The sequence below is a fragment of the Cytobacillus citreus genome (assembly GCF_018343665.1).
GTDB lineage: Bacteria > Bacillota > Bacilli > Bacillales > Cytobacillaceae > Cytobacillus > Cytobacillus citreus.
Genome location: NZ_JAGYPM010000002.1, coordinates 1,053,223 through 1,110,893 on the forward strand (window position 1 = coordinate 1,053,223; position 57,671 = coordinate 1,110,893).

The window sequence follows — 57,671 nt, forward strand, 5'->3', positions numbered from 1 at the left end:
CGATTGAAATTGCGAACGACACAGAATACGGCTTAACAGGTGCAGTTATCACAAATAACCGTGAAAACATCCAAAAAGCACGTGAAGATTTCCATGTTGGTAACCTATACTTCAACCGCGGCTGTACAGGAGCGATTGTAGGCTACCAGCCATTTGGCGGATTTAATATGTCAGGAACAGACTCTAAAGCAGGCGGCCCTGATTACATCATGCTTCATATGCAAGCGAAAACAACATCTGAAATGTATTAATAAAGTGGAACATCAATCAGTGGGTCTTACAGCCCGTTAATCTGCGATAAAATTCTTTTTGGTTTAAATTACAATCGCTTAGCGATACAATAAGATGGACACGCAAATGGGAGGAATGAATGATATGACTGAAGCAGTAAAAACGAATTCATTAATTGAACAGACTGAAAAATATGGTGCGAATAATTATCATCCGCTTCCAATCGTCATTTCAAATGCGGAGGGTGTATGGGTTGAGGATCCTGAAGGCAACAAATATATGGATATGCTGAGCGCTTATTCAGCAGTCAACCAAGGACATCGTCATCCAAAAATCATTCAAGCATTAAAAGATCAAGCAGACCGCGTTACCTTAACATCGCGTGCTTTTCATAATGACCAGCTTGGTCCATGGTATGAAAAAGTGTGTAAGCTGACGAATAAAGAAATGGCTCTACCGATGAACACAGGTGCTGAAGCAGTTGAAACAGCTATTAAGGCTGCACGCCGCTGGGCATACGATGTCAAAGGGGTTGCTGATAACCAAGCTGAAATCATTGCATGTGTAGGCAACTTCCATGGCCGTACAATGCTAGCAGTTTCTCTTTCTTCTGAGGAAGAATATAAGCGCGGATTTGGTCCAATGCTCCCAGGTATTAAACTCATTCCTTACGGAGACCTGGATGCGTTGAAAAATGCTATTACTGAAAATACTGCTGCCTTCTTAATCGAGCCGATTCAAGGGGAAGCTGGAATTATCATTCCACAAGAAGGTTTCATGAAACAAGCATATGAAACTTGTAAAGAAAATAATGTATTATTTATTGCCGATGAAATTCAAGCAGGACTTGCTCGAACTGGTAAAATGTTTGCATGTGAATGGGAAGATGTAGACCCAGATATGTATATTCTAGGTAAAGCATTAGGCGGAGGAGTTTTCCCAATTTCTTGCGTGGTTGCTAATAAAGATGTTCTAGGTGTCTTTAACCCAGGATCACATGGATCAACTTTTGGTGGAAATCCTATGGCATGTGCTGTTTCTATTGCAGCTCTTGATGTTCTTGTTGATGAAAAGCTAGCAGAGTGTTCTCTTAAGCTTGGTGAATACTTCGTCAATAAATTAAAAGAAATCAAAAATCCAATGATCAAAGAAGTTCGCGGCCGCGGTTTATTTATTGGTGTAGAACTAACAGAACCTGCTCGTAAATATTGTGAAGCATTAAAAGAAGAAGGCTTATTATGCAAAGAAACTCATGATACAGTTATCCGTTTTGCTCCTCCACTAATTATTTCTGAGGAAGAGCTAGATTGGGCAATTGAACGTATAATTAAAGTTTTAGCTTAATGAAAAAGAAAATCCTTGCACAGCTGGTGCAAGGATTTTTTGCGTTTATTGAGAGAGGTCTCAAAGAGAGTTCATGAGACCACTATTTCGAGAAGTAAATTCGCCAATCTTCATTCAGGTATAAAAAACATGTCAATAAGTTTACACTTACATTAAGCGATGTTTCTTGATTATGATTGTTCTTTTCGTTAAAGTGATATAAGAAAAGAAGTAGATTCAAATGGAAATTGAATATATTTAATACATAACTTAAAACAATATATAAGGGAGGATCAGAAATGACACATGTTCGTTTTGATTACTCAAAAGCATTACCGTTTTTTGGTGAACACGAACTTACATATTTACAGGATGCTGTTAAGGTTGCACATCATTCTTTACATGAGCAGACAGGGGCGGGAAATGAATTTTTAGGCTGGATCGATCTTCCGGTTAATTATGATAAAGATGAATTTTTCCGGATTCAAAAATCAGCAGAAAAAATAAAGAGTGATTCTGATATTCTGCTAGTTATTGGAATCGGCGGCTCTTATCTAGGTGCCCGAGCTGCGATAGAAATGCTTAATCACAGCTTTTATAATGCTCTTTCGAAGGAGAAGCGAGGAACGCCACAAGTAATATTTGTCGGAAATAATATTAGCTCCACTTATATGAGGGACGTCATTGATGTTCTTGATGGGAAGGACTTCTCCATTAATGTTATTTCTAAATCTGGTACGACAACAGAGCCAGCAATTGCTTTTCGTATTTTCAGCAAGATTTTGGAGGATAAATACGGAAAGGATGAAGCGCGTAGAAGAATTTATGCAACAACAGATAAAGTGCGTGGTGCATTAAAAACAGTTGCAGATGAAGAGGGCTATGAATCATTTGTGATACCTGACGATATAGGAGGCCGTTATTCAGTCCTAACAGCCGTGGGCTTACTGCCTATAGCGGTGAGCGGTGTAAATATTGAAGAGATTATGAATGGGGCAGAACAGGCACGTGATGATTTCAGTAGTTCGGAGCTTATGGAAAATTCTGCTTATCAATATGCTGCCATCCGCAATATCCTATATAATAAGGGAAAAACGATTGAAATGCTCATTAACTATGAGCCTTCACTGCAATACTTTGCTGAATGGTGGAAGCAATTATTTGGAGAAAGTGAAGGCAAAGATCAGAAAGGAATTTTTCCTTCATCTGCAAACTTCTCAACAGATCTTCATTCGTTAGGCCAGTATGTACAAGAAGGACGCCGCGACCTATTTGAAACGATTTTGAAGGTAGAACAGCCACGTCATGAACTTGCGATTGAGAAATCCGATAATGATCAAGATGGATTAAATTATCTAGCAGGAAAAACGGTTGATTTTGTAAATAACAAAGCATTCGAAGGAACCATGTTAGCACATACAGATGGAGGAGTTCCTAATTTAATTGTATCCATTCCTAAATTAAATGCGTATACATTCGGCTATCTCGTTTATTTCTTTGAAAAAGCATGTGCAATGAGCGGCTACTTACTAGGTGTAAATCCTTTCGACCAGCCTGGAGTAGAGGAATACAAGGTAAATATGTTCGCGCTTTTAGGAAAGCCGGGATTTGAAGAGAAAAAAGCAGAACTTGAAAAGCGGTTAACATAAGGAAAAGGAGTGCTCAATTGGATGAGCACTCCTTTTTCTGTATTTAGAAGTATAGGAATAAGCAGGAAATCATACTAGAGTGTGATTCCAACTGACAGTACGATTTAAATATTGGTTCATGAAACCCTTCCATTTGGAGAAGCTAAAAAAAAGCGTGGAAAGGGGAGTTTCGTAATGATCGAAATACCTTCAGAGGTTGAAGGAAAAAGTTACGATTTATATAAGCTAGAACAAGTGCTTAAGCCGATTGGTTATTCAATCGGAGGAAATTGGGATTATGACAAGGGCTCATTCGATTATAAAATTGATAGTAAAGATGGCTATCAATTTTTACGTCTTCCATTTACTGCTATCTATGGACAGCTGGATGAAAAGGGCTGTACGGTTGCTTTAGGACGGCCGTTCCTGCTCTCTCATCAATATGAAGAGGGCTTGGATGACCAGTCGAGCACTGCTGTATTTTCAGGATCATTTAATCAGTTCTCTGAGCCTGTTGATAAAGATGCACGTTTTCCTGAAGAGTACGTAAGAGTCGGAAAATCCTTAGTGAAAGAACTAGAGTCTGTATTAATAAATCGCTAATTTTTTATCATAATAAGCTGATCCTGAGGGATTATTTTAAAAGGGTGTGGGGGATTTAGTAAAGTTTTCTCACCCCTTTTAATTCCTAGTAAAAGAACGCTATCTTTGATTAATAATTGGCTAAGTTCCAAATAAGTCATATTAGTAATTTCAGAAGTTGCAGGTTTAAAGGTTAATTTTCTTTTATCAAGCTGGTTTAATAAGTCCAATAAGGAAGTGACAAGCTCATGTGAAGAAATACTATTAATCATAACAAAGCTTGTTAAAATATTTGTTTGCACAATTTCATCAGCGCCCGCCCTTTTTGCATTAGCGACCTGATCGGATGTTAAAATTTCAACAATACATTGGACATCACGATTTAGTCCCTTCACTGCCAGTAATGTTAAAATAGAACCCATATCCGCTTGACGCTCTCCTTTGTTTGGGTCCGCCGTAATGATGACCTTGCTTGCATCAAAAACATTTGCCTTTATAAGAACATGATCTAAATTAGAACAGCCTTTAATAAAATGAACATTCATGTGTGGCAAAGGATTCAATTTAAGTGTTTCATCGATTAAAGTAAATGACTGATCTTTATTGTGATTCCCAAGTGTTTGGAGGATTTCTCTCGACCTTTCATTCCACCCAATGACAATAATATGCTTTTTTCCTTTGAATACGTTTTTTCCTTTAAGCAAATCATTTTGTTTTGTGACTGCAATAGCAGCTAATGTGACAAAATAAGTGGCTAAAAAACCAGCACCAACCATGATTAAAGCGATTCCAGCTAATCTTCCCCCTACTGTTTTGGGTGCATAATCACCATATCCAACCGTAGCAGTAGTAACAATTGCCCACCATACACCCTCGAAGAAAGTAGGAAATTGGTCAGGTTCTATTATATGTACAATCCATCCAAATGTAAAAATCAAAATAAGAGAAATAATAAGTATTCTAAAAATAAGCGGTAATCGAGCGAAGCTTGTAAACAAATTGTATGGCAAGAATGACACCCCTAATATTGATTATTAGTTCATTATTAACCAATTTTAGCGGTTTCATAATAATGCTCGAAATAAATCCTCAACGATTACTAAATGAAAAATCTCCTATCTTATTCGAGTAAAATAAAAAAAGCTAGAATCTCTAGCTCAATTAGGAAAAATGAAGGATATGTAAATAAATTAGCCTATCTAATTTTTGGCTATAAGTTAATGTTTCTATACTATTTATCCCTGTTTCATGTGCTATACGTATCATTTCTTTTCTCATCTTGTTAATTCTCTTTAGTACTAATTGTTCAATTGACGCCTTATTCATTTTACTCTTCCCCTATTAAAGTTTTCATTAATACTATTATAGGAGTTATTTCTAAATACGAAATAGATTCGACAAAGGATCTGAGAAAAAGACAAAAGTCCGCATTTTTTATCAAAACTATTTAATCTCTTAATGGGAATGTCTATCTGATTCTTGGTAATATTCCCTATTCAATAAAGGCTTAGGCGTGGTATATTCCACTCCTTATTTTTTCATACTTTTTAAGTAATTTACCTCGGTAAACTTTTTTGTAAGCTTGTTATTTTTATAAACCCGTGAAAAAACGTTGCTCTAGACCCACACGCCATCTGGTTGATAAGATAATCAAGAGGTTACAGATGGAGGGTCCAACATGGATGAACAAAGGTATGAACAATTAAAAATGGGAGAGCGCGGTGCTATAATAAGCATCGTGGCTTATATTTGTCTATCAGCTCTTAAGTTAATGATTGGCTATATGTCTAACTCAGAAGCTTTAAAGGCAGATGGTATGAACAATATGACTGATATTATTGCTTCCATTGCAGTTCTAATTGGGTTGAGGCTCTCTCAAAAACCCGCAGATAAAGACCATCCTTATGGACATTGGAAGGCTGAAAATGTTGCAACACTTGTGGCCTCCTTCATAATGATGGCAGTTGGAATTCAAGTATTATTCGAGGCGATAACCTCTTTCTTTCGTTTGGAAAAAGAAGCTCCGGACCTAGTTGCTGCATGGACTGGGATCTTTTGTGCAGGTATTATGTATTTTGTGTATCGATATAATAAAAAGCTTGCAAACAAAATCAATAGTCAATCGGTTATGGCGGCAGCAAAGGATAACCTATCAGATGCTTGGGTAAGTATTGGAGCGGCTGTTGGAATTATTGGCTCACAATTTAATCTCCCGTGGCTCGATCCTCTGGCAGCGGTCATTGTAGGACTACTCATTTGTAAAACAGCTTGGGATATTTTTAGAGAGGCTTCCCATCATTTGACAGATGGCTTTGATGAAAATTTGCTTGAGGATTTTAAAGAAACTATTCTTCATATCAATGGGGTAAAGGGGATTGAGGAATTAAAGGCTAGAAACTATGGAAACAACACGGTGGTAGACGTGGTTATCCTCGTAAATTCTAATTTAAATCTAGAAGATGCACATGATATATCGACAACAGTCGAGAAGGTTTTATATAAAGAACATGAAGTGTACGCTGTGCATGTGCATGTTGAACCAAACTCTGTAATTAAAACGGAAAAGAATTCTCTAAGAAATGGAGATAGTCTAACGGAATAAATTGATTAAAAATAAGACTCCGTTAGACTATTTACGAATAATGAATTAAAAAGAGCGAGGTTTTACCCCTGTGAGATGTCTTTCAAACATATCAATAATTTCTAGAAATCTTTCAGCCTCACGGAAAACATGGTCAGCCAGTAGAGGGTGGATGATGCTCTTAATTTTACATTCTTCGATTAATTCTCGTGCTGTTTTCTTAAAGTCCTTTAGAGAAACAACTGACACACGATTTTGATCTAGGAATTGATCTAAAAGGGGTACAGTCTTAGACTGTGGACTCATAGATTCTAAATCTCTTGCTTGAAAAACTAATTCATCAAAATCATTACTGAAATTTCTGGCCAAATCAACTAGCTTTCTTTCAGACGGATCAAGGAGATGTCCGATAAATTTAGCGTGATCAGCCATTATTCTTAAGAAGAAAACATTTTCTTTTATTATCGCGTCTGGCAGTGATTTCAATTTTCCTTCATTTAATTCGATTAATCGTTTTCGAAAATAATTGGCCTCCCTGCTGGTATGATCAACTAAAAGCGGAAAGTTATTTGCACCAGGCAATTTGCAAGAAAGTATTAATCCTAATACTTTACGCTTAAAAGCAAATATATTTGTTGCAGCTTGTTGAACTTCACTATTAAATCTTCTTATTACTTCTGGTGCTGTTTGATTATTGAAAGCATGGGACCGTTGCTCAATTTGTTCAAATAAATGATAAAAGTTATTCGCTTCCGCTATTAATTGTGTATCCTCGCATCTAAAGCCTAATCTAAGAAATAGCGAATGCTCCTTCATAATCCTAGACCAAAAACGAATTTCGTCTAAAGAGCGTGAAACAAACATGGTTGGATTGATTTGGGTATCACGATCTGAAATTTCTTCATGCTCAGTCATTGCATAATCTCCTTTCAAAAAAATGTCGTCTTTAAAAACATATTTTGAAGGTTTGGGAAAATACATTGTCCAAGAGTTTATTAGCAAATTTTACAGTGTTTACTAAAATACAGTGAACTATTGTTCTTTAGATTTAGTTTTTATTGGCAGGATTAATTGTCCACCTTTCTCATAAACACCTAACATCCTTTTAGTAATACTTAATTTAGGTACAACTCGATAAACGATTATTGCTGTAAATATACTTATAGCGGCTCCCACAATGACATCTGCTGGATAATGTACCCCCACCCAAATGCGCGAAAGACCTACAAGGGATGCTAATAAAATCCATAAAAATCCCCATCTTCTTCTAAAGAGATAGAAAGTCATACAAAATGAAAAGAACAAAATGGTATGATCACTTGGAAATGAATTATCTACTGCATGATCGATGAGTTTATTAACATTAGACAGTTCAGCGAACGGTTGATTATTTGAATGAAGTTTTCCAGCAATTTTGCCTGCTATTTCAGCTACTACAAAAGTAATCGATGCACAAATGATCATAATTCTGTTTGTGTTACTTCTTGTAAACCAAAATATTAAGACACTTAATACTAAGAAAAATACCATATATTCAGCAACAAAAGTCATAGTGGGATTTATGTACGTGAATTGTTTACCTAGATTATTAATTATTCTAAACAAATCAATATTCATTTCCGACAAATTCATTATAACTCCTCCATATGTGTTATTAGAGAGAATTATAGTGAATTCGTTTATTATTAAAAATTTGTTTATCTTACAATTTCCCTTACACTTTTGTAAGAATTAAAAATGTATCGTTGATAAGGGTATAATCTTTGTAAATCTTTCTATATTAGAGGAAAATTGCTGCATAAAGATTTCCTTGTAAGGGAAATAGGGGGGGCGCTACCAGGGAAGAGTTAAAGAGATTGAGGTCAACAGTTTTATCGCAGATTAACGGGCAGTAAGACCCCCACTTCAAGGTTGCGAGAGAATTAAAGAAACCTAAGTGGGGGATCAACTGCCCGTAAAGGCCCGACGACGGACACGATGTCCTAGTCAGGCGAAAGCCACAGGACAAGGAGTACTTCATCCGCATTTCATCGCACGACCGAAAGCAGAGCTTTTGGGAGGACGTGGCGTTTTGAGCGTGATTGGTTCAACTAACCATCAGTGGGGGATGAAAGCCGACTAAGTACGCCACGTCCTGTGGCAACGTCGGCACTAGCACGTCCTGTGCGTCGAAAAACCCCCACTGATGGAAGTTTCACTTTATATTTAATAAGTTGAATACCGGGGCGAGTAATTTCCACGCCCCGATTATACTTATACCTCTAAGTGTTTAAATAGAAAAGCATAAATATCAGTATGTTCACCTATTATTTTTTCTACGGGTTTTCCTAACCCATGGCCTGCTCCTTTCTCAATTCTTAATAATATTGGGTTTCTAGATTTTGGATTAGCATCCTGTAATGCTGCCGTAAACTTTCGGGCATGCGCAGGGACGACACGGTCATCTGAATCGGCAGTTGTAATTAATATGGGTGGGTATTGATGTTCTTTCTCAATATTATGCAATGGCGAGTATGCATATAAAACTTCGAATTCCTCACGCGTTGCTTCTGGGTCCCCAAATTCTGTAACCCAAAACCTTCCAACTGTAAATTTTTGAAAACGGAGCATATCTAAAACTGGAACATTACAAATAATTGCACCAAAAAGCTCTGGTCTTTGTATCATACAAGCGGCAACAAGCAGTCCGCCGTTACTTCCTCCCATTATTGCTAATTTTGCTGTATTCGTATAACCCTCTGAAATTAAATATTCCGCTGCAGTAATAAAGTCATCAAACACATTCTGCTTTTTTTCCTTCATACCAGCTTCATGCCAGGAAAGTCCATATTCGCCTCCTCCTCGAATATTGGCAACTGCATATATGCCTCCGTTTTCTAGCCATAATAAATTTGAGGCTGAAAATGAAGGGGTTAAGGAGATATGATATCCACCATATCCATACAGAAGAACTGGATTTTGCCCATCCCGTTTCATTCCCTTTTTATATGTTAAAAACATCGGTATTTTTGTACCGTCTTTTGAATGATAAAAGACTTGCTCAGTTTTGTATTCAGAAGGATTAAGCTGAAAGGAAGACTTGAATACAGCAATAACTTGTCCAGTTTCAAAACTATATTTGTAAATAGAAGTAGGTGATAAAAAGGATGTAAAACTAAAATAAAGCTCATCGCCTTCTTCTTTCCCATGAAACTCAACAATCGTTCCTAGTTCAGGCATAGGAACTTCTTTTATAAAATTGCCAGACGTAGTGAAGAACTTTAAACAATAGGATGCGTGACGAATATAAGAAACAACCAAGTGATCAGCTATGATTTTTATAGAAGAAATGGATTCGTCCATCTCAGGAATAACGACTTTCCAATTCTCATTTTCTGGGGAATCCACTGAAATACTAATGATCTGGCCATTTGGAGCTTCTTTATCCGTAAAAAAATACAATTGATTTTCTTTTTTGCCAATAAATGAATAAAGAGCATCCCCATCTTTTAAAAGCCACTTAAATTTACTGTTTGGAGTTGATAAATCTTTATAAAGATATCTGCTTCGATGTTCTGTCCCCCTGCCTGCATGAAGAATTAAATAAGAATTATCACTTGTAATGGAAGGATAAAACATCATTTGCTGATCTTCGGGATATTCAAAGATTATCTCATCTGCACTCTGATCAGTATTCAACGAATGCCAATACACTTTATTAAAGTGATTTTCGTCATTCAATTCATTCTGTGCCTCTGGGTAACGATTATAATAAAACCCTTTTCCGTCTTTTTCCCATGCAATACTTGAAAATTTGCACCACATAATCTTTTCAGAATAATGCTCCAAAGACTCTAAATTTAATATTTGGAATTCCTGCCAGTCACTTCCCTTTTCAGAAAGAGCATAGGTAAGTAACATACCATTGGAATGAAATGAGAGATTCGTAATAGCGATCGTTCCATCATTACTCAATGAATTGACATCAATGATTACTTCTTCTGTTTCTTCAATGGCTTCTAAATGTTTTGAGCGATAAAGATTAGGCTGATTATTTGAGCCGCTATTTTTTAAATAATAAAAATAGTCCCCGTGTTTTTTCGGCACAAAATATTTAGGATAATCCCAAAGGTTTTCCAGTCTATTTTTAATAATGTCTCTTTGTGGAATTGCTTCAATATATTGTTTTGTTGCCAGCATTTGCTGCGAATCCCATTCTTTCGTTTGAAGAGAATCTGAGTTTTCTAACCAACGAAAGGGGTCATTAACAATTGTGCCGTGAAAATTATCCATTATCTTCGTTTTAAGATCTTCCATTATAGAGCCTCCTTATTTTTATGCTTCGACTTAATAATGATGCAATTAATGTGCCAACTTATTCCAGTAGGATGTATGATAATGCAATCTGTATAAAATTATTGACACAAATAATACTTTAATGAACCAAATCTGACATAAATACAACTTTCTAGTTAAAAAAACAATTTAAACAAAGGAAGAGACTGAAAATTCTAAAAAAATTTACAATTATAAATCAAATGTAAAAAAAAATTAACATATTTTTTATTTCGTTCTCACTTTAATTCTATTCATTAACACTGCATTTAATTGAATTGTATACTGATAAAACATAATTTTAAGAATAATCAATTAGTTGGCACGATATTTGCATTTTAGTAAAAGGATAATTATAAGGGGGTGGTACCTTGGAGAATTTGTTGACAATAAAAAATTTAAAAACAGGTTTTCCCTCAAAGAAAAATACTACAATCGCTGTTGACGGATTGGATTTGCATATAAAAGCAGGAGAAAGTATTGCTCTTGTAGGGGAATCAGGTTGCGGAAAAAGTATGACATCTTTTTCAATCATGAGATTACTCCCACCTCCAGGGGAAATTTCAGACGGGGAAATATTGTTTGAAGGAAGGGAATTACTTAAGTTATCTGAAAATGAAATGTGCAAGGTTCGTGGAAAGGAAATATCTATGATCTTTCAAGAACCTATGACATCTCTAAACCCAGTATTAACTATTGGGGAACAAATTATTGAAGTTATTCAGTACCATCAAGGCCTCAACCGTCAACTGGCGAGGGAGAAATCAATGGAAATGCTAAAGCTTGTGGGCTTCTCCAGAGTTGAGGAAATTTTAAAGGAGTATCCTCATCGCCTTTCAGGAGGTATGAGACAAAGAGTAGTTATAGCGATTGCGATGTCTTGTAATCCAAAACTGATAATAGCCGATGAGCCTACTACTGCTTTAGACGTGACAATACAAGCTCAAATCTTAGAATTAATGCGAAATATTAGACGGAAATTTAATACTTCAATATTACTTATTACTCATGATCTTGGTGTTGTTTCCGAGCTAGCGGATCGAGTTGTTGTTATGTATGCAGGGCAAGTTGTAGAAGAAGCAAATGTTAGAGACATTTTTAGGAAACCTCTTCATCCATATACGGAGGGTCTCATTCATTCAGTTCCGTCCATTCGGGGAGAAATAAATCGATTATATTCAATACCAGGCAATGTTTCCTCATCTAATAAAATACATTCGGGATGCAAATTCGCGCCTCGTTGTCCAAAGGCTTTTTCTAGATGCTTCGTGGAAAAGCCGCGTCTAGCTGAAGTAGAAGAATTGCATACTGCTAGATGTTTCTTATATGAATAGGAGGAAAAAATATGACAGTGAACACAGGTCACCAAGCGGTATTAGAAAAACATACGGAACAAGAAGTAATTTTGAAAATAGAAAACTTAAAAAAGTATTTTCCTATTAAAGCTGGAGTCATACAAAGAACAATCGGTTATGTTAAAGCAGTTGATGACATTAGCTTAGAAGTTAATAAAGGAGAAACCCTAGGAATCGTTGGTGAATCAGGCTGTGGAAAATCAACAATGGGACGAACTCTTATTCGACTTTACGAACCAACTGAAGGATCCATTTATTTTAAGGGAAAAGATATCTCTACTCTTCCTGAAAGAGAATTAAAAAGGTACTTTCGGAGACAAATTCAAATGATATTTCAAGATCCTTATGCATCATTAAATCCAAGAAGAACAATTCGAAAAACACTTCTAGACCCACTAGTTACCCATAAACTTTATGACAAAACAGAAGAATATGATCAAAGAATTAAAGAATTGCTAGAAATAGTTGGTTTGGATGCATCAGCGATTAACCGTTATCCACATGAGTTTTCGGGTGGACAAAGGCAAAGAATTGGAATTGCTAGAGCAATCGCATTAAATCCAGATGTCATTATTGCTGATGAAGCTGTATCAGCCCTTGATGTGTCCATACAAGCACAAATTATTAATCTATTAAAAGATCTTCAAAACGAATTCCAACTTACATATATTTTTATCTCTCATGATTTAAGTGTTGTACGACATATATCTGACCGAGTTGCTGTTATGTACCTAGGAAAAATCATGGAACTAGCGGTTAGAGATGATCTATTTGATGATCCGCTTCATCCGTATTCTCAGGCTTTGCTATCGGCTGTGCCGGAAATGGAAATAGAAGAAAATGGCCAAAAACGCGAAAGAATCCTTTTAAAAGGTGACCTGCCAAGTCCTTCTTCGCCCCCAAGTGGATGTGTTTTTCACACAAGATGTTCTGCTGCGATGCCTCACTGCATGGAGGTGATGCCGGAGCTTAAAGAAGTAAAGAAGAACCATTTTGTTGCATGCCACCTTTTTAAAGGAAAAAATGAATGAATGGAGGAGTTAGTTTGAAAAAGCGAAATTTATTTTCTATTTTATTTGCGTTGACTCTAATTCTTGGAATGCTAGCTGCTTGTTCAAATGGGAAAAGTCAGAATACTAACACTTCGGAGAATAGTAACAAAGAAGAAAAAAATGAGGAACACGCTAATAAAGAGCCTCGTCAAGGCGGCAGCCTAATTTTGGGAACAACAGCTGCACCGTCATTATTTAATCCATACTATTCTACTGATACGTCAAGTCGTGCAATAGAAAATTTTATTTTTAGCGGATTAGTGACTATTAACCGAGAGTTCAAGCCTGAGGGAGACGTGGCAGAAAGCTGGGAAGTATCAGACGATGGACTGAAGTGGACCTTTAAAATTAGACAAGGAATGAAGTTCCATGATGGTCATGATTTAACAGCTGATGATGTTATTTTCTCTTATAGCCTGCCATTACATAAAGATTATAAGGGACCATCAGGATTACCTTTCCAAGTTATTAAGGAAATTAACAAAGTGGATGATTATACTGTGGAGTTTGTTCTTACAGAGCCATATGCTCCGTTCATTACGATCACTGCAACAATGGGGGTTCTTCCTAAGCACATATTAGGGGATGTTCCAGTAGAAGAATTGGGAAAAAACGAATTCAATACGAAAAAGCCAATTGGTTCGGGTCCATTTAAATTTGCAGTATGGAAGGAAGGTCAATACGTAAAGGTAGAGGCATTTGATGATTATTATGCTGGCAGACCGTATTTAGACTCTATTATTTATAAAATTGTCCCAGATGCTAATGCAATAATTGCTCAATTACAAGCTGGAGATATCACCTACACTAGTATCTCACCTACGAATGTGTCCATTGCTAAGAAAATGGCTGATGAAGGAAAATTAGTATTAAAATCCGGCGTATCAAATGCATGGGAGTATATTGGATATAATTTGCGTAATCCGTTATTCCAAGATATCAAAGTTCGTCAGGCTTTAACCCATGCGATTGATCGTGAATCAATTGTACAGTCAGTGTTGGATGGAGCAGGTGAAGTGGCACATGGACCTGGAAGCCCTGCAAACTGGGCTTTCACAGAAGATGTTCCTAAGTTTGATTACGATCCGAAGAAAGCAAGTCAAATGCTTGAAGAAGCAGGCTGGAAAAAGGGCTCTGACGGAATTCTTGAAAAGGATGGAAAAAAATTCTCTTTTACATTAACTACAACAAGTGCAAATGATATTCGTCAGCAAATTGCTACTGTAGCACAACAGCAGCTTGCTGAGGTTGGCATAGAAGTAAAAATTGAGTTATTAGAGTGGAGTGCATATATAGAGGAAACAACTCCACCAAAATGGAACTTCGATGCGATTGTAGCAGGCTGGTCTATTGGAAGTGATCCAGATCCGACATATTTCTGGCATTCAAAAGAGATTGAACAAGGACTGAACTATGGTGCATTTTCAAATCCTAAAGTTGATGAATTGCTTGAAAAAAATACACAGGTATCGGATATCGATGAAAGAAAGGCCGTTATTTCTGAAGCTGAAAAAATTGTTACAGAAGAACAGCCATATACATTTCTTTACTATCCAATGAGTTATTTGGGGCATTCACCAAAATTACATGGTCCAGAGTTTTCAGTAGCTAACAGCTACTACGATATTCATAAATGGTGGATGGAAGAATAATAGAATGACAGGTATCCGAATTAGAGGTTGCTCAATCGCTTTAGAGTCAGCCTCCTTTGGATGCTAGTTAGAAAGTTAGGGGGTTAATCATGATTAACTATATAATACGCCGTACACTCTTGGCTATTCCTCTCCTTTTTGGAATAACAGTTGTGTCATTCATTATTATGCAGCTTGCACCTGGTGACCCGACTGCACTTATGATTGATCCAATGATAAAGAAGGAGGATCTTGAAGCCTATAAAGAAATGTATGGATTGAATGACCCGATTTATGTTCAATATTTTACTTGGTTAGGAAATATGCTTCAAGGAAATTTTGGAGAGTCTCTTATTCGCCAAGGTACATCAGTGAGTGAGCTGATTTTTGCAAGGCTTCCTAACACACTTCTATTAATGGTTGTTTCTACCATCATCGCTTTTCTTATTTCGATTCCATTAGGCATTTTATCAGCAACAAAGCAAAACAAGTTATCTGATTATGTCATAACGATTATTTCTTTTTTAGGTGTTGCCACTCCAAACTTCTGGTTCGGATTAGTTCTTATTATGGTATTCTCAGTTCATCTTGGCTGGTTCCCAACAGGTGGGGTAGAGACACTAGGATCGTCATTTAGCATATTGGACCGTATTCACCATTTAATATTACCTGCATTTGTATTAGCGACTGCGGATATGGCAGGTTTAACAAGGTATACCAGATCAAATATGATCGAAGTACTACGGCAAGATTATATACGAACTGCAAGAGCGAAAGGTTTTAAACAGAATAAAGTTATATACAAACACGGTCTTAAAAATGCATTAATTCCTGTTATTACGATATTTGGACTTATGCTCCCTTCCTTTATAGGTGGATCAGTCGTTGTTGAAAAAATATTTACTTGGCCAGGGATAGGATTGTTATTCTTTGATGCTGCGTTTCAACGAGATTATCCAGTCCTAATGGCCATAACCGTCATTGGCTCAGCTTTAGTTGTTCTTGGAAATTTAATAGCAGATATTTTGTATGCAGTATTTGACCCTAGAATAGAGTATTAAGATGCTGCAGCTAGCTTGAAGGAGGGGATGAAATGCCGCTGCTAAAAGAAAATGAAACAGTAGAAATTAATAATCACCCAATAATTGATTTAAATAATGAAAAACCAGAGAAAATGTCAGCAATTATTTTTCAAAAGTTTATAAAAAATAAATTAGCTGTAGTTGGAGCAATTTATCTTCTTTTAATTATTTTTGCAGCCATTTTTGCTGATGTTCTAGCACCTCATGATCCAAATTATCAGCAATTACTAAAAAAATTAGCTCCTCCAGGAAAAGAATATTTGCTGGGGGCAGACAATTTAGGAAGGGATACACTTAGCCGTTTATTGTATGGGGCTAGAGTTTCATTAATAGTAGGGTTTGTTTCAGTTGCTGGCTCGATTTTTATAGGAACAGCTGTTGGAGCTATTGCTGGCTATTATGGTGGAAAAATAGATGCCTTTTTGATGAGGTTTGTTGATGTTATGATTTCTTTCCCATCAATCTTTTTATTAATCATATTAGTCACTATGTTTGAACCAAGCATTAGTACACTAATTTTTGTATTTGCTATTTTTGGATGGACTGGAACATCAAGATTGGTTAGAGGAGAGTTTTTGACACTCCGTTCCCGGGAATACGTTTTAGCTGCTAAAACCATTGGGATACCGAGCTATAAAATTATTTTTGCGCATATACTTCCGAATGCAATGGGGCCGATTATTGTGTCAGCAACATTAGGTGTTGGAGGAGTAATATTAGCAGAGTCAGCCCTAAGTTATTTAGGGTTAGGGATTCAGCCGCCAACACCAAGCTGGGGAAATATGCTTCAAAGTGCCCAAACCTTACCAATCATGCTTGATTCATGGTGGTATCCACTATTTCCAGGTATTGCAATATTACTTACTGTTCTTGCCTTTAACTTTGTTGGTGATGGACTTAGGGATGCATTCGATCCTAAAATAAAGTAAAACATTCCAAAGAAACAATTAAATAGTGATTCAGCATTTTATTATTGATTATTTCTTAACATTGATATATATTTTCCCCCTATTTATTTTTTTGTGAAGGCATGCAACTTCCGAGGTTTCCGAGGTGTGTGCCTTTTTTTGAGCCATTAGAAAGGCTAGTTGAAGAACAACTTATTTTGAAAGAAAAAAATAGATAAATTAAAACGCTTAGATTAATCATAATCCAAGCGCCTCGTCTTTATATTATTTTCCTTCTATATACGTCCACTGGTAGCTATAAGTAGAATTAGGGTTTGCGACCAATCCTTTTACATATGGCTTTACAAGGTAAGCGTCACTTGCTTGATACATCGGGGAAATAACTATATCTTTTTCGATAAGGATCTTTTCGGCCTCTTGTAAATCTGCAAAACGTTGATTAATATCAGAGAAGTCCACTTGTGCTTTTTTTACAAGCCTATCATAATCAGCACTTTGGTAGCTTTGCCAGTTGTATGGTCCGTCAGAGAGATGAATAGACATAAAGTCAGTTGGATCAGCAATATCACTGCGCCAGCCGGAATGAGTCATGTCATACTCTTGTTTTCCTTCAAGGGCAAGCTTTTGCTTATTCGGCTGCTGGTTGATCTTAACTGTAAGTCCTGGAAGGTTTTTCTCAAGCTGATTTTTAATATATTCAGCTACGGACTTGCGCTGACCGTCATCGTAGCTTAAAAATTCCAGTTCAATTTTGTCGGTACCTAGCTCAGCAAGCCCTTTTTGCCAATATTCATTTGCTTTTTCAACCCCCTCTGCGTTAAAATCTCCATATTTGCTTCTGAAATCCTTTCCGTCAGGTGAAGTTGTCAGTTTCTCAGGAATTAAGTAGTAAGCTGGGAGTGAACCGTTTTTAAGAATCATCTCAGCAGCTTCTTTCTTGTTCCATCCCATATCAATGGCTTTTCGGATATTAGCATTACTTAAATATTTATTTGCAAGGTTAAAACGGATGAAATACATTTCTCTTTTCAAAGTGGAATGCAGATCTGAATGATCATGATACAAATCTACAAATTCTGAAGATAGGGTTGCGACATCAACAGATCCTGATTCATAGAGATTTACACCTGTTGATACATCTTTAACAACTTTAAAGTTTATGTTTTCCAATTTTACATTTTGAGAATCCCAATAGGTTGGATTTTTCTTTAGAACCCATCCTTCTTCATGTTTCCATGAATCAAGAAGAAAAGGTCCATTATAGATTAAGTTTTCTGGCTCTAATGCATAATTGTCACCTTGTGCTGTTACAAATTCCTCATTTTGTGGATAGAAAACGATATTATTCAGAGTATCAAGGAAATACGGAATTGCATTTTTTAGTTTTACTTCTAAAGTAAAGTCATCAACGGCTTTAACACCTAAAGCATCTACTTTTCCGTAAAGTTCATGATCTTTATCTTGGATTTCAACTGCATTCACAATGTTATCAAGTTCATATGAGTGTGGAGAAAGGGTATCAGGATGGAGTGCTCGATGCCATGCGAAAACAAAATCATGTGCGGTTACCGGTGTTCCATTACTCCATTTTGCATCATCACGCAAATGGAAGGTGTAGGTTTTACCATCTTCACTTACTTCATGTTCCTTCGCTATTCCAGGAATAATATTCTGATCTGGATCTTTGCGGTAAAGTCCCTCCAAAATATTCGTCATGATGGTTGCAGACAGGCCATCAATTACGCCGTTTGTCTTTAATGTAGGTATTTCATTTGAGGCATACAAATTCAAAGTTTGAGATTCATTAGGAGTTGAGACTTGGTCTGTATCCTTCCCGTCCGTCTCTGGTGAAGTTGCAGGCTTAGAGGTGTCACTGTTTTTCCCATAACAGCCTGATAAAGCTAAAGCGATTAATAAAGAAAGCAGAAAAGTAAATGCTCTTTTTCGATTAATCAATTAAACCCCTCCTTTATTAGAATATTCAAAATATAATTAGCAAGAATTATGCCATGCAAGATTATTGATAAAAGAAGCAGTTAAGAAACCCATATTATTATTGTTCTTTTAATAATGAGGCTGTGTTAAAACTTAGTGTTGAAAATGCTATTTTGTTGTTGATTGTAGCGGAAGGCGCGAGATCCTCGAAAATGCATACGCATTTCCTTCGTGCGGTGTTTATTCGGTGGAGATTATTCAAAGTCCTGCGAGAAATGCGTGTCCAGGGGAGACCCCGCAGGAGCGTTAGCGACGAGGAGGCTGCCCGACCGCCCGCGATCGCTAAGTGCCTGCAGCGGAAATCAACAGGGAAGTTTAACATAGCCAATAATAAATAGAGTGTGTTTAAAAGTTTTTACAACTAATTGTCTAAATATTTAGAAAGTGTAAAATATATTGAAAATACAATACTAAAAATTGCCACTGTAACACAAAAAAGATATTTACATTCATGGCATAAAAATTGCATTATTATTTATGAATAATTAACGTGAGGAGGAGAATGATGGAAAAGATTAATAGACTCCGTGAAAGATTCCATGAATTAGGTGTAGATGGGATGATGATTGTTCATCCATGGAACAGACTATATATGTCTGGCTTTACGGGAAGTAATGGGGTTATTCTTATTTCTGAAAACGAAGCTAAATTAGTTACTGATTATCGTTATGTAGAGCAGGCCCAAAATCAAGCGAAGGATTACGAGATTGTTTTACACGCTGGTCATACTGGCCATAAGGGAAAAATTTTTGAAGAAGTAGTTGTACAGGCAAATAAAATGAAGATTAGTAAACTTGGTTTTGAGCAAGAACATTTATCATTTGGGTTATTTAGTAGAAATGAAGCTCTCTTTTCTGCAGAATTAATACCTACTCGCGATGTTATAGAAAAACTCCGAATGATTAAATCAAAGGAAGAAATTGAAAAACTAAGGGTAGCGGCAAAAGTTACTGATCAAGCGTACTTACACATCTTAAACTTTGTCAAAGCCGGTATTTCTGAATTGGATGTAGCTAAAGAACTGGAATCATTTATTCATAAACATGGGTGCACGACTACATCTTTTTCACCGATCGTAGCATCGGGATATCGGTCTTCATTGCCGCATGGCCGCGCTAGCGAGAAGATAATTGAAAAAGGCGATATGATTACGATTGATTTTGGTGCTAATTATCAAGGCTACTGGGCTGATATTTCAAGGGTCATTGCTGTGGGAGAACCTTCATCTGAGCTAAGACATATACATGATGTTGTACTTACCTCATTCGAAAATTGCGTATCTGCATTAAGACCAGGACTGACTGATCAAGAGGTCGATGCTTTCATGAGGGAAAATATAATAAAGCATGGCTATAATGAACGTTCAGGTACAGGTACGGGACATGGTATCGGTCTGGAGGTACATGAAGTTCCACTTTTCTCTATTCTAAAAGATAAGATTCTAGAAGAGAATATGGTGATTACGGTTGAGCCTGGTATTTACCTTAAAGGAGTAGGCGGGGCGAGGGTAGAGGATGTTATTCTGATAACTGAAAATGGTCGTGAGGTATTGACACCATCAACAAAAGAATTATTAATCTTATAACAAACGAAAAAACTGCATACTAAAGTTCTGTACTATCCGCAACTAACTGAGAAAAAACTGAAATAAAAGGGAGTAAACATATGCAAGAACAATATCAAAGTAGATTAAATACATTAGTAAATTATTTGGAAAATCTGCATGTGGATTTAGCCATTATTAAAGATCCTAAAAATGTGTTCTATTATACAGGCTTTAATTCTAATCCACATGAGAGATTTATGGCGTTAGTAATTGATCTAAAAAAACAAAGCCAATACTTATTCGTGCCTTCCTTAGATTTGGAAATAGCTGAGGGAGATTCGCATGTTAAAAGAATTATACCTGTTTCAGATGAACTCAATCCATATAAAGTATTAAAGGATACAATTGGTGAAGGTGTTAAAACGATTGGGTTAGAAACAAAGGTGATCTCATTATTCCAACAGGAACAACTGGATTGTTTCTTCCAAGATTTCAGCTACGAGAATATTGGAGATTTTATTTCTGGACAGAGAATGAGAAAGTCTCAAGAGGAATGCAAAAAGGTTCAGCGTGCTATTCATGTGATTGAAAAAGTAATGGAAGAAGGAATCAAAAAGGTTAAAGAGGGTATGACAGAGCAGGACTTAACAGCAGAACTTGAGTTTTTAATGAGAAAGTTTGGCGCAGAGGGCCCTTCGTTTTCATCTATTGTCCTTTCTGGTGCGAAAGCTGCACTGCCTCATGGCCGTCCAGATAGTAAAACGATCAATAATGGTGATTTTTTACTAATTGATATGGGCGTAATTGTGGATGGCTATTGTTCAGATATTACAAGAACTTTTGTCATTGGGGAAGAAACGTCAAAGCAGAGAGAAATTTATGATATCGTTCGTAAGGCAACTGAAGAAGGAGTAAATGCTTGTCAAACGGGGATTCCTGTTGGACAAATTGATATTGCAGCTCGTAATGTTATTAAGGAAGCTGGGTATGGGCAATATTTCAATAACCGTGTTGGGCATGGCCTCGGAATTGATGTACATGAAGAACCTTCAGTTCATGAAAACAATGATCTAATAGTAGAAAGCGGCCTCCTATTTACAATTGAGCCAGGTATTTATATTCCAGGCTATGGAGGAGTTCGCATTGAAGAAAATGTATATATTGATGAAGATGGAAATGGAAAGCTTCTTACCTCCTTTCCGACTGAATTAATTAGAATTGGAAATTAGTAAGTTTAAAAGCAAAAAACCAGCACAGTGCTGGTTTTTTGCTTTTAACTATTAAGCACCTAAGTACGCTTTAATAATTTTATCATCCTCACGCAGCACTTCTGCCGTATCATGCATAACAATATTTCCAATTTCAATTAAATATCCTCTGTTTGCTAGACGAAGGGCGGCTTTAGCATTTTGCTCAATTAAAAGAATAGTAGTCCCTTGTTTATTGATTTCCTGTATGATTCTCATTATTTCTTGGACGATAATAGGCGCAAGTCCCATCGAAGGCTCATCAAGCATTAGCAGTTTTGGATTTCCCATCAGACCACGGCTAATCGCAACCATTTGTTGTTCCCCCCCACTTAAAGTACCTGCTAGTTGTTTGGCGCGTTCCTTTAAACGCGGAAACAAGTCAAATGAGCGTTCGATTCCATCTTTTATCCATTTTTTATCTTTTCTAAATGTAAAAGCTCCTAACTCTAAATTCTCAGTAACTGTAAGGCCGCCAAAAATTCGTCTTCCTTCTGGAACATGAATGATTCCTGCTTCAACAATTTTATGTGCAGGAACTCCAACAATACTCTTAGCATTCCATTCAATAATACCTGATTTGGGTTTGATTAAACCGGATATTGTTTTTAGGGTGGTGCTCTTGCCTGCTCCATTACTTCCAAGCAAAGCGACAATTTCTCCTTCGTTTATTTCCAAATTTATATTTTTAAGTGCATGGATTTTCCCATAGTAAGAATTTACATCCGTCAGTTTTAAAAGAGGCTTCAAACTACTTCCTCCTTGCCTAGGTATGCTTCAATTACCTTTTCGTTTTTCAGTACTTCTTCCGGGGTGCCTTCCGCAATTTTCCATCCATAATCAATGACGGTAATATGTTCAGAGATTTCTTTGATAAGTGCCATGTCATGTTCAATCATTAATACCGTAATACTGAATTCATCACGAATCCGCCGAATAAGCTGAATTAAATATTGTTTTTCTTCAAAATTAAGCCCTGCTGCCGGCTCATCTAAAAGCAATAATTTGGGTTTAGTTGCTAATGCACGGGCAATCTCTAAATAGCGTTGAGCTCCATAAGGGAGATTCTTTGCTGATCTTTTCATATTTTTAGTTATCCCTACAAATTCGATGCAATCTAGAGCAACCTTTTCTATTAGTCTTTCTTCCTCTTGTTGACTTTTTGTTTGAAACAAGGCTCCCCAAACAGCTTGTTTTGTACGGCAATGCATACCAGACTTTACATTATCTAATACGGATAAGTTTGGAAACAAACGAAGGTTTTGGAATGTGCGGGCCATTCCTAATTTCGTTATTTGACTTGGCTTTTTATTTATTAAGCTGATTCCATCCAATTCAATTTCTCCGCCAGTTGGCCGATAAAAGCCTGTAATCATATTAAATACAGAAGTTTTTCCGGCACCATTGGGACCGATAATACTAGATATGGAGTTTTTTTCAACAGTAAAGGATAAATCATTAACTGCGAGTAATCCTCCAAACTGAAGTTTTAAGTCTTTTACAGTTAATAGAGACATCCAATTCTCCTCTCTTCCGAAGTAAAATTAACATAGAGAATTAAACAGACATGGACTGATTTGGGTCATTTGATTTTCCGTTTTCGTCCATATCGGTAGCATCCTCGGTTCCGTTTTTTGATGGCCATATTCCTTGAGGGCGGAAAATCATCATAGCCACTAAGGAGACCCCGAATATTAAATGGCGCCAATCATCTGCTCCGCGTAGAAGCTCTGGAAGAACAATGACTAAAACAGCACCAATAACGACCCCAGGAATACTTCCTAGACCACCTAATACAACGGCAAGGAGGATCATAACGGATTGTAAAAAGCTAAAACTTAATGGTGCGATCGCACTCATTTTGACAGCGAAAATGGATCCGGCAATACTGCCGATGACAGCTCCTGAGGCATATGAAAGCAATTTTAGCCGAATACGATTAATTCCCATTGCCTCTGCAGCATCTTCATCTTCGCGAATATAAATCCATGCACGTCCAATTCTTGAACGGCCTAACCTGTAAACAGCAATAATGGACAGAATGGCAACAATTAAAATTAAATAGTAAAAATCTTTTTGTGTGGACATGATATAGCTGCCAATAGCCGGTCTGGGAATTCCATAAATTCCTGATGCGGAACCTGTGATTTCTAAATTTGTTGCTAATATTTTGACGATTTCACCAAAACCAAGGGTGACAATTGCTAAATAATCACTTCTTAATCGGAGAGTTGGAGTTCCGATTATAACTCCAGCAATTACTGCAAATAGAAAGGCGACAGGGAGTGTGAGCCAGAAAGACCAATGAAAAGTTGTCATAAGTATTGCAGTCGTATAGGCACCAACAGCAAAAAATGCCGCATAGCCTAGGTCAAGCAGTCCTGTATATCCGACTACTATATTTAATCCTTGTGTAAGAACGACATAAAATAGCACAAGAGTTAAAACATCCAGCCAATAGCTATTCAGGAAAAATGGAAGAATGAATAATGCGATGATGAGCAGTAAAAGGGTTTGATTCTTATACTTTTTCATCTTTACATCCTCTCCATTTCTTTTGCTCCGAGTATGCCAGTTGGCTTAAACACTAAAAACAGAATAAGAATTCCGAATGCAAGTACATCCTTCCACGACCCGCCAAAATAAAAGGTACCGAAAGCTTCTATGACCCCAAGAACTAACCCCCCAAGCATAGCTCCGGTAATATTTCCGATTCCTCCTAGAACAGCTGCGGTAAAAGCTTTCAGACCAATAATAAAGCCCATCATAAAATTAATCGTTCCATAATAAATACCTGACATGATTCCGGCTCCTGCAGCTAAAGATGCACCAATAAAGAATGTAAGTGCAATAATTTGGTGCACATTAACACCCATTAAGCTGCAAGCAGTTTGGTCTAGAGCAATTGCTCGCATAGCTTTTCCATAAATGGTTTTATCGATAAAAAGGCGCAGTCCGAGCATTAATAAAGCTGAAAGTAAGATCATTCCTATTTGAGCAAAAGTGATTTGTGTTCCTAATATTTGCAGTCCATCATTAGGCAGTATAATAGGGTATACTTTGTACGAAGCACCCCATCCGATCATAGAAGTATATTCAAGTGATAATGACACGCCAATTGCTGTAATGAGGATGGAAAGCCTGGGTGCTAGAAGAAGGGGACGATAGGCAATTCTCTCTACACCCATCCCAAGTAAACCGACAATAACCATCGTACCAATGAAGACAATTCCAACACCTAATAAGCCAGTATTAACTCCGCCATCGCCTGTAAATATAGAGAGAAAGGTAAATCCAATGAAGGCGCCCATCATATATAGATCACCATGGGCAAAGTTTAGCAGCTTAATAATCCCGTATACCATCGTGTATCCTAAAGCGACTAAACTATAAAAAGCACCAATAACCAGTCCATCAATCAGTATTTGAAAAATAATTTCCATAATTATTCTGCCTCTCCTCTGTGCTAAACTTTAGCGGATTGCATCATGTAATTTCGGTGCTGTCCCAAAGGGGACTGACTCTGCGATATATATATATCCTATGCTCATACATAAGAGGTCAGTCCCGTTTATGAGACAGCTCCAATATGAATAAAAGAGGAATGTTAAACACTATACATGCTTAGCATGAAAGGTTTAAACGTTCTAACAACGCGAATTACTTTTCTAAAGTAAATTCACCATTCACTACTTTCATTACATGGAAGTTTGATTGATTTAGAGAGTTTTGGTCATTAAATTCAATCACCTGTCCGATACCTTGGAAGCCTTTTGTCTCTTTTAAAGCCTTTTTCAAGTCTTCACTGCTCGTTGAATTAGCTCTTTTTAATGCATCGGCCAATAGATTCATACCATTGTATGATAGAGCAGAGAATGGACCAGGAGATAAGTCGTTATACTTACTTTTATATTCTTTAACAAATTCATCGGCCCCAGGGATAAAGTTCGCTGTTGGAGTTGCTGTCACTAATAGACCGTCAGCACTGTCTGCTCCAGCGATATCGATAATGTCCGGGGAATAGCTGCCATCACCAACCATAAAAAATCCTGAAACGCCTTTCTTTTTAAATTGCTTTAGCATGAGACCTCCAGCTGCATAATACCCTGTAAAATAAGTTCCATCAGGATTCAAAGATTTTAGCTTTGTCATTAATGAGCCAAAATCCTTTTCCTCTGGATTAATGGCTTCAAATCCAATGACTTTACCGCCATTTTCCTCAACAGATTTCTGGGCGAAATCCGCTAAATTTTTAGCATAAGCTGAGTTATCATGAATAATTACAATGTTTTTAGCACCTTTGTCCTTGAAATAATCAGTACCTGTTTTTGCCTGATCAGGAACAAGTCCATTAATTAGGAATAGGCTTTCATATCCTTGTGCAGGCAGTTCTGATGAATTAGCCGCAGCAACGATCATCGGGATGTTAGCGTTATTGAAAACACCTGAAGCAGGCAATGTAGATCCAGAGCAATAGCCTCCTACAACTGCAGTTACCTTCATAGATACAAGTTTATTTGCAGCTGTTGTGGCCGTTTGAGGATCACAGGCATCGTCAGCTACTTCCAGTTTTAATTTTTTTCCAAGAACTCCGCCATCATTATTAATTTTCTCGGCAGCCATTTTCATGGCATTTAACATGTCTTTTCCGTCTGTCGCGTTATTACCTGTTACTGGCAAAAGAACGCCGACCAATATTTCATCAGAACTGCTTTTTTTTCCTCCAGAACTTCCCTCACTGGAACAGGCACTTAGAAAAAGAGAAAGAATTAGCAGCATACCGATTGCTATAATGGAATACTTTTTCAAATGAACCCCCCCTAATTATTGTTTTTCTATTACAATACTTTCTACCTAGGTTTCTCCCGGAATACTTTAGTAGATTAAAAGGATAAGGACGATTTATTCACCTCCTTTACTAAATAAACTTTCAGAAAATAAATAATGTTCAGAAAATAAATATCATTAAATTTTATTTATTTGTAACTGTCTTATTACAAAAGAAGAAGCTTTTTTATTAAATTTAAATGTATGGAAAGTAATAGCAAGAAATGAATGATATAAATCAAAAGTTGAAAATTATTTTAAAGAAGTGGAAGGATTTTGTGGTAGGACTTGATGCTGGTTAAAATTAGCAGACTATAATTACGTAAATTTTTTTGAGGATTGACCCGGGCCGGGGATTACACCCGGATTAATCCTATGTTAAGCTATCCTCTGTAAAATATTTATTAGCCAATTTTTATCTGGGAGTTTTCACGTGTGTTCTTTGAATAAAGGCTTTCCCATAGCTCGGACATCTTTCTTCTTCCACTATCAATTTCAGGGTTGAATTGAATAGCAGCCTGCTCGCGGACAGAACGCACATTTTGTACTGCTTCCTGCAGCTGTTTATCTATTGCTGCTCCGTCCTTACCAGCATGTTTTGCAATCGCGTAGCCTGCTGTTGTTCCTTGGGCCATTGCAATTTTCCCGCTTTCGATTCCGGTAATATTGCCGGCAACAAAGAGACCTTCAAGTGGGGTTTCCATCATTTCTGAATGGTGAGGGACATGACCACCAAGTTCAGGTATGTATTGGAATGGACAGCCAGAAACGGCAACGAGCTCAGCAAGCGGATATAAACCGCCTGCAATACAAACGAAATCAGCTTCATATATCTTCTCTGAGCCCGGAATGATGTTTCCGTTCTCATCGGTATCAGCGACACGTACACCTTCTACCTGTTCTGTGCCAATAATTTCTATAGCTGCTTTGCGAAGAAGCAAAGGTGTACCATTAACTTTTACCCCATTTTTAGGGTAGAATTTCATTCCAATTTTACGGAAAGAACCATTTTTCATGAAGCGGCTTCCCATCCGTAAAAGAGGTGATGGAGCAAGATGTGCTGCATTTAAAAGTGATTTCATGACTTCTTCTGGTTCTCCTGCTTTCCCGCTTAGCGGGTTTTTTTCAGGCAGTACAATTCGATCAACATGAATGCCAGCTAATTGCAGCTCATTTAAAATAGCAAAGGCTAAAATATTAGCACCAATGATGATCCCTTTTTTACCTACTTCTACACGGTGTACATTTGTCATCACTTGAGCAGCCCCAATGGACATGACTCCTGGAAGAGTCCAGCCGGGAAGAGGAATAGGATACTCTGCTGCCCCCGTTGCTACTAATACATAGGGAGCGGTCAATGTACCAATGCTAGTATGCACATTCCATAAATCATCGTCTTTTTCTAAGTTATAGACAGATACACCACAGCGAATGTCGACTGATAATGTTTTTGCTTCTTGATGAAGGCGCTCAGATTCTTTAATACCGTTCCACCATTCACCAGATGGTTCCTGATGCAACTGACCAATTAGTCTGCCTCCAGGTTTTATAAATTCATCAATGACTGTTACTTTCAGGCCAAAAGAAGCACTAGCAATAGCTCCTGCTAATCCTGCTGGTCCCGCACCAATTACAATTACATCCCTCATTGCTGTTCCACCATCCTTTTCACAATATTAGGATGCTGTTTTCCGCTTTCAATGACCATGTTTTTTTCTACAACTGTTAAGCAGGCTCTAACGTTCGCATGATCATTCACTGTTACACGACACTCCATGCAATGGCCAATATTGCAATAAAATCCACGAGGTGTCCCACTATCCTCGTGAACTCGCAATTTTCTTATTCCGTTTGCCAAAAGGGCTGCAGCAATGGTTTCATTTTCAAATGCTTCATAGGTTTTCCCATCAAAAGTAAATGGAACTGCTTTCCTATCTTCTAATTTACCTAAAATCGGATGATTGATTATTCTAGTCATTTTTTTCACCTACTGTTCCAAATGTTACCGGTCGAATGGGTGGCTGGTATTTTAATGGAGTATCGCCTTGAGAAATATTCGAAACGACATTTTCTATGATTCTATCCAATGGAATTCTGCATGTGCGCCCTCCGCAAAAGCCCATACCTGCCCTTGTTCGTAATTTTAATTCCCTAGCTGTGCATTGATGTTCTTCTGCCGTAAATCGAAGAGCACCATAGGTAACTTCCTCGCAGCGGCAGACCACAATTGCTTCATTGTTGTTCATTTGGAAACCTCCTCTATTTTCTTGCTATAAAAATACTATGCAAAAAACGTACCAAATATAGAAGAAAAGGATTAAATGATCACAGATTAACAGTCAGTAGGACCTCTATTTAAAGAAGTATAAGGGACTAAAAGGAATAATTAGGGGTCCAGAAGTCCGTAATGGCTTGACGGTGGACAGGAGAAATATCATAAGTCGTACGAAGGTAAAGCGATAACTTTTTCGAGGATGTTCAAGTCAGGCGAAAGCCACAGAAAATGAAGTACTTCGATAGCCATACATGGCACGACCAAAAGCAGAGCTTTTGAGAGAAGGTGGAGGTTTGAACATAATAAGAAAAACAAACAATCAGTGGGGGATGAGAAACCCCACTGATTGTTTGTTTCAATGTATGCCAAGACGCTTTAAACGATTATATAAAGTAGCCCTAGTGATGCCTAGCTTTTTGGCACATTCTAATTTATTGCCATTAGCGATCTGTAGCGCTTTTTCAAGTACTCTTTTCTCATGCTGATCCATTTCTTCTTGCAAAGGTAAAATGGTGTTGTCATTTTCATTCGAGTCATATTGTGAAGTCAGCTGATTATTTTCGTTATCGATAGAATTAGAATGAAAAGGCAAATATTCCTTTCTAATTGCCCCATCTGTCGCAAAGACGACAAGACGTTCGACAACATTGCGAAGCTCGCGAATATTCCCTGGCCAATCATAGCGCAGCATTTCCTGCATTACCACTTGTGAGAACTGATGAATTGGTCTCTGATACAGCATAGAAAAATCGTTTAAAAAATAATGCGTTAATTCAATAATATCCTCTCGTCTTTCTCTTAACGAGGGAATATGTATACTAACTACATTTAATCGGTAATAAAGATCTTCTCGAAATTGTCCTTCGTTCATTAAATCTTTTAAATTTCTATTTGTAGCAGCAATCACGCGAAAATCTGTATCAATTTCTTTTTCGCCACCAACCCTGTAAAATTTCCGTTCTTGTAAAACTCGCAGCAGCTTAACCTGCATCTCAAGAGGCAATTCACCGATTTCATCTAGAAACAGGGTGCCGCCTTTTGCTAATTCTATTTTTCCTTTCTTTCCTTTCTGATCAGCACCTGAAAAGGCTCCGCGTTCATACCCAAAGAATTCACTTTCAAATAAAGACGCCGGGATTGCGCCGCAGTTTATCGAAATAAAAGGAGCATTTGCTATTTCGCTTGCTTCATGGATTGCTTTGGCAAACACCTCTTTGCCGACACCGCTTTCACCTAGTATTAAAACAGTCGATTTCACAGAGCACACTTTTTTAGCCAGATGCACCGTTCTTTGTAAGGCCGCACTATTTCCTTTAATTAAACTAAAGGGGTCGACGGAAGGTTTATACCGCGCTACTTCTTGCTCCAAACGGTGAACCTCTGTAGACATATTAAATAGTTTCTCGTTTAATACGACTTGATTTGTGATATCGGTCTCCGAAACGACTGCCCCTATAATTTGATCATTAAAATAAACAGGATTTGAGTTAATTAGGACAAATAAATCTGAACGAGGCTGATGATGCTGACCAGAGATTTTTTTTCCTTTATAAAGAGTTTGCAATATTTCAAGGTCTTTGTGTTCAAAAAAATCAGTGATAGGTTTGCCGATGATTTCACTTTGTTTCACCGAAAAGATTTTTTCAGCCCCTTCAGTCCATGTACATACACGCTCATTGGCATCAATAACGGTGACTGAAGCATCCATTGTTCGAATGACAGTTTCATAGAATGCCTTTAATTGATGATACGAATTATGAAGAAAATGATTGATTTGAGCTGCAGTTATACATCCTATAGGCTTTTTTTTTAAATCCAAAACAATAACAGTCGGATATGCCTGAGCTAATTGAACTAATGTATCAAATGAATCATCCATACATACAATCATGCTAGGAACTTTCGATAATCCTAAAAAATATTCTCCATTTTTTTCGGAGATTTCCTCTTCGCAAGATAACGTGATTAATCTATTTTCAATTATTTTTTTTAATGACGGCAAAGAAAACATGGTTCTCCTCCTTGAAGTGTAAAAAAAGTTGAACACTGTATAAAATATTACACATAAGTTTATCAAATTTTTTAAAAATTCCTAGTGAATTGAAATCTATTTTTCGAAAAAAATTAAATATCAGAAGACAATTGCTGTTTTGTAGAAAAGCATTCTTTTAATTTTATCAGCGTACAAAAGTAGAAATGAATTGATCGAAACAGTGTCTGCTAAGAAAAATTAAGGCAGACGTCGCAAGGAATTAAGAACGAAAATTTTTTCTAAAAAATGATTATTCTGTTGGCACACTATTTGCATTAAAGAAGATAGGCAGCCAAGCGAAGGGAGATTGGTTATGTGAAACATTGTGATGTGTTAGTCATCGGCGGTGGAATAATAGGCTGTTCAATTGCCTATTATACTTCTAAATCAGGAAAAGACGTAACGATACTTGAAAAAGGTGAATTTGTCAGCGGAACGTCTTCCAGGTGTGATGGTAATATCCTCGCCATAGATAAAGATCCGGGCTTTGACAGTCAGATGTCTTTAGTAAGCCAGAAATTAGTAGATGATTTAAGCAGAGAATTAGAGCATAAATTTGAATATCGTGCTCCAGGGAGCATCCTTGTTTGTGAGTCAGAAGAGGAAATGGAGGCAGCACAGAAGTGGGTGGATCGCCAAAGAGAAGCTGGATTGCCATTCCGCATGCTTGACCGTCAGGATATTCGCCAAGAGTCTAAATTTTTTGCAGATGATTTATTAGGTGGATTAGAATGTGCAACTGATTCCACGGTTAATCCTTATCTTCTGGCTTTTTCTATGCTTGATGCAGCAAAGAAATTTGGGGCCAAAGCATATAAGCAGACTGAAGTTAAATCAATGAAAAAAGAAGAAAATGGCACTTTCACTGTTGAAACAACAAATGGAGTGTTTACTGCTAATCATGTTGTGAACGCGGCAGGAATATGGGCTCCTAGATTAGGAGAGATGCTTGATCTTTCCATCCCGATTCAGCCAAGAAAGGGACATATTATTATTGCGTCAAGGCAGGAGCATGTAGGTTCAAGAAAGGTAATGGAGTTTGGCTACTTAATTTCTAAATTTGGCGGACAGCGCCGTGTTGACCCTCTAACTGAAAAGTATGGGGTAGCACTTGTCTTTGAACCAACGGAGAGCCAAAACTTTCTCATTGGGAGCAGCAGGGAGTTCGTCGGATTTAATACAAAAGTAAATAATGAGGTTTTAAAATGCATTGCTAATCGTGCGATCCGCTTTTATCCGAAAATGGCAGATATGATGGTCATTCGATCTTATGCAGGCTTGCGCCCATGGACGGAGGACCATTTGCCAATCGTTTCTAAAGTGGATCATATTCCAAACTATTACATAGCGGCTGGTCATGAGGGAGATGGAATTAGCCTTGCAGCTGTTACAGGTAAAGTCATCGAAGAGGTAATTAATGATAGGGAAACGAGTATCCCTGTTGAACCGCTAAGCTTTAACCGCTTTAACTTTATTCCGCATTCATCTCCTGCTTCTTTAAGTGTGAGATAAATACAATAAAAAGATAACCAATTCGACGGGGGTTTAAATCCTTGCTGAATAAAGTTAATCCTCTGGCAGATGCCTCAGATTTTTTAGAGGAAATTATCGGGCTATGCCCGATAAAAATCTGGGCGCAAATCCGCCAAGGCGGATCTGATAGAAAGGGTGTTGACCAGATGAGGGCAAATAGAGTCTTTACAACAATTGATACACATACGGGAGGAAATCCAACAAGGACATTGATTAGCGGTCTTCCAGAACTCAAGGGAGAAACGATGTCGGAAAAAATGCTCCATATGAAAAGAGAGTATGATTGGATTCGCAAATTATTAATGAATGAACCAAGAGGCCATGATGTTATGTCTGGTGCTCTATTAACGGACCCGTGTCATCCTGAAGCCGATATTGGCGTGATCTATATAGAAACAGGCGGTTATTTGCCAATGTGCGGCCATGACACAATTGGTGTGTGTACAGCATTAATTGAGTCGGGATTAATTCCCGTTCACGAGCCGATTACTTCGATCAATTTGGATACACCTGCTGGGCTAGTAGAAGTGGATATTACTGTTGAAAACGGCAAAGCAAAAGAAGTGTCTTTTTGTAATATCCCAGCATTCCTGCTAAAAAGTGTTTCAGTCGATGTTGAAGGAATCGGTAGAGTTGATGCAGATATTGCCTATGGAGGCAACTTCTATGCCATTATCGATGCAAAATCGGTTGGATTGGAATTAGTACCAGACAATGCTTCAAAAATCATTGAAAAAGCGATCAAAATTAGAAATACGATTAACGAAGAAACCGAAATTGTTCATCCAGAACATCCATTCATTAGAGGCTTAACCCATGTCGAGTTTTTCACCGAACCTACTCAAGAAGAGGCCCATGTAAAAAATACAGTCATCGTTCCTCCAGGTGGAATCGATCGCTCTCCATGTGGAACCGGTACATCTGCCAAACTAGCAGTGCTTTTTTCAAAGCAAGAAATTAGTATTGGTGAAGAATTTGTCCATGAAAGCATTGTTGGTTCTTTATTCCGCGGTCGTGTCCTTGAAACAACAGATGTTAATGGAGTATCAGCAGTCGTTACTAGAATTGCAGGATCAGCATGGTTAATGGGAATGCATAAATTCTTTTATAACGAAGAAGATCCGCTTAAGGAAGGATTTCTCCTCATTCCCCCAATGGAGGAACATGAAATGGAGGATGTGAAATGAAAATTCAAAAGGCATATACCGCAACAGATGTCCACGTAGCCGGAGAGGCTTTTCGTATTATAAGAGATGCACCATTCATACAGTATCAGAGCTTGAAGCAATTAGATGAGCAGTTTTTTCATACTTATGCTGATGAAATTAAGCTTTTGTTAAATGAGCCTCGCGGATTTGCGGGCTTGAATGGCTGTTTGGTGGTTCCGCCGTTTAGTCGGGAAGCAGATGCTGCAGTTGTATTTTTCAATCATGAAGAAACTGTTCCAATGCTTTATGCGGGAGCGGTGGCAGTCATTACCGCCTTATTAGAATGCGGTCATTTGCCAGTAAAAGAATCAAATGAGTACACATTAGAAACTGTTAGCGGTGCCATTAAGGTTCATGCTGTAATGAAGAACGATGAGGTTGTGTCCGTTCTGCTTGAAACAAAGCCTTGTCAAGCCGTTCAATCAAATATCTCTTTAAGAGGGAACGGTTTCCAAACAGAGTATTCTCTCGTTCAAGCAGACCAATTATATGCCATTTTTAACAAAAAGGATGTTCCATTCCAGATTCATATAGATGATCTTGCCGATGTACAAAGCTGGGGGCAGGCTGTAAATGAAGCTCTTGCGGCTAACCAATCCATTCAGAGAGTCGTTTTATTAGATGATTCTGAGGCAGGATCAGGACGAATTAAAACCGTTACCTTCCGTAGAGATCATTTTATCGTCCGTACACCAGGATTTGGAACAACTGCAGCCTGCTATGCAAGCCTGCATTCTAGTGGTGCGCTTTCTAAAGAACAGAATCTCGAAAATGAAAGTGTTTTTAATAGCTTACTAACTGCTCAATTAACGGATCAATCAGACAGCGGATATAAGTTTACATTGACAAGCCGCGGTTTCATTACAGGCATGCAAACATATCTGCTAGACCCAACTGACCCGTTAGCAGATGGATTTTTATTAAAATAGGGATTATTTCAAAAAGGTGTTGCTTTGATTGATTGGCTGACAAATAGGTGAAATTGGCTGACAAACCAATAAAATTGGCTGACAAGCCCACATTAACCATTAAAAATTATTCGAATTCACTGAAAAGGTGTTATTTTACCACATTTTTTGACGATTTTTAACAATTCCAAGGAGGAAAATGAACATGACAACAATTAGAGGAGCTTATCCAGTATTAATCACTCCAATGACACAGGCACAGGGAATCGACTGGGGTGGAGTGAAAAATAACGTAAACTACTTCCTTGACCAAGGTGTTGCAGGACTTGTAATTAACGGCAGTACTGGAGAATTTGTAAGTCTATCAAAAGAAGAAAAATACCAAATGGTAGAAACGGTATTAAAAGAAGTAAACGGCCGCATTCCAGTTATTGTTGGAACAGCTGCTGAAACAACGAAAGAAACAATCGAATATACAAAGCAGGCTGAAGCACATGGTTCAGACTGTGCATTAATTATTAACCCTTATTACATGAAGCCGAAGGAAAATGAAATCTACTACCATTTCAAGGAAGTCTCAGATGCTGTCAATCTTCCAATCATGCTTTATAATAATCCGTTCACTTCTGGCGTGAATATGAGTACTGATTTAATGCTTCAAATTGGAAGAGAGTGCGAAAACGTTACACGTATTAAAGAATCAAGCGGAGAAATTGGCAAAGTAAGAGATCTTGCAAGACAAGCAAAAGGTGATTTTGAAGTGTTCTGCGGTGCAGAGGAGCTTGTCATGGAATCTTATTTTGTCGGTGCGACTGGCTGGATTTCTGTTGCTGGAAACATCGTGCCAAAGCTTGTAACAGACATGTTCAACCATTTCCAAAATGGCGAAATCGAAGAAGCATGGGCTATTAATGACCGAATCTTGCCGCTTTGTGCATTTTTAGAAGGATCAGGCAAATATGTGCAAATCGTGAAGAGAGCAATGGAGTTAATGGGTCATGCGGGAGGACCGGCACGGTACCCACGTTTAGGCTTATCACCAGAGGAAGAGCAAAAGCTAAAAGAACTACTCACAAGTTTGGAAACAGTAAATAACTAAGATAATGGAGGAGTGAGAACATGCAAGCGACTAATTACAAATTGAAACCCAAAGTGCAAGAATTCTTGGAAGGCGTGAAAGGACTAAATATCAACGGTGCATATGTTCCGGCGATCAGTGGTAAAACGTTTGCCGTCGTTAATCCAGCAAGCGAAGAAGTCATTGCGGAAGTAAGTGAAGCACAAGAAGAAGATATTGATGTTGCGGTAGCTGCTGCAAGAAAGGCGTTTGATGAAGGGGAATGGACTAAAATGGATGCGGCTGATCGCTCCCATCTAATCTATAAATTTGCGGATCTCTTAGAAGAGAACCGTGAAGAGCTTGCACAGCTAGAATCATTGGATAATGGAAAACCATACAAAGTCGCACTTGCAGATGATGTTGACGGAACAATCCGCCATTTCAGATACTATGCGGGCTGGGCGACGAAACTATTAGGTAAGACAACTCCAATTTCAAAGGATTATGTTACCTATACTGTCCATGAGCCAGTTGGGGTTGTAGGTCAAATTATTCCATGGAATTTCCCGCTTGCAATGGCAGCTTGGAAGCTCGGTGCTGCACTTGCTGTCGGTTGTACTGTTGTCATTAAGCCAGCAAGTGAAACACCGCTATCCCTTCTTTATGTAGGAAAGCTGTTTAAAGAAGCTGGTTTTCCGGACGGTGTTGTGAACATTGTCCCAGGATCGGGCCGGATTGCGGGAGAAGCAATCATCACGCATAAAGATGTTGATAAAGTTGCATTCACTGGTTCAACAGCTGTCGGAAAAGAAGTAATGAAAAAAGCTGCAGAACAAATCAAGGGCGTTACATTAGAGCTTGGCGGTAAATCACCAGCCATTATTTTAGAGGATGCTAATCTTGAAGAAGCAATAGAAGGCGCATTTAATGGAACGATGTACAATCATGGGCAAAACTGCAGTGCTTGCACACGTGTATTTGTACAGCGGAGTCAATATGAACGTGTCGTAGAGGCTTTTGCAGAGAGAGCGAACGCATTGAAGGTTGGTCCTGGTATGGATCCTGAAACGGATATGGGGCCACTTGTTTCAGCTAAACAGCAGCAAACCGTCCTTAATTATATCGAACAAGGGAAAAAACAAGGGGCACGACTAGTGGCTGGTGGAGAAAAAGCCTTTGATAAAGGGTATTATGTACAGCCAACCATTTTTGCTGACGTGGAAGATCATATGGTCATTGCCCGTGAAGAAATCTTCGGTCCTGTCATGGCCATTTTCGTTTTCGACACAATTGAAGAAGTCATTAAACGTGCAAACGATAGCGATTATGGTTTAGCTGCGAGTATCTGGACAGAAAATATCAAAAAGGGTCACTACATTGCCGGGAAGCTGCAATCAGGTACAGTCTGGATCAATGATTTTGGTCTTGAATGGGAAACAATGCCTTTCGGCGGATACAAACAATCAGGAATCGGCCGTGAAATGGGTGGAGAGTACGGCTTGCAAAACTATACAGAAGTGAAAAGTGTTTTTGTTAATATCAAGCAGAATGACCAGTACTAATTTGAAATAACTAATCTGTCAGAGTCCTTGCTTAAAAGATAATGTTAAAAAAGGAACGGGCAGCTTCTTTGAAAAAGCTGTCCGTTTTCTTATTAGCTGATTTTACTGAAAATTCCATACAATCATGAAAGTATAAATTATTAAATTGTTCACAACATGAGGAGGTATAGGATGGAAAGCATAGTAAATTGGGCAGTTGATCAGGTATGGAGTCTAGGCTTAGTTGTTTTTGCACTTGGAGCGGGGTTATTTTTTTCCTTTGCTACTCGCTTTGTTCAAATCAGATATTTTAAAGAAATGATTAAATTGCTTTTTGAAGGAAAGAGTTCAGAATCTGGTGTATCCTCCTTTCAGGCCTTTTGTATGGCACTGGCTGGACGAGTAGGTGTTGGAAATATTGCGGGTGTTGCTACAGCTATTGCCTTTGGAGGTCCAGGTGCGGTTTTCTGGATGTGGGTAATGGCGATTTTAGGAGGGGCAAGTGCTTTTATAGAATCCACTCTTGCCCAGGTGTATAAAATTAAAGTAGGAAACCAGTATCGTGGAGGGACACCTTACTTTATTGAAAAAGGATTAAAGATGAAGTGGTTCGCAGCATTGGTTGCTATTGTTGTTACTATTTGCTATGGAATATTGGTGCCTGGCATACAGGCAAACACGATAGCAGTTGGTTTTGAAAATACTGCCGGCCTAAATAAGAGCATAACTGGAATCATATTAGTTGCCTTACTTGCTATCATTATTTTCGGTGGAGTAAAGCGAATCGCAACAGTTACAGAAAAAATAGTTCCTTTTATGGCTTTAGGCTATGTGATTGTTACGTTTATGATCCTATTTGCCAATATATCAGAAGTTCCCGCTATGTTCGCTCTAATCTTCTCCAGTGCATTTGGTGTCAATGAGGCCTTTGGGGGAATCATCGGTGCAGCTGTTGCCTGGGGGGTTAAGAGAGCGGTATTTTCAAATGTTGCTGGTGTTGGTGAAGGCACATATAGTTCAGCTGCGGCAGAAGTTTCACATCCAGCAAAGCAAGGGCTAGTTCAAGGCTTTTCGGTTTATATCGATACGATTGTTGTATGTACTGCAACTGCCCTCATGATTCTCGTAACAGGAATGTATAGTGTTACTCCAGAAGGAGAAGCACCAATTGTTGATAAAATGGGCAGCATTGAAGCAGGGCCAATTTGGACCCAGGAAGCAGTAGAAAGTGTTTTACCAGGATTTGGTTCTATGTTTGTTTCCATAGCCATATTTTTCTTTGCTTTTACTACCTTGATGGCTTATTACTATATCGCTGAAACCACTCTAGTCTACCTTGATAAAAAGCTAAAGATGAATTGGATGAAAACAATATTGAAAATTGTATTTTTAGGAATGGTATACATTGGCAGCGTTGAATCAGCATCTTTATTATGGGCTCTAGGTGATTTAGGGTTTGGAAGTATGGCCTGGCTCAACCTTGTAGCGATTTTATTTTTAACAAAGCCAGCTATAAAAGTATTTAAGGATTATGAAGCTCAGAAAAAAGCAGGAAAGGATCCAGTCTTTGATCCAATAAAAGTCGGCATAAGCGGTGCGGATTTCTGGGAAGAGAAACGCAAGGAAGAGAGCGCTTTCAATGTCGATAGGTCTGTAGGATAATTAGCATTATATACCGAAAAAACTTTAATTTTTTTTAATGGACAGTTCTACTTTAAAGGAGACTGTCCATTTTATTTTTCCAAAGGCTGTATTAAAGATCAGTGTTGATAATCTATTTTGTTGTTGATTGGAGCGGAAGGCGCGAGACTCCTGGGGGAGAAGCGAGTCAAAGGAAGACCCTGCAGGAGCGATAGCGACGAGGAGGCTTCCGACCGCCCGCGATCGCTAAGTGCCTGGAGCGGAAATCAACAGGGAAGTTGAACATAGCCTTTCTACAAGATAAACTTTAAAAATTTTTTTACACTTAAAAAAAATTATACATAATCATGTCCAATAATTTCTACACTCTAATTAATTATGAAATTTTAATAATTTTTATTTTCTGAATGTTAGTTGAGTTTTGTCGAGTTGGAATGAAAATTGCATTACTTTATTTTAATCCTGGCATAATCAGAAATCCCTTAGATGGAGGTGGAAAGAAATGGGCCGATATATTTTCGGAAGAATAGGTTACATGCTAATAACATTTTTCGTCATTGCCACTTTTACATTTTTCTTAATGCAGACACTCCCTGGTTCACCATTCAATGATGAAAGATTATCTGAAACACAAAAAGAAAGGCTGTATGAAAGATATGGATTAGATGAGCCTGTTCCAATTCAATATGTCAAGTACATGACTAATATATTTAAGGGGGATTTTGGAGTTTCCTTTCAATATGATGGCCGAGCAGTATCAGATATTATCGGGGAACGGATTGGAGCATCTGTTGTTTTAGGGGCTCAATCCTTAATTTTTGGATGTATTATCGGACTTATTCTCGGAATCATTGCTGCAATAAAACATAATACAGCGATTGATTACGTGGCGATGGTCATTGCGGTTATCGGGTTATCCGTTCCGAACTTTGTATTTGCTGGATTATTGCAATATTGGGTTGGAGTTAAGCTGCAATGGCTTCCTGTAGCATTTTGGGAAGGATTTGAATATTCGATTTTACCAACGATTTCTTTATCTGTTTTTGTAATTGCAACAATAGCGAGATTTATACGTACAGAAATGCTTGAAGTATTAGGACAAGACTATATCGTAACAGCGAAGGCAAAGGGTTTAAATCAATTTGCTATTGTCATGAAACATGGAATTCGTAATGCGGCAATACCGATTATTACTATACTAGGTCCAATGACAGTATCACTTTTAACTGGGACATTGGTGATTGAACAGATCTTTAGTGTTCCAGGACTCGGGGAGCAATTTGTTAAATCGATTATGACGAATGATTTTCCGGTAATTATGGGTGTGACATTATTCTATAGTATTTTATTTATCGGTGTAGTTTTAATTGTTGATATTTTATATGGCGTAATTGATCCAAGGATTAGATTATCTGGGGGGACAAAATGATGATTATAAACAATAAAGAAATCACAGATGACCTGTTCCAACCAGCTGAATTAGAGAAGGGATCAGAAGACATTTCTCGTCCGACCATAACCTATTGGCAAGAAGTATGGAAACGCTTCCGAAAGAATAAAGCTGCATTCACAGGGCTAATATTAATTTCTATTATTCTCGTTTTAGCTATTTTTGGCCCCTATGCTAATGAGCATGGCTATGATGAACAAAATCTAGCAAGGGCTAATTTACCTCCAAAGATCCCTGTGCTTGAACAATTTTCTTGGTTAGGACTTGATGGAACTGACATTCAAGGAGTAGACCGCTATAAAGAAAATGGAATTACTGAATACTTTTGGTTTGGTACAGATAATTTAGGAAGAGATTTGTGGACACGCGTTTGGGAAGGAACGCGAATTTCACTATATATTGCCTTTTTAGCGGCGATCATTGATTTAATTATTGGTGTTGCTTATGGCGGCATTTCTGCCTACTACGGTGGCAAGGTTGATAATATTATGCAGAGAATTGTCGAAATATTAGTAGGAATTCCAAATCTAATCGTTATTATTCTACTAATCCTAGTTTTACAGCCAGGGATTGTTTCTATTACTTTAGCAATGGTTATTACAGGTTGGGTTGGAATGGCTAGAATTGTCCGCGGGCAAATTCTTAAACTTAAGGAGCAAGAATTTGTGTTAGCTTCCAAAACACTCGGGTCTAAGGATAGACGATTAATTTGGAAGCATTTAATTCCTAATACAATGGGGCCAATTATTATTACGACGATGTTTACCATTCCTACGGCCATTTTTACAGAGGCGTTTTTAAGCTTCATTGGTCTAGGGCTGCAGCCGCCAACCGCTTCTTTAGGAACATTAATAAATGATGGATATAAACTATTGCGGATCTATCCACATATGCTTGTATTTCCTTCGATCATTATCAGTTTAATTATGATTAGCTTTAATTTGATAGGAGATGGCCTTCGTGATGCTTTAGACCCTAAAATGCGCAAATAGGAGGATGAAATGTGGATAAAATACTGGATGTTAAAAATTTACAAGTATCCTTTGATACGTATGCTGGGGAAGTTAAGGCAGTTAGAGGAGTTTCTTTTCATCTGAATAAAGGTGAAACACTTGCCATCGTTGGAGAATCAGGGTCAGGAAAGTCGGTTACATCTAAAAGCTTGATGAAACTAATTCCTAACCCACCTGGAAGAATAACAGGCGGGGAAATCATTTTTGAAGGAAAAAATTTGGTCAATTATACAGAAAAGCAAATGCAGAAAATTCGCGGGTCTGATATTTCAATGATTTTCCAGGACCCAATGACATCTCTTAACCCGACAATGACCGTCGGAAAACAAATAATGGAAAGTATTATAAAACACCAAAAGCTGCCAAAGAAGCAGGCGAAAGAAAAAGCAATTGAATTATTAGAAATGGTTGGGATTATTAATGCACATAAAAGATTGACAGCTTATCCGCACCAATTCTCTGGTGGAATGAGGCAAAGAGTAGTCATTGCCATGGCTATTTCCTGTAACCCAAAGGTTTTAATTGCTGATGAGCCAACTACTGCTCTTGATGTAACGATCCAGGCACAGATCCTTGAGCTTTTAAAGAATTTACAGAAAAAAATGGGGACTTCGATTATTTTTATTACCCATGATTTAGGGGTTGTTGCCAATATAGCAGACCGGGTTGCTGTCATGTATGCAGGCAAAATTGTTGAGATTGGAAAGGTGGATGAAATTTTTTATAATCCTCAGCATCCGTATACTTGGGGTCTGTTAGGAGCGATGCCAAATCTAAATGAGGATGCTGAAGAGCTAATAACGATTCCCGGTTCACCTCCAAATCTCTTAAATCCGCCAATTGGTGATGCGTTTGCCAATCGTAATAAATATGCGATGAAAATTGATTACCAAATAGAACCGCCTATGTTCAAGGTGTCTGACACACATTATGCAGCTACTTGGCTGCTGCATGAAAAATCACCTAAGGTTCTGCCCCCAGATGCCTTAAAAAAACATAGACAGGTTCACTCAAAGGAAAGGAAAAAGGAGCGTTTGTCAAAGAAGAGAGTGAAAAGGGAGAAGCTTCTTGAAATAAAAAATTTGAAGCAATATTTTTCTTCTGGATCAAATGTTGTGAAAGCTGTAGACGGCATCAGTTTTGAAATATTTAAGGGTGAAACCTTTGGACTTGTAGGAGAATCTGGGTGTGGAAAATCAACAACCGGTCGAACGATTATCCGACTTTATCATGCTACAGAAGGAGAGGTTCTATATAACAATGTAAATATTCACGATAAAAAATCATCTAGTGAATCTCAAAAACTAAATCAAAAAATCCAAATGATCTTTCAAGATCCGTACTCTTCATTAAATCCGCGGCAGACAGTTGCCGATATTATTGCAGAGGGCATGGATATTCATGGGCTTGCAGCCGGGAAAAAAGAAAGATTGGAAAAGGTATATGAATTATTAGAAACGGTTGGATTAAACCGCGAACACGCGAATCGATATCCACATGAATTTAGTGGAGGACAGCGCCAGAGAATTGGAATTGCCAGGGCATTAGCTGTCGAGCCGGAATTTATTATTGCAGATGAGCCTATTTCTGCTCTTGATGTGTCGATTCAAGCACAAGTTGTTAATTTAATGAAAAAGCTGCAAAAAGAAAAAGGGCTTACTTATCTCTTTATTGCACATGATCTTTCCATGGTGAAATATATTAGCGATCGTATAGGGGTTATGTATAAGGGGAGAATTGTTGAATTAGCTGAAAGTGAAGAACTTTACCAAAATCCATTACATCCTTACACAAGATCACTTCTTTCAGCCATTCCTTTACCCGATCCCGAAACGGAGAAGACTCGAAAGAGAGTAAAATTTGATGAAAAATTCGTTTGGAATGGCAATGGTGAAGAGCCTGTTTTAAGGGAAGTAAAGGAAGGGCATTGGGTTTCGTGTACAGAGCAGGAGTTCCATGACTATAAAAAACATTTTGACGCTATCTAATCGAGTACAAAATAAGGATTCAATAAGGGGGAGATATCGATTACTAAAATCACACTAAGAATAATTTTTACTTCTCTTATCATTTCGCTTATTGGTTCCTTTTTTTTAGAAAATGGGAAGTGGATTGGCTTTATCAATTTCTTATTTTTTATTGGACTCCTGTTACTAATGATTGGAGGGGCATTATTCGTTCTCAAAGGCGGAATGTTTGACGGGATGATCTATAGCTTTCGCCGCTTTTATAAACATACTTCAAAGTTAGAGCAGTATGTTTCTGAACAAACAGGTGAGTCACATGATACTCCTATAAAAAATAGCTTCAGAGGTTTATATATCTATCCAATCATTATTTCCGGAGCTGCATTATTCTGTTTTACTTTGCTTGTATCAGTAATTTAATAGTAGATCACTGCAATTTTACTAGAGTTACAAGGTTAATTTTTATCTCAAAGAATGATTTTACATAACATGGAGGGATAGGCTGTGAAAAGACTTGAAAAATTAAGAGCAGTATTTAACGAACTTGGAATTGACGCGATGCTAATCACGAATGATCAGAATCGCAGATATATGACAGGGTTTACGGGTACAGCAGGTCTCGTATTAATTACAAAGGAAGAAGCATTTTTAGTTGTAGATTTCAGATATGTCGCACAAGCAAGTTTACAGGCGAAAGACTTTTCTGTCATCGAGGTAAGTACGAAAGCGGCATTACTTAGTGAAATTGTTCGACATACGGATAGATTAAACATTTCTAAACTCGGATTCGAACAAAATCATGTAAACTTCTATACTTATTCCCAATACAAAGAGAAGTTAAATGCCGAAATGATTCCACTGTCAGGGGTTGTTGAAAAGCTTCGGATGGTTAAGGATGAGGAAGAGATAAAGACAATAAGAGTAGCCGCAGAAATTGCAGATGCTGCCTTTACCCATATTCTTGGTTTTATTAGACCTGGGGTGTCTGAAATTGAAGTCTCAAATGAATTGGAATTTTATATGCGGAAACAAGGGGCTACATCGTCAGCGTTTGATACGATCGTTGCTTCTGGGCATCGTTCAGCATTTCCTCACGGTGTTGCCAGCAGTAAGTTAATTGATAAAGGTGATATGGTGACCCTTGATTTCGGTGCGTATTATCAAGGGTATCGATCAGATATAACAAGAACGCTTGCAGTCGGTGAACCGAATGAAGATTTGAAAGGAATCTACGATATTGTTCACAATGCGCTATCAAGAGCACTATCTGGCATTAAACCTGGAATCACAGGTGAAGAGGCAGATGCTCTCTCAAGAGATTTTATTACCGAGAAAGGCTATGGAAAACAATACGGACATGGCTCGGGACATGGAATTGGATTAGATATTCATGAGGAACCTTTTAAGAATGTGAATTGCGAAATTATCATACAGCCTGACATGGTTCTTACTGTTGAGCCGGGAATATATATTCCTAATCTTGGTGGCGTTCGAATTGAAGATGATATTTTAATTACTCAAGATGGCAATGAAGTGATTACGAAGTCAACAAAGGATCTAATTATTTTGTAATGAACATGCTGACCTTATGTCATAAAGCCTTATTCTAATGAATCGCTAATATAAATAAAAAAAGAAAGATAGAAGGGGAATTTTTATGAAAATGAAAAGTCCGATTATCATAGTTTTGATGCTCCTTGTTAGTACCTTTTTATCAGGCTGTTATGGAGGAGAGAGTAAAAAATCTTCCTCAGATGAAAATTCGAATAAGAATTCAAGCGAAAAATCGACTGAACAAGTATTAAACCTTGTTGAAGGCGGAGAGCTTCCGACCCTTGATACACTTGGACTATTTGATGCTCTGTCCAGTAGAACAATGAATAATATTTTTGAAGGCCTATACAGGCTGGATGAGTCACATGCACCAATCCCAGGAATGGCAGAGAGTTATGAAGTGAGTGAGGATGGTAAGGTCTATACCTTTCATATTCGTTCTGATGCGAAATGGAGTAATGGAACACCTGTAACAGCAAAGGATTTCGAATATGCATGGAAAAAGGCAATCAACCCTGAAACCCTATCAACTTATTCTTATCTATTTAATGATATAAAGAATGCTGCTGCTATACAGGATTCTAAAAATAGTTTGTATGGAAAGGTAGAGGAATTTGGAATTAAGTCTGTTGATGATCATACATTCCAAGTTGAATTAGATCATCCAGTACCTTACTTTTTAAGTCTTATTACGTATCCAGTGTTTTTTCCGCAAAATCAGGAATTTGTTGAATCTCAGGGAGATAAATATGCGCTTGAAACAGAAAATCTTTTGTATAACGGACCTTTTGTCCTTGATTCATGGGAGCATGAGGTTGGTTGGGTATATAAGAAAAATCCAAGCTACTGGGATGCAAAAACAGTTAAGCTAGATACAATCAATGTAAAGGTCGTAAAAGAAGCGGCTACAAGAGTTAATTTATATGATACTGGCAAAATTGATGCAACAGAAATAACCTCTGAGTTTATTAACCAATATGCTAGTTCTCCAGAATACAGTACATTGCTTAAACCTGAAGTATTTTTTATCCGCATGAATCAAAATAATAAATATTTGGCTAATGTCAATATTCGCAAAGCAATCGATATGGGTTGGGATAAAAAAGCAGCAGTGGATAGTCTCTTAAATAATGGATCAGTTCCGGCATACTACTTAGTACCTAAAGAATTTGCTTTTGATGAGAGCGGAAAAGACTTCCGTGCAAAATATCAAGGTTTTAACGATGAAGGAGTAGAAAAAGCAAAAGAATATTGGGAAAAGGGTTTAGAAGAGCTTGGTGTTGATAGCATAGAGCTAGAGTTTTTGAGCTATGATAGCGAGGAAAGAAAACAAATCAGCGAATACTTTAAAAATCAGTTAGAGACTAATTTGCCTGGTATTAAAATAAAGATTAATCAGCAGCCTAATAAGCAAAAGCTTGAACTTGAATCAAGCCTGCAATATGACCTTACTTATTCAGGGTGGGGACCAGATTTCCAAGACCCTATTACTTTTATTGATCTCTATCTTTCGAATGGATCGTATAATTGGTCAAATTATGCAAATGAAGATTTTGATAGTCTCGTAATGGAAGCGAAGACGAATCCGACCGATATTGCAAAACGATGGGAAAATATGCAGGAGGCAGAAAGAATTCTAATTGAAGAGGACGCTGCCATTTCTCCAATGTACCAATCTGGCCAAGCCCGACTTATGAAGCCATATGTAAAAGGCTATATCTCACATCCATTCGGTGTATTTGCTTCATATAAGTGGACATATATTGAAGGGAAATAAGTTTTTCTAATGGTTACCGGCTCTGAATCTATTGAAATAGGTGCAGAGCCAATAGTATTACAATTTATAATTATTTAATACGGAGGAGATAGTATGAACTTTAGCAAAATGTTTACAACCGTTGATCTGCATGTAGCAGGGGAACCTTTACGCGTCATAACTGGAGGGTTTCCTGAAATAAAAGGAAGTACTCAATTGGAAAGACGTGCCTATTGCATGGAGCACTTGGATCATCTTCGTGAAGTTTTAATGTATGAACCGCGTGGACATCATGGAATGTACGGCTGTATTATTACACCTCCAGCTAGTCCGCATGCTGATTTCGGTGTGCTGTTTATGCATAATGAAGGATGGAGTACGATGTGCGGGCATGGCATTATTGCTGTTATGACAGTTGGAATTGAGACTGGGATGTTCGATCTTTCGAATGGCAAAGAAAAATTTATTATTGATAGTCCTGCTGGAGAGGTTATCGCCTATGCAAAATATAGTGGGACCCAGGTTGAATCTGTTTCCTTTGAAAATGTCCCTTCCTTCGTTTATAAGAAAGACTTTCCTATCAAAATGGATGGCTATGAATTTAATGTTGATATTGCTTTTGGAGGAGCTTTTTACGCAGTAGTTGACAGTAAAGAAATGAATTTAAAGGTAAACTTTAAAGATTTACGTGAAATTCAAACATGGGGAAGCAAAATCAAACATTGTATTGAAAGCCAAATAGAGGTTAAACATCCGCTTGAGCCAGGATTAAAGGGAATCTATGGAGTGATTTTTTCTGATGTACCGAATAAAGAAGGTGCTGACTTACGGAATGTTACTATTTTTGCCGATGAGCAAGTAGACCGTTCTCCTTGTGGTACAGGTACCTCTGCCAGAGCTGCAACACTAGTTGAGCATGGTCGTTTAAAAGAGGGTGAAAGCTTTGTTCACGAGTGTATTACAGATGGACGGTTCATCGGTGAAGTATTGTCTCTTACTAAAGTAGGAGAATATAATGCAGTTGTTCCAAAGGTATCAGGTCAAGCATATATCACTGGATTTCATCAATTTGTTGTAGATCCGAGAGATCCTTTGAAGCAAGGATTTTTATTAGACTAAAGATAGGCATTCAAAAAACCTTTGATATTTTATCAAAGGTTTTTTGAATGGAAAACAGGGGCTCAAAGCCCTGGCCTCTATAGCATCAGTGCGCACGACATCATAGAATAGAAATGAATCTTCTTAGGGGATTGGCAACCAAAATATGAAAGAGCATTAGTAGCTGCTTTTCAAATTAATAGGGAAAAGGATAAAGCTGATGAAAAAAAGATAGATTCAAAAAGAAAAAGAAAATAGTATTAGTAAAATATCCCTTTTCTGAGATATGATGAATTCATATCAATAGTCGGGAGGTTCCAATGAAAAGAAATGTATATTTAGTACTTGCTATTATTTGGGGTCTTTATCTTGTTTATGCGATTTTTACTTATATTACTCACGTTTGGGGGTATAAAACTATCGCAGATCATATTATTGCCAATGCGTTTATAAGTTTATTTATATTATTAGAAATATATTTAATAAGAAAATTAATGAAACCTAAAAATCGTGATTATATGACCAAAGAAAAAAAGCTATTGATTTTGAGGAAAAAAGCTTAAAGGCAGGATGATCAAATATTGGTAATATTTAACGTTTCTTATTTTCTTAAAGTAAATAATGGTATAATTAAACTTGAGAATTAAGGGGTGTGAGAAGATGAGAATCATCAAATTTTTAATTATAACTTTAGTTCTGCTTGGTGTCATTGGTTACGGTGTTTATCATTATGGTACTAAGATTGCTTCCGATAAGGTAGTGGAGACTATTTCCGCAGAACTTGAGAACAGCGGAGAATTGGAAGAAATAAAGAAAACAATTGAAAGCGATCCTGAACTAATATCATTTATTGAAGAGGCTGAAACAGTAGACAGCAGCAAATTGCCGTTTACTACAAAAGAAGAGGCAACAAAAGTGTTAATTCAAAAAGTCGGCATTTCTGAACTAAATGATATTAGGGCACAGGTACAGAATGGATCTATTTCTAAAGAAGAGGTTCTTCAAGAAATCCAGGGGAAATTAACAGATGAAGAAATCATGGCATTAAAAGTAATTGCTTACAAAGAGCTATATAAATAGATTAGTAGGGCTGAGAAATTCAGTCCTTTTTTTATTTTGATCTTAACCCTAGTCTACCTCAGTTTACTTGTTTCTAGGGCTTTTAGGGCCTGGTATTGTATTCACAAAATAATAATCTCTCAAAATCTATTAAGTCGACAGCGTTTCTTTTAGACATAAGGCGACTGATAATGATGGACGAAAAAAATTAAGGCTTTTATCACAGATTATAAAATCAGAAAATTGGTAATTATTACTCTAATAGAAAATCCCTCCATATCCTACAATGAATTTAATAGGGAGAGGAGGGTTTTGATGAAAAGGAAAAAGTACTTTCTAGCAACCACTTTTTTAACTACAATTGCTTTAACTCTATCATCTTTGAATTTTACAAGTGCGGAAACAATTATGCCAAAGGAGTTGCAGTCAGTTAATTCTTTAGGTGAAGTAAAATCGCAGCCGAAGTATTCATACAAAGACGCTATTCGTGAAACAGTTTTTGTAGAATCAACCCTAGACACTGACAATAATGGTAAACCCGACCGGATTGCGGTTGATATCATTCGGCCGAAGGAATCGAATGAAGGGCTTAAAGTTCCTGTTATTATGGATGCCAGTCCCTATTATGAAAGTTTAGGAAGAGGAAATGAAAGTGAAGTGAAGGACAAAGATAAGGATGGGGTCAATGAGAAGTTTCCTCTTTTCTATGATAATTATTTTGTTCCAAGAGGGTACGCAGTAGCATTACCAGAAATGGTCGGTACGAATCAATCAGATGGATGTCCCACTACTGGCGGATATGAGGAAATTGAGAGTATAAAGGTTGTTATTGATTGGCTTAATGGGAGAGCTAAGGCATGGGATAAAAATAATCAGCAGGTAAGTGCTGATTGGACGACAGGTAATGTTGGCATGATTGGAAAATCATACGACGGTACTTTAGCTAACGGTGTTGCAGCTACGGGAGTAGAGGGTTTAAAAACCATCGTTCCAATTAGTGCGATTAGCAATTGGTATAATTACTATCGTTATGCAGGGGTTACTTACTATAATAATGGGCCTGGCGGATTAGCCAGCAGAGTAGTAAGCAGCTCACGCAAAGAAGCATGTCAGCCTGTATTTGATCGGTTAAATAGAGAGGCTGATGACGTAACAGGGGACTATAACGATTTTTGGGATGAAAGAAATTATGTGAAAGATGTCAAAAATGTAAAAGCAAGTGTATTTGCTATCCATGGTTTAAATGATTTAAACGTAAAAATGAACCATTTTGGTGATTGGTGGGAAGCTCTTAATAAGGAAAAAGTTCCTCGTAAACTATGGCTGACTCAAACTGGGCACGTAGATCCTTTTGATTTCCGCAGGGCGGAGTGGGTAGACACACTTCACCGCTGGTTTGATTACTGGCTCTTAGGCATTCAAAATGGCATCATGGATGAACCGGCTGTAGATATTGAAAGAGATGCTGATGTATGGGAAACTCAAGCCTCATGGCCGGAACAAAAGGCAAAATCCATTAAAATTCGTTTTGCTCCTGGAGAAGATCAAGATTCACCTGGAGTATTGACGACAGGTCCAGTAAAAGGTAACTTTACCCAAACCTTTACGGATAATCCACGGCAAACCGAAAGAGAAATGGTCACAAACGAAACAATGGTGAAAGATGATCGTCTGGTGTTCCTAACTGAACCATTAAGCGACGATGTTCGTTTTAGTGGTACGCCAGAAATTTCGCTTCGAGCAACAGTAGATAAAGAGAAAAGTAATTTAACAGTGCTAATCGTAGATTATGGAACAGATACCCGGGTCAATCATGAAGGAAGAGGAGAGGGCATTCAGACATTAACAAATGAAACCTGTTGGGGAGAAAGCTCGGAGACAGATGATGCTTGCTATAAAGAAACAATGAAAACTACCCATACAGCACCGTATGAGATTGTCACTCGAGGCTGGTTCGACCCGCAAAATTGGAAGTCACTATTAATATCAGATCCACTAAATCCAGGTAAAAATTATAAATTCGAGTGGCAAGCATTGCCTGACGATTATGTCTTTAAGAAAGGACATCGCATTGGAGTGATCATTGCTGGAAGTTCTTATCAGCGCTTCATTCCTTCCACTACAGGAGCTACTTTCAATGTGCATCTAGGGCAAAGCTTTATCAACCTGCCAATCGTTGAAGGTAAAAAAGCGGTTGATTTTTAAAGTATTTTATATAAAAAAGATAAAACCAGCAGTCTTCACTTTGAGTCTGCTGGTTTTATCATAAAATAAATCGATTTTATCTATAAAATAAAAGGAGGAGGCACTCTTAAGCACTTCCTCCTTTCAACTATTTATTTTCCGTTACCAGGTCCAATGCGTCGAGTCATATTAGCGCTCTTACTGTCATCCGTTTCTGAAGTAACTGTAAAGGTAAGGTTGGTTGGAGCCGGTTTATCGCTGCCTTTTGGAATCTTAACGTACACAGGTACAGTGGCTGTTTTTCCAGCTTCTACCTCAATGACATTATGCTGCAGTTGAACATCCCAGCCAGCATCCGTTTTGACATTAAGTCGTACAAGGTCAGTTGCAGTACCGGTATTTTTTACATTGAAATTATAAACGGCTATTTTTCCTGGTGTGGCAAATTGGGATGTACCGTTTTCAACCGCGACACCGCGTTCGTATGGACCTGAGCCATCCATATGACGAACTGCTACACGGTAGGAAAGGGCACTAATATCGTCATATTTCTTATCTAAAATATAGAAGTGAAGACGGTTATACTCGTCCTTATACTCACTGACAACGCCTTCGCCAGTTCCAGCTTTAAACAGGGCGTCCGCAAGCTGTTGGTAGTCTCCCTTGGACAGCATGGCAGTGGAGCCATCTGGTCGATTGAAGTCTACGAGATTGATATCTTCTTTATGTGAATCAATGACCCAAATGTTTGGTGAAGATTCACTGTTCTTTGTTTTCGCTAATAAAACACCTGAGTCGGGGGCAAAAGAATCATAGCCAACTCGGTCTACAACTTCCAATGTATAGTTATTGTACCACTTGGCACCACGCTGCATGTCTGCACGCCAATCATCGTTTAGTGAGTTAGGCGGTGTGTTATCTACCATGCTTATATTGATCCCAACTAATTCCTCTCGTCCAAATTGGCTACCGGCTGGAACCTCCCGTGCAAGGATATCTGTAAAGACTGGACCTGTCTCTGCAAGCTGATCACGGTCTAGGCTTAAATATTGATCCGGTGTTAAGAAGCCTTGTTTAATTTTGTTGCGCAGCATATGGTGTGCTGGAGCAGAAGCACCTAGTGTGGATGGGACCATCCAGCGAGTGTGCGGGCCGCCAGGACCATTAAAGCTGCCACGGCTCATTAATTCCCAAGGACCGGAGTAAGTTCTAGAAACTGGCTTCGCATATGGATTGTTGTAGTTGTCGGCAAGAGCCATGATATGTCCAAATTCGTGAGCGAAAGTACCCATGCCATCATTTTCACCTTGAATCGAGGTACCGCCGCCAGCACTTGACCAAATACTTTTCGCTGCATACCAAGAAGTCCATGGAACGTAACGAGTTACTGCTGAGTTAGGCATACCTGGAATTTTCGGTCCGAAGGCATCAGTCACTTGATCAGGACCTTGGAACATCATTTCGCCTAATTCTTGCCAAACACCTGATTCATCATAGCCTGCATGAACAATAAAATTAAAGTCGAATGTTTCCCCAGAAGCTTCAATGTCAGCTTTTGCTTTCGCAACGGCTTCAGACCTCAGGTTTCGACCTTTGGAACCTGGAGGCATATTCACTTGCTGTCCAAATTCATTAAGTCCATACTCGTATTCATTTCCATCCATCCGATAAGGCCCAAAAGCTTTAAGCTCAATTTTCCATTTACCGAAGGAGTTTTCTCTCCAATATTCATTTACTGTCCGATAGTTATTCAAGGCTGAAGGTTTGTTGAGAAAATCTTCCCACCACTTACCAAGCTGATCGCGCGGAACGTTTCCAGTACCGATAGGGTTGCCGGCAATTTCCGAACCCTCAGTCTGGCTTAGGATAAATTCTTGATCAGGGAAATCGACAATGATCAATGTACCTTTAATAACTCGTTCCGGTGTAATATCTGAAGTATTCCAGTCAATTCCGGGTACTGGACGGTAATCACTCCATGACATGTCCCGTGGCAGGACCCAGGATTGCGGATCCACCGGTTCTGGAAAATCAGATAATCCTGGCTGATCTGCGTAAGCTGTTGAGGAAACGGCAACCGTTAAAAAAGTAGTAAAAGCAATAAACGTCTTCTTCATGTTCCTCAAAACACCAACCTCCTATTATATGATCTGTACAGGCAAAGTATACCATTTTCGCAATAATCAGAACATATACAAAAGTCTGAAATACGAATAGTGAAAAAGTCATGGTTGGGAATAGGAAAATTGTTTTCATAAAAGGGGTATTTGATCTTTTCTGGAATAGTTCCATTTGTGGGGATTTTATGAATAGAATAATAGGTTGATTTGTAACGTTATTGGGATTGGTATTTCTTTTAATAGAATTCCAAAAAGCAAAAACGAAAAGAGAAAACTGAGTAATAGTTTTATTAGTAAGTGTTTAAGTTACAGGAGTTTTTTTGACGAAAATATAAGAGGTCGATTTCTAACATAAATGTACCTTATAGGGCAGATGATTTACTCGATAGGGTACATTCTGCATTATGATTGCTCTTTTTTAGTGTCCGATAAAATGATGTGAAAAAAGGAATAAGCATTTATTCATATCGGTGGAGGTCTTTAAAAATATGTTTTGCATTGAATAAAATTTTGAGACCCCAAAAGAATATTTCGATAGGAACTGACGAAAAGCAACAAATTATTCTGTTTCTATATGCGGAAATCATTCAAATGATATCGATATTTATAAATAGTAATTATTCTATAAAATTCAAGTTTAAATTGGCTTCAACAAAACACAAACGCTGCCAAGAACAATAAAAACTTAATTCCTAAAGTAGATGTGGGAATTACGGATAAAGAGGCAAATAGAAGGAGAACTGTAGGCTTCAAGCCGTCGTTTGAGGAAGGTCATGAAGAAGCGATGGAATTTGCAAACGGATTAATTGGTTTTGATAAAAGTTGTTTACAACCAGTCTAAAGATAAGCAGCCATCATCAACAAAGGCTACTCCTGGAAATGGAAAATATTCTGGTCCAGTCGAAGTAAGCTTTGAAACAAGCGAACCTGCTACAATCTACTATACTCTTGATGGCAGTCGTCCAACATTTCAATCACAAACAATTCGACTAAGTGGGCGCGCGAAATTGCTGAAACGTTAAAAATTGATAAGGCTACGACGATCAATTGGTTTGCGATAGATGCGGCAGGCAATATTGAGAAAAATTATAACCCGATGAACATTACTATTAAATAATCAATAAATTAAATCATGACCACCGGGTAGACCGGTGGTCATGATTATTTGTTAACAGTTTTACATCATTTCACCAACAAATTGTGGATGAAAGTGAACCGGAAATGTTCATGTTGTTGGAAATAATAGGTTGTAAATCTTTCTTGGCCTGCCACGGCCTGGGGGTTGTACTTCACCAACGATTTTTGCTAAGCCAGATTGGTGCAATTGCTTTAATAATCTGCTTGATGTTCTTAAAGAAATATCAAATGCCTCTGCAAGTTGATGAATAGTTAGATTGTTATTTTTGTTTTGTTCAAGTAAAGAGACAAGACGGGATATCGTAACTGCACTTAAATTGGCCTTTTCAGCGATTTCTTTCAGTTGATTATTTTCCAGACTTGTTGAAAAATGAAGTGGAGAAAATCTATCATTTTGAAGAGGGCCGCTGCCGCCAGCCCAATTGCAGTAATCAACCCAAGCAATAAATAAAGAAATTTTTTCATCCACCGCCACTTCTTTAATTTTTGAGATTTGAATGAAATTAGCTGTCTGCCGATCAAAATCCTTTAAAAATATTTCAACAGACAAATAGGGATATTGATTTAATTCACAGGTACGAATTTTTATGAAAATATCACAAAATATAATTTTCTCTTTCAAATTTTGGCAATGTATGCTAGTTTTATAGTAATTTAATAATTTAATTTAAATAAGTGCTCATATTTGTGAGGTAAAAGGGAAACTAGTGAAAGTCTAGTACAGCCCCCGCTACTGTAAGAGCTGATGAAATTACAATACCACTGAGAAATCGGGAAGGTGTAAGAGTAAGAAGAAGCTTAAGTCAGGAAACCTGCTTATTTAAACGACACTTGCTTTTCGGAGGGAGAAGTATAGGCAGGACAATTACACCTATTGTTTTTGAGTTTCGGTATGCGTATTTTTATACTGCGAATTTAAATGCCTGTATTCCTTCGAAAGGGAGTGCAGGCATTTTTTATTTGGAGGTAAGCCGATGAAAAAGGGGAAAATTTTCGTTGTTGGTTTCGGTCCAGGAGATCGTGAGCATATTACAAAACGGGCTGTAGATGCCTTGCAGCAAAGTGATTGTATTATTGGCTATAAAACATACGTAGACCTTATTGAACCTTTAGTAACAGCCAAAACCATTGTTAGTACGGGCATGACGGAAGAAGTGTCACGTGCACAAGATGCAATAAAGAAAGCTGAGGCAGGTAATATTGTCTCAGTGATTTCCAGTGGGGATTCAGGCGTATACGGTATGGCTGGATTAGTGTATGAAGTGTTAATTGAAATGGGCTGGATCGAAAAAGAAGGAATAGAGGTAGAAATTGTACCTGGTATTTCAGCGATTAATTCATGTGGGAGCTTATTGGGCGCCCCAGTCATGCATGATTCCTGCACAATAAGTTTAAGTGACCATTTAACACCTTGGCCTGTTATTGAAAAGCGGATTGAGGCAGCAGCTATGGCAGACTTTGTGATTGCTTTATATAATCCGAAAAGCGGACGGCGGACACGTCAAATTGTAGAAGCACAAAAGATTCTATTAAAATATCGTTCTCCTGAAACACCAGTAGGTCTTGTAAAAAGTGCCTACCGTGAAAAACAAAATGTAGTGCTGACAACACTAGCGGAAATGCTTGAACATGATATCGGGATGCTGACAACTGTCATTATCGGAAACTCTTCTACTTTCTTTTACGATAATAAAATTATTACTCCCCGAGGTTATCAACGTAAATATACGTTAGGTGAAGAGACCCAAAGTTTAAAACCACATCAGCGTTTGAAAAAGGAAGCTGAACCGTGGGCATTAGATCAAGAAACAGGAAAAGCACAAGCTGGTTATGAGCAAATCATGAAAAAAAAACAAGAAGTTAGCCCCTTAGAAATGGCTTTACAGGCAGTATCTATGGTGACTAAAACGGAGATGGAAAATCCATTTTTCGTACAGCAGCCAATCGAAGATATATTTGAATTTGCTGTTTCTCCAGGTGTTGCCAATAAATTTATTACGCCAGAGCAGATGGGCGTATTAGCTAAAATTATTGGCAAGAAAGGCACCATGGAATATACACCAAATCATTATTTCATAATAAAGATTCCGACAGATCAGCCTGAATCAATTATTGAGAAACTTGAGCAAAGTCATTTAACTGTTATGCCGATAGGTGATGTTGTAAATGTAAAAGCTTGTGATTTCTGCTACGGCGAAAAAGCAGAATCAATTCCATATGCAGAAGAAATTGCAAAAAAATTGGGGGGCTTAAAGCTTCCGAAAAAATTACATATTGGTTTCAATGGCTGCGGTATGGCTTGTTATAGACCTGTATTTGACGATATTGGGATCGTTTATCGCAAGAAAAAATTTGATTTATTTATTGGTGCAAAGCCGGTTGGCCGTACAGCCCATGCAGCTCAACCAGTGGCAGAGGGACTTGAACCAGATCAACTAATCCCGTTATTAACGAAAATCATAGAAGAATACAAACAAAATGCACATCCAAATGAACGGCTTTTTAAATATTTTAAACGGGTGAAAAAAATTCAGAATTTTAACTATCATGACATGAGCTGCAAAATTGAGTTAGAGCCAGCGCCATGCGGGGATTAGGAGAAATATATGATTCTATTTTTAGCGGGCACAAGTGATGCGAGAGAATTAGCCATTCAAGTGCAAAATCAAGGACATCCTTTATTAGCAACCGTTGTCACAGAATCTGCAGCCGAAAGTTTAAAGGCTCACGATATTCCCTATCAGGTAGGGCGGTTATCAGTAGATGATATGATAGTGCTTATTCAAAGGCGTGAGATGAACTGTGTTATTGATGCTAGTCACCCCTATGCGGAAGAAGCATCGAGAACTGCAATGGCAGCAGCAAAAGCATGTGATATTCCATATATTCGTTATGAAAGACCAAAGGAGCAGTTTACTTCTCCACTAATTACAGAAGTTGAAAGTTATGAAGAGGCGGCTAAAGCGGCTCAATCTCATAAAGGAACGATTATGCTAACAACAGGCAGCAAAACATTAGAAATATTTACGAAATATTTAATGCGTGATGAAATCCGACTTATTTGCAGAATGCTTCCCAATATTGGGAACATGGAAAAGTGCAATCAACTAGGTATTAAGCAAAAGGATATTGTTGCAATCCAGGGCCCTTTTTCAGAATCATTGAATAAGTCTTTATATGAGCAATATAATGTGACTTTAATGATTACAAAAGAAAGCGGTAAAGTCGGTTCTGTAGATGAAAAGATGACAGCTGCTCTACAATTGGGAATTCCTATTATTCTTATAAAAAGGCCAAAGATAGATTACGAGAATTTCTGTTCTTCCTTTGAAGAAGTTACTCAAACTTTAGGAGGTTTTATTAATGGCAAACATGAACTTTAATACAAAATTTACTCCGCTAACGGTAGATCCAGACAAAATTTATGATTACAGTTTCTCTATTATTAAGGAAGAGATGGGGGAACATTCATTTACAGACGAGCAATGGTTAGTTGTTCGGCGAGTGATTCACGCTTCGGCTGATTTCGAGTTAGGCCGCAGCATGATTTTTACACCTGGCGCTATTGAGGCAGGAATTCAATCCATTTTAGCAGGACGTCATGTGGTAGCGGATGTACAAATGATTGAAAGTGGTTCTGGACGTAAACGATTCCAAAAGCATGGTGGAGACTTGCATTGCTATATTGCGGATGAGGATGTCGCAAAAGAAGCGAAGGCTCAAGGAACAACACGTGCGATTATTTCCATGCAAAAAGCAACGCGCTTACATGATGGAGGAATCTATGCAATTGGTAATGCACCAACCGCTTTGTTGGAGTTAATTCGTTTAAT

General features: G+C 37.9%; 49 protein-coding genes and 1 riboswitch (1 of these 50 running past the window's edge). Of the genes, 32 read left to right on the forward strand and 17 right to left on the reverse strand.

Annotation, left to right across the window (positions count from 1 at the left end):
• The 4 genes from KHA94_RS11150 to KHA94_RS11165 form a co-directional block, all read left to right on the forward strand.
• Positions 1 to 251: aldehyde dehydrogenase family protein (locus KHA94_RS11150; RefSeq protein WP_213102162.1), on the forward strand; the 251-nt coding region annotated here is incomplete at its 5' end.
• 124 nt (positions 252 to 375) lie between these two features.
• Positions 376 to 1,575, forward strand: a complete 1,200-nt coding sequence (locus KHA94_RS11155) for an ornithine--oxo-acid transaminase (protein ID WP_213102163.1) — start codon at positions 376 to 378, stop codon at positions 1,573 to 1,575.
• Between the two features lie 278 nt (positions 1,576 to 1,853).
• Positions 1,854 to 3,203 carry a glucose-6-phosphate isomerase gene (locus KHA94_RS11160; RefSeq protein WP_213102164.1) on the forward strand — a complete coding sequence of 450 codons (1,350 nt, stop codon included), beginning with the start codon at positions 1,854 to 1,856 and terminating at the stop codon, positions 3,201 to 3,203.
• Positions 3,204 to 3,377: 174 nt separating this feature from the next.
• Positions 3,378 to 3,785 (forward strand): YugN-like family protein, encoded by a 408-nt coding sequence (locus KHA94_RS11165; protein WP_213102165.1) that lies wholly within the window; start codon positions 3,378 to 3,380, stop codon positions 3,783 to 3,785.
• On the opposite strand, the gene KHA94_RS11170 is transcribed toward KHA94_RS11165, so the two are convergent.
• Positions 3,782 to 4,774, reverse strand: a complete 993-nt coding sequence (locus tag KHA94_RS11170) for a potassium channel family protein (protein ID WP_213102166.1) — start codon at positions 4,772 to 4,774, stop codon at positions 3,782 to 3,784. The genes KHA94_RS11165 and KHA94_RS11170 overlap by 4 nt on opposite strands.
• Before the next feature lie 151 nt (positions 4,775 to 4,925).
• Positions 4,926 to 5,090 (reverse strand): aspartyl-phosphate phosphatase Spo0E family protein, encoded by a 165-nt coding sequence (locus KHA94_RS11175; RefSeq protein ID WP_213102167.1) that lies wholly within the window; start codon positions 5,088 to 5,090, stop codon positions 4,926 to 4,928.
• 352 nt (positions 5,091 to 5,442) lie between these two features.
• Between KHA94_RS11175 and KHA94_RS11180 the strand changes: the two genes are divergently transcribed.
• Positions 5,443 to 6,366: a cation diffusion facilitator family transporter gene (locus tag KHA94_RS11180; RefSeq protein ID WP_213102168.1), complete on the forward strand. Its 924-nt coding sequence runs from the start codon at positions 5,443 to 5,445 to the stop codon at positions 6,364 to 6,366.
• 45 nt (positions 6,367 to 6,411) lie between these two features.
• Here KHA94_RS11180 and KHA94_RS11185 read toward each other — a convergent pair whose 3' ends face one another.
• The 3 genes from KHA94_RS11185 to KHA94_RS11195 all read right to left on the reverse strand — a co-directional run bounded on the left by KHA94_RS11185 (position 6,412) and on the right by KHA94_RS11195 (position 10,641).
• The gene (locus KHA94_RS11185) at positions 6,412 to 7,260 is read right to left on the reverse strand and encodes a DUF2935 domain-containing protein (RefSeq protein ID WP_213102169.1); all 849 of its coding nucleotides are present in this window, start codon (positions 7,258 to 7,260) and stop codon (positions 6,412 to 6,414) included.
• A 117-nt stretch (positions 7,261 to 7,377) separates the two neighbouring features.
• Positions 7,378 to 7,977, reverse strand: a complete 600-nt coding sequence (locus KHA94_RS11190) for an undecaprenyl-diphosphatase (RefSeq protein WP_213102170.1) — start codon at positions 7,975 to 7,977, stop codon at positions 7,378 to 7,380.
• Between the two features lie 621 nt (positions 7,978 to 8,598).
• Positions 8,599 to 10,641 carry a prolyl oligopeptidase family serine peptidase gene (locus tag KHA94_RS11195; protein WP_213102171.1) on the reverse strand — a complete coding sequence of 681 codons (2,043 nt, stop codon included), beginning with the start codon at positions 10,639 to 10,641 and terminating at the stop codon, positions 8,599 to 8,601.
• Between the two features lie 389 nt (positions 10,642 to 11,030).
• On the opposite strand from KHA94_RS11195, the gene KHA94_RS11200 reads away from it, so the two are divergent.
• The 5 genes from KHA94_RS11200 to opp4C all read left to right on the forward strand — a co-directional run bounded on the left by KHA94_RS11200 (position 11,031) and on the right by opp4C (position 16,708).
• Positions 11,031 to 11,993 carry an ABC transporter ATP-binding protein gene (locus KHA94_RS11200; protein WP_213102172.1) on the forward strand — a complete coding sequence of 321 codons (963 nt, stop codon included), beginning with the start codon at positions 11,031 to 11,033 and terminating at the stop codon, positions 11,991 to 11,993.
• 11 nt (positions 11,994 to 12,004) lie between these two features.
• The gene (locus KHA94_RS11205) at positions 12,005 to 13,045 is read left to right on the forward strand and encodes an ABC transporter ATP-binding protein (protein ID WP_213102173.1); all 1,041 of its coding nucleotides are present in this window, start codon (positions 12,005 to 12,007) and stop codon (positions 13,043 to 13,045) included.
• 14 nt (positions 13,046 to 13,059) lie between these two features.
• Entirely contained in the window at positions 13,060 to 14,718 is a 1,659-nt protein-coding gene (locus KHA94_RS11210; protein WP_213102174.1) for a peptide-binding protein, read from the forward strand.
• Between the two features lie 89 nt (positions 14,719 to 14,807).
• Positions 14,808 to 15,758, forward strand: coding sequence for an ABC transporter permease (locus tag KHA94_RS11215; RefSeq protein WP_213102175.1), 951 nt, complete (start codon positions 14,808 to 14,810; stop codon positions 15,756 to 15,758).
• Positions 15,759 to 15,871: 113 nt separating this feature from the next.
• A complete protein-coding gene (gene opp4C, locus KHA94_RS11220; protein WP_249365476.1) occupies positions 15,872 to 16,708 on the forward strand; it encodes an oligopeptide ABC transporter permease in 837 nt (278 codons plus the stop codon).
• 243 nt (positions 16,709 to 16,951) lie between these two features.
• Here opp4C and KHA94_RS11225 read toward each other — a convergent pair whose 3' ends face one another.
• On the reverse strand, positions 16,952 to 18,643 hold the full coding sequence (locus tag KHA94_RS11225; RefSeq protein WP_213102177.1) for a peptide ABC transporter substrate-binding protein: 1,692 nt from the start codon (positions 18,641 to 18,643) through the stop codon (positions 16,952 to 16,954).
• A gap of 544 nt (positions 18,644 to 19,187) precedes the next feature.
• Between KHA94_RS11225 and KHA94_RS11230 the strand changes: the two genes are divergently transcribed.
• Complete coding sequence (locus KHA94_RS11230) at positions 19,188 to 20,267, forward strand: M24 family metallopeptidase (RefSeq protein ID WP_213102178.1); 1,080 nt, start codon at positions 19,188 to 19,190, stop codon at positions 20,265 to 20,267.
• 80 nt (positions 20,268 to 20,347) lie between these two features.
• Positions 20,348 to 21,457: a M24 family metallopeptidase gene (locus KHA94_RS11235; protein WP_213102179.1), complete on the forward strand. Its 1,110-nt coding sequence runs from the start codon at positions 20,348 to 20,350 to the stop codon at positions 21,455 to 21,457.
• 51 nt (positions 21,458 to 21,508) lie between these two features.
• Here KHA94_RS11235 and KHA94_RS11240 read toward each other — a convergent pair whose 3' ends face one another.
• The 9 genes from KHA94_RS11240 to KHA94_RS11280 all read right to left on the reverse strand — a co-directional run bounded on the left by KHA94_RS11240 (position 21,509) and on the right by KHA94_RS11280 (position 30,588).
• Positions 21,509 to 22,225, reverse strand: coding sequence for an ABC transporter ATP-binding protein (locus tag KHA94_RS11240; protein WP_213102180.1), 717 nt, complete (start codon positions 22,223 to 22,225; stop codon positions 21,509 to 21,511).
• Positions 22,222 to 22,992 carry an ABC transporter ATP-binding protein gene (locus KHA94_RS11245; RefSeq protein ID WP_213102181.1) on the reverse strand — a complete coding sequence of 257 codons (771 nt, stop codon included), beginning with the start codon at positions 22,990 to 22,992 and terminating at the stop codon, positions 22,222 to 22,224. Before KHA94_RS11245 ends, KHA94_RS11240 begins: the two co-directional genes overlap by 4 nt.
• Positions 22,993 to 23,032: 40 nt before the next feature.
• On the reverse strand, positions 23,033 to 24,010 hold the full coding sequence (locus KHA94_RS11250) for a branched-chain amino acid ABC transporter permease (RefSeq protein ID WP_213102182.1): 978 nt from the start codon (positions 24,008 to 24,010) through the stop codon (positions 23,033 to 23,035).
• A 2-nt stretch (positions 24,011 to 24,012) separates the two neighbouring features.
• The gene (locus KHA94_RS11255) at positions 24,013 to 24,918 is read right to left on the reverse strand and encodes a branched-chain amino acid ABC transporter permease (RefSeq protein ID WP_213102183.1); all 906 of its coding nucleotides are present in this window, start codon (positions 24,916 to 24,918) and stop codon (positions 24,013 to 24,015) included.
• Positions 24,919 to 25,135: 217 nt separating this feature from the next.
• Entirely contained in the window at positions 25,136 to 26,284 is a 1,149-nt protein-coding gene (locus KHA94_RS11260) for a branched-chain amino acid ABC transporter substrate-binding protein (RefSeq protein ID WP_249365431.1), read from the reverse strand.
• Positions 26,285 to 26,706: 422 nt separating this feature from the next.
• The gene (locus KHA94_RS11265) at positions 26,707 to 27,951 is read right to left on the reverse strand and encodes an NAD(P)/FAD-dependent oxidoreductase (RefSeq protein WP_213102184.1); all 1,245 of its coding nucleotides are present in this window, start codon (positions 27,949 to 27,951) and stop codon (positions 26,707 to 26,709) included.
• Positions 27,948 to 28,280: a (2Fe-2S)-binding protein gene (locus KHA94_RS11270; RefSeq protein ID WP_213102185.1), complete on the reverse strand. Its 333-nt coding sequence runs from the start codon at positions 28,278 to 28,280 to the stop codon at positions 27,948 to 27,950. Before KHA94_RS11270 ends, KHA94_RS11265 begins: the two co-directional genes overlap by 4 nt.
• The gene (locus KHA94_RS11275) at positions 28,273 to 28,548 is read right to left on the reverse strand and encodes a (2Fe-2S)-binding protein (protein WP_213102186.1); all 276 of its coding nucleotides are present in this window, start codon (positions 28,546 to 28,548) and stop codon (positions 28,273 to 28,275) included. Before KHA94_RS11275 ends, KHA94_RS11270 begins: the two co-directional genes overlap by 8 nt.
• A gap of 384 nt (positions 28,549 to 28,932) precedes the next feature.
• A complete protein-coding gene (locus tag KHA94_RS11280) occupies positions 28,933 to 30,588 on the reverse strand; it encodes a sigma-54 interaction domain-containing protein (RefSeq protein ID WP_213102187.1) in 1,656 nt (551 codons plus the stop codon).
• A 336-nt stretch (positions 30,589 to 30,924) separates the two neighbouring features.
• On the opposite strand from KHA94_RS11280, the gene KHA94_RS11285 reads away from it, so the two are divergent.
• The 16 genes from KHA94_RS11285 (at position 30,925) to KHA94_RS11360 (ending at position 50,602) form a co-directional block, all read left to right on the forward strand.
• On the forward strand, positions 30,925 to 32,121 hold the full coding sequence (locus KHA94_RS11285; protein ID WP_213102188.1) for an NAD(P)/FAD-dependent oxidoreductase: 1,197 nt from the start codon (positions 30,925 to 30,927) through the stop codon (positions 32,119 to 32,121).
• Between the two features lie 167 nt (positions 32,122 to 32,288).
• Positions 32,289 to 33,329 (forward strand): proline racemase family protein, encoded by a 1,041-nt coding sequence (locus tag KHA94_RS11290; protein ID WP_213102292.1) that lies wholly within the window; start codon positions 32,289 to 32,291, stop codon positions 33,327 to 33,329.
• Complete coding sequence (locus KHA94_RS11295) at positions 33,326 to 34,279, forward strand: proline racemase family protein (protein ID WP_213102189.1); 954 nt, start codon at positions 33,326 to 33,328, stop codon at positions 34,277 to 34,279. Before KHA94_RS11290 ends, KHA94_RS11295 begins: the two co-directional genes overlap by 4 nt.
• Positions 34,280 to 34,463: 184 nt before the next feature.
• Positions 34,464 to 35,357, forward strand: coding sequence for a 4-hydroxy-tetrahydrodipicolinate synthase (gene dapA / locus KHA94_RS11300; RefSeq protein WP_213102190.1), 894 nt, complete (start codon positions 34,464 to 34,466; stop codon positions 35,355 to 35,357).
• 20 nt (positions 35,358 to 35,377) lie between these two features.
• Complete coding sequence (locus tag KHA94_RS11305; RefSeq protein WP_213102191.1) at positions 35,378 to 36,880, forward strand: aldehyde dehydrogenase family protein; 1,503 nt, start codon at positions 35,378 to 35,380, stop codon at positions 36,878 to 36,880.
• 171 nt (positions 36,881 to 37,051) lie between these two features.
• Positions 37,052 to 38,521, forward strand: coding sequence for an alanine/glycine:cation symporter family protein (locus KHA94_RS11310; protein ID WP_213102192.1), 1,470 nt, complete (start codon positions 37,052 to 37,054; stop codon positions 38,519 to 38,521).
• Positions 38,522 to 39,002: 481 nt separating this feature from the next.
• The gene (gene opp3b / locus KHA94_RS11315; RefSeq protein ID WP_213102193.1) at positions 39,003 to 39,929 is read left to right on the forward strand and encodes an oligopeptide ABC transporter permease; all 927 of its coding nucleotides are present in this window, start codon (positions 39,003 to 39,005) and stop codon (positions 39,927 to 39,929) included.
• A complete protein-coding gene (gene opp3C / locus KHA94_RS11320) occupies positions 39,929 to 40,942 on the forward strand; it encodes an oligopeptide ABC transporter permease (RefSeq protein WP_213102293.1) in 1,014 nt (337 codons plus the stop codon). The genes opp3b and opp3C overlap by 1 nt, the downstream gene beginning before the upstream one ends.
• Before the next feature lie 11 nt (positions 40,943 to 40,953).
• A complete protein-coding gene (locus KHA94_RS26280) occupies positions 40,954 to 42,951 on the forward strand; it encodes an ABC transporter ATP-binding protein (RefSeq protein ID WP_213102194.1) in 1,998 nt (665 codons plus the stop codon).
• A 132-nt stretch (positions 42,952 to 43,083) separates the two neighbouring features.
• The gene (locus KHA94_RS11330; RefSeq protein WP_338030770.1) at positions 43,084 to 43,350 is read left to right on the forward strand and encodes a DUF3899 domain-containing protein; all 267 of its coding nucleotides are present in this window, start codon (positions 43,084 to 43,086) and stop codon (positions 43,348 to 43,350) included.
• An 84-nt stretch (positions 43,351 to 43,434) separates the two neighbouring features.
• On the forward strand, positions 43,435 to 44,502 hold the full coding sequence (locus KHA94_RS11335; protein ID WP_213102196.1) for a M24 family metallopeptidase: 1,068 nt from the start codon (positions 43,435 to 43,437) through the stop codon (positions 44,500 to 44,502).
• Positions 44,503 to 44,587: 85 nt separating this feature from the next.
• Positions 44,588 to 46,261, forward strand: coding sequence for a peptide ABC transporter substrate-binding protein (locus tag KHA94_RS11340; protein WP_213102197.1), 1,674 nt, complete (start codon positions 44,588 to 44,590; stop codon positions 46,259 to 46,261).
• Positions 46,262 to 46,354: 93 nt separating this feature from the next.
• Positions 46,355 to 47,359, forward strand: coding sequence for a proline racemase family protein (locus KHA94_RS11345; protein ID WP_213102198.1), 1,005 nt, complete (start codon positions 46,355 to 46,357; stop codon positions 47,357 to 47,359).
• A gap of 299 nt (positions 47,360 to 47,658) precedes the next feature.
• A complete protein-coding gene (locus tag KHA94_RS11350) occupies positions 47,659 to 47,901 on the forward strand; it encodes a hypothetical protein (protein WP_213102199.1) in 243 nt (80 codons plus the stop codon).
• Positions 47,902 to 47,998: 97 nt separating this feature from the next.
• Entirely contained in the window at positions 47,999 to 48,418 is a 420-nt protein-coding gene (locus tag KHA94_RS11355; RefSeq protein ID WP_213102200.1) for a hypothetical protein, read from the forward strand.
• Positions 48,419 to 48,712: 294 nt separating this feature from the next.
• Positions 48,713 to 50,602 (forward strand): Xaa-Pro dipeptidyl-peptidase, encoded by a 1,890-nt coding sequence (locus KHA94_RS11360; RefSeq protein ID WP_213102201.1) that lies wholly within the window; start codon positions 48,713 to 48,715, stop codon positions 50,600 to 50,602.
• A 131-nt stretch (positions 50,603 to 50,733) separates the two neighbouring features.
• Here the strand turns inward: KHA94_RS11360 and KHA94_RS11365 are convergent, their stop codons facing one another.
• The gene (locus KHA94_RS11365) at positions 50,734 to 52,698 is read right to left on the reverse strand and encodes a M6 family metalloprotease domain-containing protein (protein WP_249365479.1); all 1,965 of its coding nucleotides are present in this window, start codon (positions 52,696 to 52,698) and stop codon (positions 50,734 to 50,736) included.
• An 815-nt stretch (positions 52,699 to 53,513) separates the two neighbouring features.
• Between KHA94_RS11365 and KHA94_RS11370 the strand changes: the two genes are divergently transcribed.
• Positions 53,514 to 53,723, forward strand: a complete 210-nt coding sequence (locus KHA94_RS11370; RefSeq protein ID WP_213102203.1) for a chitobiase/beta-hexosaminidase C-terminal domain-containing protein — start codon at positions 53,514 to 53,516, stop codon at positions 53,721 to 53,723.
• Between the two features lie 203 nt (positions 53,724 to 53,926).
• On the opposite strand, the gene KHA94_RS11375 is transcribed toward KHA94_RS11370, so the two are convergent.
• The gene (locus KHA94_RS11375) at positions 53,927 to 54,460 is read right to left on the reverse strand and encodes an HTH domain-containing protein (RefSeq protein WP_213102204.1); all 534 of its coding nucleotides are present in this window, start codon (positions 54,458 to 54,460) and stop codon (positions 53,927 to 53,929) included.
• A gap of 34 nt (positions 54,461 to 54,494) precedes the next feature.
• Positions 54,495 to 54,672: riboswitch (cobalamin riboswitch) on the forward strand.
• A gap of 140 nt (positions 54,673 to 54,812) precedes the next feature.
• Here KHA94_RS11375 and cobJ point away from each other — a divergent pair.
• The 3 genes in view from cobJ to KHA94_RS11390 are tightly spaced (at most 9 nt apart) and all read left to right on the forward strand, a layout consistent with a single transcriptional unit that may run on beyond the window.
• Entirely contained in the window at positions 54,813 to 56,435 is a 1,623-nt protein-coding gene (gene cobJ / locus KHA94_RS11380) for a precorrin-3B C(17)-methyltransferase (protein ID WP_213102205.1), read from the forward strand.
• A 9-nt stretch (positions 56,436 to 56,444) separates the two neighbouring features.
• Positions 56,445 to 57,221: a precorrin-6A reductase gene (cobK, locus tag KHA94_RS11385; RefSeq protein ID WP_213102206.1), complete on the forward strand. Its 777-nt coding sequence runs from the start codon at positions 56,445 to 56,447 to the stop codon at positions 57,219 to 57,221.
• Positions 57,202 to 57,671 carry the 5' portion of a precorrin-8X methylmutase gene (locus KHA94_RS11390; protein WP_213102207.1) on the forward strand. It continues 205 nt past the right edge of the window, so 470 of the gene's 675 nt are visible here — the first part of the coding sequence; it begins with the start codon at positions 57,202 to 57,204; its stop codon lies off the right edge, out of view. Before cobK ends, KHA94_RS11390 begins: the two co-directional genes overlap by 20 nt.

Excerpts from the sequence above, each read along its gene's own strand:
- KHA94_RS11155 (WP_213102163.1), top strand. The coding sequence starts at position 376 with ATGACTGAAGCAGTAAAAACGAATTCATTAATTGAACAGACTGAAAAA.
- KHA94_RS11160 (WP_213102164.1), top strand. The coding sequence starts at position 1,854 with ATGACACATGTTCGTTTTGATTACTCAAAAGCATTACCGTTTTTTGGT.
- KHA94_RS11165 (WP_213102165.1), top strand. The coding sequence starts at position 3,378 with ATGATCGAAATACCTTCAGAGGTTGAAGGAAAAAGTTACGATTTATAT.
- KHA94_RS11175 (WP_213102167.1), bottom strand. The coding sequence starts at position 5,090 with ATGAATAAGGCGTCAATTGAACAATTAGTACTAAAGAGAATTAACAAG.
- KHA94_RS11180 (WP_213102168.1), top strand. The coding sequence starts at position 5,443 with ATGGATGAACAAAGGTATGAACAATTAAAAATGGGAGAGCGCGGTGCT.
- KHA94_RS11185 (WP_213102169.1), bottom strand. The coding sequence starts at position 7,260 with ATGACTGAGCATGAAGAAATTTCAGATCGTGATACCCAAATCAATCCA.
- KHA94_RS11190 (WP_213102170.1), bottom strand. The coding sequence starts at position 7,977 with ATGAATTTGTCGGAAATGAATATTGATTTGTTTAGAATAATTAATAAT.
- KHA94_RS11195 (WP_213102171.1), bottom strand. The coding sequence starts at position 10,641 with ATGGAAGATCTTAAAACGAAGATAATGGATAATTTTCACGGCACAATT.
- KHA94_RS11205 (WP_213102173.1), top strand. The coding sequence starts at position 12,005 with ATGACAGTGAACACAGGTCACCAAGCGGTATTAGAAAAACATACGGAA.
- KHA94_RS11215 (WP_213102175.1), top strand. The coding sequence starts at position 14,808 with ATGATTAACTATATAATACGCCGTACACTCTTGGCTATTCCTCTCCTT.
- opp4C (WP_249365476.1), top strand. The coding sequence starts at position 15,872 with ATGTCAGCAATTATTTTTCAAAAGTTTATAAAAAATAAATTAGCTGTA.
- KHA94_RS11230 (WP_213102178.1), top strand. The coding sequence starts at position 19,188 with ATGGAAAAGATTAATAGACTCCGTGAAAGATTCCATGAATTAGGTGTA.
- KHA94_RS11235 (WP_213102179.1), top strand. The coding sequence starts at position 20,348 with ATGCAAGAACAATATCAAAGTAGATTAAATACATTAGTAAATTATTTG.
- KHA94_RS11245 (WP_213102181.1), bottom strand. The coding sequence starts at position 22,992 with ATGTCTCTATTAACTGTAAAAGACTTAAAACTTCAGTTTGGAGGATTA.
- KHA94_RS11250 (WP_213102182.1), bottom strand. The coding sequence starts at position 24,010 with ATGAAAAAGTATAAGAATCAAACCCTTTTACTGCTCATCATCGCATTA.
- KHA94_RS11255 (WP_213102183.1), bottom strand. The coding sequence starts at position 24,918 with ATGGAAATTATTTTTCAAATACTGATTGATGGACTGGTTATTGGTGCT.
- KHA94_RS11265 (WP_213102184.1), bottom strand. The coding sequence starts at position 27,951 with ATGAGGGATGTAATTGTAATTGGTGCGGGACCAGCAGGATTAGCAGGA.
- KHA94_RS11270 (WP_213102185.1), bottom strand. The coding sequence starts at position 28,280 with ATGACTAGAATAATCAATCATCCGATTTTAGGTAAATTAGAAGATAGG.
- KHA94_RS11275 (WP_213102186.1), bottom strand. The coding sequence starts at position 28,548 with ATGAACAACAATGAAGCAATTGTGGTCTGCCGCTGCGAGGAAGTTACC.
- KHA94_RS11280 (WP_213102187.1), bottom strand. The coding sequence starts at position 30,588 with ATGTTTTCTTTGCCGTCATTAAAAAAAATAATTGAAAATAGATTAATC.
- KHA94_RS11290 (WP_213102292.1), top strand. The coding sequence starts at position 32,289 with ATGAGGGCAAATAGAGTCTTTACAACAATTGATACACATACGGGAGGA.
- KHA94_RS11295 (WP_213102189.1), top strand. The coding sequence starts at position 33,326 with ATGAAAATTCAAAAGGCATATACCGCAACAGATGTCCACGTAGCCGGA.
- dapA (WP_213102190.1), top strand. The coding sequence starts at position 34,464 with ATGACAACAATTAGAGGAGCTTATCCAGTATTAATCACTCCAATGACA.
- KHA94_RS11305 (WP_213102191.1), top strand. The coding sequence starts at position 35,378 with ATGCAAGCGACTAATTACAAATTGAAACCCAAAGTGCAAGAATTCTTG.
- KHA94_RS11310 (WP_213102192.1), top strand. The coding sequence starts at position 37,052 with ATGGAAAGCATAGTAAATTGGGCAGTTGATCAGGTATGGAGTCTAGGC.
- opp3b (WP_213102193.1), top strand. The coding sequence starts at position 39,003 with ATGGGCCGATATATTTTCGGAAGAATAGGTTACATGCTAATAACATTT.
- opp3C (WP_213102293.1), top strand. The coding sequence starts at position 39,929 with ATGATTATAAACAATAAAGAAATCACAGATGACCTGTTCCAACCAGCT.
- KHA94_RS11340 (WP_213102197.1), top strand. The coding sequence starts at position 44,588 with ATGAAAATGAAAAGTCCGATTATCATAGTTTTGATGCTCCTTGTTAGT.
- KHA94_RS11345 (WP_213102198.1), top strand. The coding sequence starts at position 46,355 with ATGAACTTTAGCAAAATGTTTACAACCGTTGATCTGCATGTAGCAGGG.
- KHA94_RS11350 (WP_213102199.1), top strand. The coding sequence starts at position 47,659 with ATGAAAAGAAATGTATATTTAGTACTTGCTATTATTTGGGGTCTTTAT.
- KHA94_RS11355 (WP_213102200.1), top strand. The coding sequence starts at position 47,999 with ATGAGAATCATCAAATTTTTAATTATAACTTTAGTTCTGCTTGGTGTC.
- KHA94_RS11360 (WP_213102201.1), top strand. The coding sequence starts at position 48,713 with ATGAAAAGGAAAAAGTACTTTCTAGCAACCACTTTTTTAACTACAATT.
- KHA94_RS11365 (WP_249365479.1), bottom strand. The coding sequence starts at position 52,698 with ATGAAGAAGACGTTTATTGCTTTTACTACTTTTTTAACGGTTGCCGTT.
- cobJ (WP_213102205.1), top strand. The coding sequence starts at position 54,813 with ATGAAAAAGGGGAAAATTTTCGTTGTTGGTTTCGGTCCAGGAGATCGT.
- cobK (WP_213102206.1), top strand. The coding sequence starts at position 56,445 with ATGATTCTATTTTTAGCGGGCACAAGTGATGCGAGAGAATTAGCCATT.